A 57,073-nucleotide genomic window follows, 5' to 3' on the forward strand; every position below is an offset into this window, starting at 1 on the left:
AGCCTCAGCCCCTTCGTCTCATCCACCATACGCACGGAAATCCTACTGCCTGCTGCCTCTTGGCCAATCAGCCAATTCGGCATTTCCCTAATTTCAGAAATCGCCAATCACTTACTAAGGCCGCCCGATCACGCAGCCATGCCGATCATCTCGGAAAACGCATATCGCACGCTGTCGGCCACCGCCCGAATCGTCTCCGACGTCTCCTTGCCGGTCAACAGCCTGACTTCGAAGGAGCCGAGCTCGGGCAACCCGTGTTTGACGCCGAGCGCCGTCATGTCGTCGGTGAGATAGCTCCGCGGCAAGGGCGCGACCGCCAGGTCGGCGATCACCGCTGCCCGCTGCGCCATCGTGTGCGCCGAGAGATAGGCGATGCGATAGGGCCGCTTCTCCTTGTCGAGTCTCGCCAGCGCATCCGCCCGCCAGCAGCAGCCATCCTCCCAGATCGAAACGGGCAGCGGATCGCGCAAATGCGCCGTGCCACATTTGGCTCCGGCCCAGACCAGCTGCTCCTGGTGGATCACCTCGCCCTCATGAACCACCTGGCCGGGCGCACAATTGGAGAGCGTCAGATCCAGCCGCTGTTCGGCGAGCCGGCGCCTCAGCGCGCCCGACGAATCCACGGTCAGATCCACCATGATCAGCGGATAGAGCTCGGCAAACCGCCGCAATATCGTTGGCATGAAGCGCTCGCCGATATCGTCAGGCGCGCCGAGGCGCACAACCCCCTTCATCTCCGGCATGCGAAACCGGCCCACCGCCTCGTTCGACAGGGCGAGCATCCGTCGCGCATAGGGCAACAACACCTCGCCCCCCTCCGTCAACGTCACCGAACGCGCATCGCGCAGAAAGAGCGTCACGCCCAACTGCTCCTCGAGCTTTTTGATCTGCATGGAGACGGCCGACGGCGTGCGGTAGACCCGGTCGGCGGCCGTGGTGAAGCTGCCGGTCTCGGCGATTGCCACAAAGGTGCGGAGCACGTCGTTGTCGAGAAGCGGAAGAGGCTGGCGCAGCATGAGGGTCATGATGATCTACCTTCAACAAAATTGAATCTGAAGACGATACTATTGCGTTTGATTGAATGTCAATTGCGGAGCATCCTTCTTCTCACACACCGACAAAGGAGGATTGCAGCCATGACTTCGACAGCCTTCCAGACCCTGCGCCACTCCCTCGCCACTCTGATGGCGAAGACGCGCCAACGCACCACCCGCGAGGCCACACGCCGGACGCTCGCCTCGCTCGACACCGCACTTCGCGATGATCTCGGCCTCACCCGCCACCACCAATTCATCACGTTCCAGAATGCAAAGCATGACAAACATTCGTTTGAGTGATGCGTTGTGACACGTCATACGAGAACCCGGCCCTGAGGATCCGATGAAGAAAGGGCCGCCGAACCCGAGAGGATCAAGTCCATGACAATGGTTTGCTGCACTGCCCCGATCACACGCACCGCGCCAGCCGTCCCGACGACGGTTGACATGGTAAGGCGCGCGGCCGCCCATCTCGCGACGAAACTGAACGATCTGGCCCACGCCATCGCCGAGGACCGCCGCCGCAGGCGTGACGCCGCAGCACTTGCCGCCCTGCCCTTCGATCTGCGCAAGGATCTCGGCTGGCCTGCGGGCGACACGCATCGCTGATCGCCGGAACCAGCGCTCCACCCCGCGACGCGGGCAGCCGACCGCGTCGCAAACGGGGCATCGCGCCACCCCGGCCATCCCTTGCCCCACGGCCCGGAAGCCTCAGGTTTTTCAACCACCTGTAATCGCCTGTCCCGCCAGTGCCCGTTTCCCGACGTCGCAGCCGGAAAAATCGGCAGAAATATCGCTCTTTAGCGATTGCGAATGCTTTCACGGCGCGGGATCTTATGACAATGTCGTAAAACGACTATCGCGCCGATCAATTCAGGCGGAGCATGCCGGAAAACAAGGGAACGGCAGCAAGGACAACCGGGCACCATCATGAGCAAGATCCAGCCACAGACCAAGAAGCGAACCATCGTCTTCTTTCTAGTCCCCCATTTCACGCTTCTGCCCTTTGCCGGCGCCATCGAGACGCTGCGCATCGCCAACCGCATGCTGGGTTACGGTGCCTATGAATGGCGCCTTGCCTCGGTTGATGGCCAGAAGGTCTATTCCTCCTCCGGCATCGGCATCGAGGTGAACGGCTCGCTCGCCGACGAGCGCCGATATCTCGGCGGCGAGAACCGGCCGAACATGGCGATCGTCTGTTCCGGCATCTATGTCGAGGAGTTCAACAACAAGTCGGTCAATGCCTGGCTGCGCGAAGCCTATAACCGCAATGTCGCCGTCGGCTCGCTCTGCACCGGCGCCCATGTGCTCGCCCAGGCCGGCCTCCTCAACGGCAAGCGCTGCGCCATCCACTGGGAAAACCTGCCCGGCTTCTCCGAAAACTTCCCCCAGGCGGAAGTCTATGCCGACCTCTACGAAGTCGACGGCAATCTCTACACCTGCGCCGGCGGCACAGCCTCGCTCGACATGATGCTGAACCTGATCGGCCAGGATTTCGGTGAAGGCCTCGTCAACCGCGTCTGCGAACAGCACCTGACCGACCGCGTCCGCTCTGCCAACGACCGCCAGCGCCTGCCGCTCAGGGCTCGCCTCGGCGTGCAGAATTCCAAGGTCCTGCAGATCATCGAACTGATGGAGGCCAATCTCGCCGAGCCGCTGTCGCTGCTGCAGATCGCCGACGATGCCGGCCTGTCGCGCCGCCAGATCGAGCGCCTGTTCAGACAGGAAATGGGCCGCTCCCCAGCCCGCTACTATCTCGAAATCCGCCTCGACCGCGCCCGCCACCTGCTCGTGCAGTCCTCCATGCCCGTCGTCGAAGTTGCCGTCGCCTGCGGCTTCGTCTCGGCCTCCCACTTCTCCAAGTGCTACCGCGAACTCTACAACCGCTCCCCCCAGCAGGAGCGCGCAGAACGCAAGCTGACCATGTCGAGCAACCGGACGGGGGTGGTGGTGTAAGCCACGAACCGTAAAAGGTGAGGCCGGGGTAAGCCCTCCCCCTTGTGGGGAGGGTTTGGGAGGAGACTTCCCCCGAGCACCCACTCTGCCCGTAGTGGCCGCGCCCGATACCCATCCTCTCATCCTGAGGTGCCCGCGCAAGCGGGCCTCTAAGGATCAACGCCCAGACCGATGATGCCACCCGCCCTCGACTTTCGAGGGCCGCAGGCGACGGTACACACAGTGTACCCTGCAACGCTTGACACATAACAAGCCCAAGACCGAAGAGACTGTAATTCCTCCGTTACCATGCTAGCCTGCTCGCGCTTGTATGCGAGGAGCGCATGGAGCTTCAGAAGAACGCGGGGCCAATTTACAGATATGAAGAGCCATGTGAGAGGGGCATTTATAACCGCGGCGGGGTTAACCGTGTTCATGACCATCCTCCCACCTGCGCTCATCGGCGGAGCTGACGGCGCGGTTTGGGATTTCATCTATCGCTTCCAAGGACTCATTACGGGCATATTGGCCGTGGGCGCCGCGTTTTGGACCGTAGTGGAGTTGCGAAACTCCCAGCGTATGCAGGAACAGCAACATCAAGCGCAGATCGCCGTTGCGACACTCCCTCACAAACTGGCCATCCTACGATTCATGGCCCTTACCACACCGATCTTGGACAACTACCCCAATATTTGCCATCAGTATCTCCGACAGCTGGACCCGGCCCTGCAGTGGGGCGAGAACACTAACAAGGGTCTGGCAAATTGGTTACTGGCAACCGGATTTTTAAAGCGGCTGATGCATAGCGATTTTTTCAGTGAGTGTGAGCCGCTGTTCACACCACCTGTGGCTTTATGCTCCCAACAGATCGAAGCAAGCCTCGAATTTTTTGAAGCCATCAGCTCTTCCACCTCCCATGAAATCGCAGATCTCTGGAAGGACGAACTGAAGCCGGTATGGTATCACGACGGTTTTGGAGTTGCCGCTGAAGATCTTTGCAAACAAGTCAGCGAGCTCAGGCGTCAATTAGATCTATGGTTTGAAGTGATGCTCGGCGAGCGATATCAAATCGCTCACTGACCCCGCAGTCGCAGCCTAGCGTAAAGATTGCCATAATATCTGTAACATAAAGGCAATGGCGCCCCACCCGCTCCCATCACCCCACCAAACTCCAGAACAACCTTAGCGACACAAACAGCAGGGCGATCGGGAAGATCACCGAAGAGGCGATCCAGTTGACGAACCCGGTGAAATTGCGCGGGCCACCGTCGCGGCAGCCCACGCCCTGTTTCGTCTCAGTCCGCCAATTCCGGGATCCGCAACACCTGCCCGGGATAGATCTTGTCGGGATGGGAAAGCATCGGCCGGTTGGCCTCGAAAATCACTGTATTCTTCGCGCCCTTGCCCTTGCCATACTGCGCCTCGGCGATCTTCCAGAGATTGTCGCCCTTCTTGACGGTGTAGAAGACGGGCTCCTTTGCCGCGGAGACAGGCGCGTCCGGCGTTTCGGCAATGGTCAGTTCCGCGGCCTCGACCGAGGAAATGCCGAGCGTATTGCCGACGGCAACGACGGCCTTTTCGAAGGCGGACTGGTCCTTGACCCTGCCCTTCAGCACCACCTTGTCTTCGACCACCTCGACCTTGACGGCATCGGTGCCGAGCCCATGTGAGGCGAGTTCCTTCTGCACGGCTTCCGCATCCGGCGCGTCGTCGTCACCGCCGATACCAAGCTTCTTGCCGGCATTCTTGATGAAATTGAATAAACCCATTTTCGTCTCCTCACTGTCTCAACCGTTGATCGGTGCCGACAGGAGAGACCAGCTTTATGACAAACTCAAGAAGCCATTGCTGTTTTATATTCATGCTTATCGCGATCGCACCAATATCCCGGCCGAGGCTCGGCCGACGTTTAACAAATTGAAATCCATCCATGCGACTCTGGGAACAACTTTGCACCTGAAGCGGAAGACGGCGCCGACAGTCTGCATGTGCCGCATTGCCTCGGGCGCAATGAGTATCGAGTGGAGAGCGGTGTCTTGTTTACCCAGCAGCAATTGACGGCGATCCTGTCATCGCTTCCGGATCCAGCCTTCATCCTGACCCGGAGTGGCCGTTATACCGAGGTCTTCGGAGGCAAGGATGCACGCCATTATCACGATGGCAGCGCCCTGATCGGGCGCAGCCTCTTCGAGGTGTTGAAGGACGACAAGGCCCGCTGGTTTGCCGCCGAGATCGGCAAGGCGCTGGAATGCGGCGTTCTGCATATCGTCGAATACGAATTGTCCGGCAGCGACGTCAAAGGCGCAGGCGACGGTCCTTCGGAGCCGATCTGGTTCGAGGGGCGCGTTCGGGCCCTGCCCTTCCAGGTGGACGGCGAGGATGCCGTCGTCTGGGTGGCGAGCAACATCACCGAGAAAAACGACGTTGAGCGCAAGCTTCGGGAGCTCAGTGAAACCGATGCGCTGACAGGCCTCTACAACCGCCGCAAACTGATCGAAACACTCGATCACCGCATGCAGATCTTCGCGAGCGAACAATCCCAGACATCGGTGCTGATATTCGACCTCGACAATTTCAAGCGGCTGAACGACGAGCGCGGCCACCACGCCGGCGACTCTGCCTTGATCGAGATCGCCCGGCTTTGTCGCGAAAACCTGCGTCAGGATGACGTAATCGCGCGCATTGGCGGCGACGAGTTTGTCATCGTGATGCCGGATCTGGACTGCAAGGATGCTCTGGCGATTGCGGATCGTCTGCGCAAACAGGTGTCCGCCGAGTTGCGCGAAAGCCTGCGCTACGAATCCACGATCAGCGGCGGCGTCAGTGAATTCAGCCAGCCGGACCGCTTTTCGAGCGACATTCTGAAGCGCGCCGACGAGGGCCTCTATGTCTCCAAGCGCGCGGGCCGCAACCGCGTATCGGCCTGCTGATCCGCGCCCATGGCCTTGCGACGGATACGAGGCGACCGCCGGTTTATCGAGCAGCGATCGAGGCGGCGAAGCAAGCCCTAGCTTGCGAGCAAGCTCCAGAAGAACCGCGCCGAGACGAAGAGCAGAAACACCGCAAAGCCCAGTTCCAGCTGTCGCTTGTTCAGCCGATGCGCCAGCTGGGCGCCATAGGGCGCGACCACCATGGCGATCGGGAAAATCACTGCAAAGGCGATCCAGTTGACATAGCCGGTGGAAAAGGGCGGCAGACCCGCCTCGCCCCAGCCGGCATAGATGAAGCCGAGAAAGGCCGGGATCGAGATCAGCACACCGACGCCCGAGGAGGTTGCGACCGCCTGGTGGATCGGCCTTCCGAACAGCGTCATGAAGGTATTGTTGAACACCCCGCCGCCGACCCCCATCAGTCCGGAAAACAGGCCGATCGCCGACCCCGTCAGGAAGCGCCAGGGTTGCCCCGGCAGTTCCGTGCCGAGATGCATCCGATTGGAAAGAAGCAGCATGCGCGCCGCCAGCACCAGGCCCATGACCGCGAAGAACAGGCGAAGTCCGGCACTCGAGACATAGGCCGCAACGACGGTGGCGAGAAGCGCCCCGAGCGGCACCGCGATCATCCAGCCTTTCAGCAGGTTCATATCGACCGCCCCGCGCTTCTGATGCGCCTGGAACGAGCGGATCGAGGTCGGCACGATCAGCGCCGTCGAGGTGCCCACGGCGAGGTGCATGATTACATCCTCGGGGATCCCGGCATAACCGAACACCTGGTAGAAGACCGGCACCAGCACGGCCCCGCCTCCGATGCCAAACACACCGGCCAGGAGCCCCGCCACCGCACCGGCGGCCGCGAGCATGACGGCAAACAGGAGAATATCGGCAAGCGGCGGCATGGGGCACTCCGGAAAATACAAACCGTCTGGCCAGACGGTCCTTGGCGGCGGGATGTCGGGCGCCGCCGCTCGTCCCGATCCGGAGGCGCTGCGGCGGCAGACATGCTGAAGCCTCTAGGCCCTGCCCGCCCCGGCCGCAAGCCCGCTCCCACCCGCTGCGGTACGCCCGGACGGATCACCCGATCTTGAGCCTCATGCCGGGTTCATCATAAATTGCGCTGCAGGAGAGCCGCTCGACGCCGCCAGACCGAACCCTCTTCCTCGTGGCGAAAAGTTCGGTGAGGTCACCTGAAAATGCCCGCCTGCACCGCGCACGCATTGAGCCACGGGAAGTGTCCACCGGACACGAGGTAAATGACTTAGGCAATTAGCGAATTGCGGCATTCGCGAAGCGCCGACCTCAGCGGCAGTTCCGTTTGTCGAGATAGAGCGAGCAATCCTTGCCTGCGGGCGCGCCGTCTTGCTGAGAGGACGCCCCTGTCGACCGTCGCGTCGAGACCGGAACCGGATCGTTCATGCCGCTATTGCCGCTATCGGCCGCGAGCGGCAGGATCCCGCCCTCGCCCGGCATGTCCTGCGCCAGCTGCACCTCTTGTGCCGCCGCCCCGCCCGGTCCCGTCACGATCTGTGTCGGCTCGTCGAAACCGATCCCGTCCACCACCGGCTGGCTGGTCGTGCCCTCGGCAATCGCCATCGCCCCGCCATTCGTCACCAGATGCGGCTGAACCCCGACAGGGCTCACGACGTCAACAGACCCCAGATCGGCAACAGGAGGCGCCTCGCCGATCCCGAGCTGGCCGTCGATATTCACGCCGCCTTCGGGAATGATCATCGCACTTGCCGCAGGCTCCACCCCGCCGTCCATCGAACGCGGCTCGGCCGCCGCCATCATCGGCGCGGTTTGTGCCCCGTCGCTCTGGCTGAGATCGGGCGTGTCGAGATAGTCGATCCCCGCACTGCCGGCATTGGCCGCAGACGCCGGCGGCGCGTAGGCCGCGGCCTCCGCTTGCGGGTCACCGACGCGTCCGACGAGCACCCGCCCGTCCCGCCTCCGATCGACCTTGCCGATCAGCTGGTCCCCCGCGCGCGGCCCACCGACATCGGCAAAGGGCACGCGATCGCTGCCGGAACAGCCTGATAGCATCAGGGCCGAGATACAAGCTGCCGTAAGCCGGCAGCCAAGGGACGAAAACACAAGACTCATTTCACCCTCGATGGCCCTTTATGGGACAACTCCGAGGAGCATAGGACCGGCAGACTTAACGCGCCATGAACGGAAACCGCCAGGAATCCAGGGCAAAAAATAGGGGCCGGCGGATCACTCCACCGGCCCCCGACCGTTCGCCTGTGCTGACGCTTACGCCGCCCGGCGATGACCCGTCGCCTGCTGGACGTTGACCTTGAGGCGCGAGAGCAACTGGCGCAGCTTGTAGCTCTCCTCCGCCAGCGACTGCCCGGCCGCCGAGGTTTCCTCGACCATGGCCGCGTTCTGCTGCGTCATCTGGTCCATATGGTTGACCGAGGTGTTGATCTCGGCCAGCCCCGTCGCCTGTTCCTTGGCCGCGGTCGCGATCGTGTTGACGCTCTCGTTGACGCGGTTGACCAGCGATTCGATCTCGACCAGCGCCTCACCGGTCGAGCGAACCAGACCAACGCCCGTATCGACTTCGGCCGCCGACGCGCTGATCAGCGTCTTGATTTCCTTCGCCGCATTGGCCGAACGCTGTGCGAGCTCACGCACCTCCTGGGCCACGACGGCAAAGCCGCGACCGGCTTCGCCTGCCCGCGCCGCCTCGACACCGGCATTCAGCGCCAGCAGGTTGGTCTGGAAGGCGATCTCGTCGATCACGGAAATGATCTGGCTGATCTTCTGCGAAGACCCCTCGATCCGTCCCATGGCATCGACCGCATTGCGGACGATCTCGCCGGAGCGGTTGGCGCTCGACTTGGTTTCGGCCACCATCTGGCGGGCTTCATTGGCCCGTTCCGCCGCCGTGCGCACGGTGGCCGTGATCTCGTCGAGCGCTGCCGCCGTTTCTTCTAGGGCCGCCGCCTGCTGCTCGGTGCGCTTCGACAGGTTGTTCGTCGCCTCGCTGATATTGCCGGCCGAAGACGTCACCACGTCGCTCGTCTGGTTGATCGCCGCGATCACGCCGCCGAGCGATTCCACCGCACGGTTGAAGTCGTCGCGCAGCTTTTCATAATCCGAGCCGATGACGCCGATCTGCACGGTGAGGTCGCCCTCGGCCAGCCGCTCCAGTGCCGACCCCAGCGCATTAATTGCGTGGTTCTGCCGTTCCGAAGAGGTGCGCAGGTTCAGTTCATTGCGCTCGCGTTCGCCATTCAGGCTCGCCTGCTGCTCCGCCTCGCGGTCGCGCAGCTCGATGCGTTCGCGCACGCTGTCGCGCAGCACGACGAGCGTCTGGGCCATGCCACCGATCTCGTCGCGGCGCTCCGTGCCTCCGACCTCGATATCCACCCGTTCGTCGGCGATGTCGCTCATCGCGGCCTTGAGCCGGTTGATCGGAGCAACGACGCTGCGAACGACGAGATAGGCGCACAGGATCATGCCGACCATGGCGCCCAGGATGAGCACGCCATATTTCAGGGCCGTCTGGCGGAAGAGTGCGGCAAGGTCGTCCGAATAGACGCCGGTCCCGACGATCCAGCCCCAGGGCTCGAAGCCGATGACATGCGACAGCTTCTCGACCGGCTCCTCGAAGCCCGGCTTTGGCCAGTAGTAGTTGACGAAGCCTTCCTTGCCCGACTTGACCGTATTGACGAACTCGACGAACAGCAACTTGCCGTTCGGATCCTTGTTCTGGCTCAGGTCCTTGCCGTTCAGTTCCGGCTTGATCGGATGCATGACCATGGCCGGCTGCATGTCGTTGATCCACATGTAACCGTCCGGCTGATAGCGCATTGCGCCGATCACGTCCTTGGCCCGCTCCTGCGCTTCCTCGCGCGTCAGCGTACCCTCCTGCTCCATCTTCTGATACTTGTTCAAGATCGCAACGGCATTGTCGTTGACTTGCGCAAGTCCGACACGTCGCTCTTGCACCAGCATGTCATAGGATTGGAACAGACTGTAAGTCAGCGCGCCCGCCAGAACGGCCAGAGCCAGCGCAACAAGTGCATAAAGCCGCACAGACAGCGACACGGATTTCATATTACCCACCCCCCCAAATTGGTCAGAATGCTAAATTTTGATATTTAACCGTTCTAATTTCAGTAAATGCGCGCCTATAGATTCTGAGGGGTATCTTTTGATCCATTAGATTTAGTAGTGGCGCAGCCGCCGTGCACATCGACATCTGGTCGAAACACTCCGGAAGAGAATCGACAGGACATTATGGAAAGAACGGACAGGCCCACGGGCGAGCTCACACTGAGGACACTCGCCATGCCCGCCGATGCCAATGCCGCGGGTGATATTTTCGGTGGCTGGGTCATGGCGCAGATGGACCTCGCCTGCGGCATCCGCGCCGCAGAACGGGCCCGTGGCCGCGTCGTCACAGCCGCCGTCCAGGAAATGGCCTTCGCCATGCCGGTCAAGATCGGCGATACGCTTTGCGTCTACACGGAAATTGCCCGCGTCGGCCGCACCTCCATGACGCTGAAAGTCGAAACCTGGGCGCAGCGCTATCTGACGCATGTCATGGAAAAGGTGACGGAGGCGACCTTTGTCATGGTCGCCCTCGATGCCGAGGGTAAACCCACGCCGGTGCCACCGGTTTGATCTGACGCCGCGCTACAGGAACGCGACCCGCGCCTCCTCCTGCAGCCCTGGAAACACGGAGCTGCGCAAGGCAGATCCTGAAATCCCGAACTGGCTCGCCAGGATCGCCGCTGCGATATGCCGGACATCCCCGGTCGGCATCAGGTCGCGGCCATCCAGAAGGTCGCTGTCGTCCAGTCCCGGAAAGCGTCCATAGACCTTGCCGCCCCGGATCGCGCCGCCGGCAATGATGGCACAGCCGCCGGTACCGTGATCGGTCCCGCCACTTGCATTCTCATGCGCGCTTCGGCCGAATTCCGTCACGGCCAGCACCGCAGTCTGCGCCCAGGCGGCCTCGCCCAGGCTTTCCCGGAGCGTCGTGATCGCCCCCGAGAGGATCCTGGCCGCCGGCTGGAATTGCGCTTTCTGATTCACATGCGTGTCCCAGCCGTTGATCGAGAAGCTGGCGATCCTGTACTTGTCACGCAACATCGTGCCGGCCAGTTTGGCCGCCGCAGCACCATGCCGATCCTCCACGGCCTCGCCGCGCAGGAGGTCGGTGAACGCGTCTACTCCCACGGCGTCGCTCAGGGCCTTGGTATAGGCCGGATCGTTCCTGTAAAGCCGCGCCAGCATCTGCAACTCGTCGTCCGCCAGCGCAATGTCGGACCGGGGTGCCCAGACGTCTGCCGGGTTCGGCCCCGAAAGGATCATCTCGGGCGTCACGGAAACATCGATTGCCGGCGCCGGATTCCTGGTCAGCGTCAACACCCGATTGAGCCAGCCGCCTTCGCTGCCCCTTTGCGCAGAGCCACCGCCTTCCAGCATGTCCTGACCGTCGAAATGGCTTCGGCCGTCGCGATAGGGCGTCGAGACGGCATGCACGAAACCCAGTTCGCCGCGCCGATAGAGGGGTTCGAGAGCAGCCGCGGCCGGATGAAGCCCGAAACGACCATCGAGATCGATCAGCCCCGTGTCCGGTGTCAGAGCCAGCTTCGGTCTGAGCTGCCGGAAGGCGAGATCACCGTATGGCTGCACAAGATCCAGCCCGTCCATCGCCCCGCGCAACACGATGGTCACAAAGCGGCTGTCGCCCGGCACGGCAGCCAGGCTGACGGGGCTGAGGATCGGCGCTGCCGCCAGACTGCAGGCAGCACCGATCAGCCCGCGACGCGAAATCAAAATCCGATCAGTCATCTTCTTCATCTCCGGTTGAATTCGGGGGACACCAGCGTCGCGAGCAGCCCGGCTTCGCGGTTGGGAGCCTGGTTCACCACTGCGATCGTATCGGCGCGCGCCACCTCATCGAGTGTCGCCTGCAGGAAATCACGCGGATCGAGGGATTTGCCGCCCCGGGCGATAATGCGGCGTGCAAAGGCAATGCGTTGGGCGAGTTGGCCAGGCCCGCCCCAATAGCCCGAGCCGTCATCGAAACCGGCAGCATTGCTGGCGCGCCACAGCGGTTGCCCGAGTGCGTCCAGCGTCTCGACCGAGAGTTGACCAAGGCCGCGGGCCGCCCCGGCGCGGGCACCGGCATCGGCCATCATGTCGCTCTCGCCGTCCGGATCGTCTGCGTCGTCCGTATTGAGCAATTGCGCCCGATTGAAACCGAATGCCTTCAAGCTGGACACGACATAATCCAGCGGCATCTTGGTTTTTCCCGCAGATGCGGTCCAGGCGGCTGGATGCTCCAGCATCACGGCATAGACCGACGAAAGATCGCCATGGGTCTCCCTCCATCGAAGCGCCATTTTCTCCACCAGATCGTGGGGTGGCTGATCGCCGATGAAGTGTATGGCGAGCCTGGACGAAACGTGGCGGGCGGTACGCGGATCATCGGCCAGCACCGAAAGGATCGTTCTTGCATCATCAAGAGAGCCTTCACGGCCATACCGCTGACCGAGGATTGCGAACGAGCCAGGTTCCGCTACCCGAGGATTGAAGACAGTCTCGGTGGTCGTGGGAGCCAGAGTCACGCCCGTCAGCATCAGGGCCAGCGCTTGCACATCGGCCTGGCTGTATCCGGAGCCAGCGCCGAGCGTATGCAGTTCCATCACTTCGCGGGCGAAATTCTCGTTTGCCGCCTCACCACCCTGCCGTTTGCCGCGCCGGGAACCCGGACCGACCGATTTCGCCTGATCGAGAAATATGACCATGGCCGGATGCAATGAGGCCGAAATCAGAAGATCCCGAAAGGAGCCCGCGAGATGGGGACGGATCGCCTCGGCCTCGTAGAGCGGCACCAGCAGCCGCATGACCGGCGACTTCGATGCACTTACCGTGAAATGGTTGATCCAGAACGAGGCGAGACGCTCGTGAAAGGCATAAGGTGACAGAACGGCCTGGGTGACGCGCAGCACGGAATCCCGGCGGAAGCGCTTCTGCACCTCCCGCCGCAACACTTTGATGGCATCGTCCTCGGCCCCACCTGTCCCCACCGCCCTTCGCTCGGCGCGGGCAGCTTTTTCGCGAGATGCAAAATCAATAAGCGCATCACGGCGCCCTTGCACGCCCTCGAGCGGAAACAAGGGAGGCACCGCAGCGGCCCGATCCAGCTCCGAGATCAAGTCGTCGGGTCGGAAGTAGGGAGCGGTTTGAGGTCCGAGACCATAGCCGAAACGGATGGCCGAAATGCCCGCGCTGAAGCCCGTCATGCAACAACCTTTCAAAAATTACCACTTTGTAATTATTGAATTTTATCGCAATTATGGGGTCAAAATGAGGCTGGCCTGTTTTAGCAGAACCGGCACGCAGGCAAGCCGATCAGCCGCGAAACACGAAGGCAGCGCCTGCCGCGATCAGGGCAAAGCCGATCGCGTGATTGATCGTCAGGCTCTCCTTCAGGAAGAAGACCGAGAAACCGGTAAAGACGATCAGCGTGATCACCTCTTGCATCGTCTTCAATTGCGCGGCCGAATAAACCTCGGCACCGATGCGATTGGCCGGCACAGCGAGACAATATTCAAAGAAGGCGATCCCCCAACTGGCGACGATGGCGATCCACAGCGCCGACGTTTTGTATTTGAGATGGCCGTACCAGGCGAAGGTCATGAAGATATTGGACAGCGACAGAAGCAGGATTGGCCAGAGAGCGGCGGGAGAGAAGCTCGGCATGCAGAACTCGCGGGTGGGAGTGAGGTGGCGGAACGGTCGGCGAGTGACCGATTCTCGTCCCGCACAGCCTAGCAAAATGCAGGGAGCATGGCGCTGCCAGGTCTTGCGCACTCCGCATGCAAGCACCTCACCCGCCACCACAACCTGAGGGACACTCACGAATGACGGGCAATGGTCGGATTTTCATCCTGCACGGGCGGATCCGTTGCCCAAAGCCCCCATGAAAAGTCGCGGATGATTTCTAGTTAAATTGCGCGAAGACGACGTAACATACCATTAAGTCGCTCATGTTATTGAGTAATTATTGCGATTGGTATGGGCTTTGATCTATGTGGTTGAGTGAGAACCGAAGCGGCGAGATGATACCTGAAGTGCTGCAAGCCAAGGTGGCGGACGTCGCCGATGGATACCGCTCGACCCTGACACTCAACCTGATTACCCTCTCCGTCTGCATCTTGATCCTCTATCTGCAGAACCAGGTGAATTGGGCCAGTCTGGCCTGGTACGGCACAGCGCTCGCCATCGTGGCTGGCCGTGCCTACTCAATGAAAGCGCTCACACGCCGAGGCCTTCTCGTCACCGCCCCGAAATTCACCCTGACGATCCTGTCATTCGGCGCACTCGCGCTCGGAACCACCTGGGCAGCCCTGCCTTGGGTGGTCACCGACTTCGCCCCCCTCGGGCAGCACGCATCGCTCTTGCTGATCATGGGCGGCATGGCCACCGGATCGGTCGTCAAGCAGATCGGCAATACCCCCCTTGCACTCAATTACGCGATCCCGATCCTCGTTTCCCTCATGCTCAGCTTGATCGGGACTGGCCGCGCCAACGAAGTGCTCATGGGTTTCTGCCTGTCGCTGATGATCCTGGTCTTCATCCGCCGCAGCCTCTGGGCGGAACGCATGTTCGTCAACAGCCAGGTCGCGCGCCACGAGGCGACGGCGCTTGCCGACAGCCTGACACGCGCCAACAGTGACATCTTGCGCCAGAACACCCGTCTCGAAGCCTTGGCCAATCGCGACACGCTGACCGGACTGGCCAATCGGGTCTTCTTTCACGGCCGTCTGGCCGGGGACATCGCCCGCGCACGGGTCGTGGACGAAGACGTCGCCTTGCTCATCTTCGACGTCGAGCGTTTCCAGTCGGTCAACGACACGCTCGGACACAGCGCCGGCGATGCGCTGCTCCGGCAGATTGCCACGCGGCTGTCCTCCACTGTCGTGGACGGCAGTCTGATTGCGCGTCTCGGCGGCGACGAATTCGCCGTTATCGTCAGCGGTCCGGACGCGCTCAGCCGCGCCCGCACCCATGCGGCCTCCGTGCTGGAAGCAAGCCGCCAGCCAATCCAATGGCATCAGCGCCAGGCCGTTGTCGGCCTCAGCGTCGGCCTTGCGGCCTATCCCGAGCATGCCAGCGATGCCGAGGAACTGCTCGCCTGCGCCGACATGGCGCTTTACGATGCCAAGCGCAACGACCGCCGGCAGCTGCGCGAATTCGATCCGGACCTGCGCAGGAATGCCGAGCGCCGGCGGATCATCGAACAGGATCTCGAGCGCGCCATCCAGACAGGGGCGATCGGAGCCTGGTTCCAGCCCCAGGTCGATCTCGTCACACGCCGCATCACCGGCTTCGAGGCACTTGTCCGCTGGCAGCATCCGCAGCTGGGCTTCGTCTCCCCGCCCGAAATCGTCAATGCGGCCCGGGCCGTGCATCTCTCCGAACAGTTCACCGCCCGGATCGCCCGCGACGCCTGCCTGCTCGTCCGCCGCCTGCCGGAACTCGGCCTCCCCGATGTCACCGTCGCACTCAACGTCTCGCCGCGGGAATTCGCGCTTTATTCCGTCGCCTGCATGCTGCATCGCGTGACGACGGAACACGGCGTCAATCCCGCATCGCTGGAGATCGAGATCACGGAAGAGACGATCCTCGACCCGGCCCTCGCCGACGCCCAGCTGAAGCTGATGGAAGAAGCCGGCTACAAGCTCGCCGTCGACGACTTCGGCATGGGTCATTCCTCGCTGGCCTATCTGATCGGCCTTAAGGTCGATCGCCTCAAGATCGACCGCAGCTTCGTCAACGATGTCGCCCGCAGCGAAACGAACCAGAAGCTGATCTCGACCATGGTCAGCCTCGGCCAGTCCCTCTCGCTCGAAATCGTCGTCGAAGGCGTCGAGACCCCCGAAGATGCCGCCATCCTGGCCCGCCTCGGCTGCGGCACGGCCCAAGGCTACCTCTTCGCCCGCCCCATGCCACCAAGCGCCCTCGACACCTGGATCGCCAACCACCAGACCACTTCCAATCTGAAGCGCAAGAGCAAGTCGAAGCATCTGTCGGTGGCGTGAGAAGCGAAGACGGGTTGCACCGCGGCTCTGCCACGGCATAGTTGCATCATTTGCAATTGACTCGAGACCTCTATGGCAAAGGCGATTTTCTACCACAAGGACGGAAGCGGCTATAAGGATCTCCGCGGCCAGCTGTATCATTTCCCGAAAATGTATCTCTCGCGCGTCCAGCAAGCGCAGGATGATTGGATCATCTACTATGGACCGCTGAGCGGCCTGCGGAGCCGATACTATACGGGCTTGGCGAGGATCACCGCGATCAAAGCAGATGACGACCTGCCAGGACATTTTTATGCGGAACTAACCGACTACCTGGACTTCGATCGCCCACTCGATTATCGCGAAAATAGCGGCTATGAACGCCAGCTGATCAACCAAGATGGTAGCGTCAACTCCGGCCGCAGTGTCCAGGCTGTCCGCATCATCAGCGAGAAGGAATTCGTTGCTCTCGTCGAGGCAGGCCTCTCAGAGCCAGAAGAGTGGCCGCCCCGTAGCGACCGCGTCGACGAAACGCAGCTGACCTTGGATCGGTCCATCGATCCACTCCTGTATCTTCAGGCAGGAGAACCCGACCAGCCACACTACGTCGTTGATGACTTCCAACGGCCTATCATCGCGAGCACAGTTAACCGTCCCTTCCGTGATGCGAAATTCCGCCAGCATATCCGTGAGGTCTATGATCGCACATGCGCCTTCACCGGCCTGCGCCTCATTAATGGTCGCGGCCGCCCAGAAGTCGAAGCAGCCCATATCGTCCCGGTCGAGAAGGGCGGAAACGATTCTATCCAGAATGGCATCGCCCTCTCTGGCACCGTTCATTGGATGTTCGATCGTGGCCTTCTGTCACTGGCAGACGATTTCACCATTTTGCAATCTCGCCAGATGAACGAGGACGTCTCACACCTGCTGGTCAAGGATGGTGTGGCGCGCGTCCCGGCCGCGCCACATCTGCGTCCGCATCCGCATTATCTCAGCTGGCACCGAGACAACGTCTTTAAACACTGACATCCCGTTCCTCCTGCCACCATGCTGGCAACAACCCCTGCCTCCCGTTGCGTTTTTGTTCTGATTATCCGGGCCTCGCCTCTTCCCTTTGCCGGCGCCCTTCTCCATATTCCGGCCATGGCCAAGTCTCCCAAATCCTCCGCCCCCTCTGATCGTTTCGAGGAAGCTCCGCAAGCGCCGTTCGAAGGCGCGCCCCTGTCGGGATCCGTTTCCGACTGGGTGAAGCAATTGGAGGCGGAAGCCGAGGCGTCGACCGTCGAGAGCCAGCGCGAACTCGCCTCCAAGGCCGGCAAGCATCGCAAGAAGATCGAGATCGAGGCCCGCCGCCATGCGGAGAAGGTGGCGCTGGAAAAGGCGACGACCAAACCCACCGCAAAGAACACCACGTCGACCAAAACCTCCCGCGGCGTCTCGATCGGCGCCTCCTCCGATCCCAAGACCCGCGCCGCCGCCGGCCTCAATCCGATCGCCGGCATGGACGTGTCGCTCGAGGAAGCCGAGTCCCTGGCCCCCGGCGCCGTCACCGCCACGGTCGAGGCCCTGACCGCCCTGATCGAAAGCGGCAATCCGCTGTTCAAGAACGGCGAACTCTGGATGCCGCACCGCCCGGCCCGGCCGCAAAAGTCCGAGGGCGGCGTGACCATCCGCATGGCCTCCGATTTCGAGCCCGCCGGCGACCAGCCGACCGCCATCAAGGACCTGGTCGAGGGCCTGAAGAATGATGACCGCACCCAGGTCCTGCTCGGCGTCACCGGCTCCGGCAAGACCTTCACCATGGCCAAGGTGATCGAGGCGACGCAACGCCCGGCCGTCATCCTCGCGCCGAACAAGACGCTGGCTGCCCAGCTCTATTCCGAGTTCAAGAACTTCTTCCCCGACAATGCGGTGGAATATTTCGTCTCCTATTACGACTACTACCAGCCGGAAGCCTATGTGCCGCGCTCGGACACCTTCATCGAGAAGGAATCCTCGATCAACGAACAGATCGACCGCATGCGCCACGCCGCCACCCGCGCCATCCTCGAGCGCGACGATTGCATCATCGTCGCCTCCGTCTCCTGCATCTATGGTATCGGCTCGGTCGAAACCTACACCGCCATGACCTTCCAGATGTCGGTCGGCGACCGCATCGACCAGCGCCAGCTCTTGGCAGACCTCGTCGCCCAGCAATACAAGCGCCAGGACATCAATTTCGTCCGCGGCTCCTTCCGCGTGCGTGGCGACACGATCGAACTCTTCCCCGCCCACCTGGAGGATGCCGCCTGGCGCATCACCCTCTTCGGCGACGAGATCGAGAGCATCACCGAATTCGACCCCTTGACCGGCAAGAAGACCGGCGAGATGAAGTCGGTGAAGATCTACGCCAACAGTCACTATGTCACGCCACGCCCGGCCTTGAACGGCGCGATCAAGGCGATCAAGGACGAGCTGAAAGTGCGCCTCGCCGAGCTCGAAAAGGGCGGCCGCCTGCTCGAAGCCCAGCGCCTGGAACAGCGCACCCGCTACGACATCGAAATGCTCGAAGCCACTGGCTCCTGCGCCGGCATCGAGAACTATTCGCGCTATCTCACCGGCCGCAAGCCCGGCGAGCCGCCGCCGACGCTGTTCGAATACATTCCCGACAACGCGCTGCTCTTCATCGACGAGAGCCACGTCTCCGTCTCCCAGATCGGCGGCATGTATCGCGGCGACTTCCGCCGCAAGGCGACGCTGGCCGAATACGGCTTCCGCCTGCCCTCCTGCATGGACAACCGCCCCTTGCGCTTCGAGGAATGGGACGCCATGCGCCCCCAGACGGTCGCCGTCTCCGCCACCCCCGGCAATTGGGAAATGGAAGAAGCCGGCGGCGTCTTTGCCGAACAGGTCATCCGCCCCACAGGCCTCATCGACCCGCCGGTCGAAATCCGCCCGGCCAAGTCCCAGGTCGACGACGTGCTCGGCGAAATCCGCGAAACGGCGCTGAAAGGCTACCGCACCCTGGTCACCGTGCTCACCAAGCGCATGGCCGAGGACCTCACCGAATACCTGCATGAACAGGGTGTGCGCGTCCGCTACATGCATTCCGACATCGACACGCTGGAGCGCATCGAGATCATCCGCGACCTGCGCCTCGGCGCCTTCGACGTGCTCGTCGGCATCAACCTGCTGCGCGAAGGCCTCGACATCCCCGAATGCGGCTTCGTCGCCATCCTCGATGCCGACAAGGAAGGTTTTTTGCGCTCGGAAACCTCGCTGGTCCAGACCATCGGCCGCGCCGCGCGAAACGTCGACGGCAAGGTCATCCTCTATGCCGACCAGATCACCGGCTCCATGCAGCGCGCCATGGACGAAACGTCCCGCCGCCGCGAAAAGCAGATGGCCTACAACACCGAACACGGCATCACGCCGGAATCGGTCAAGGCCCGCATCTCCGACATCCTCGATAGCGTCTACGAGCGCGACCACGTCCGCGCCGACATATCAGGCGTCTCCGGCAAGGGTTTTGCCGATGGCGGCCACCTCGTCGGCAACAACCTCCAGGCCCATCTCAACGCGCTCGAAAAAGACATGCGCAACGCCGCCGCCGACCTCGACTTCGAAAAGGCCGCCCGCCTGCGCGACGAAATCAAACGCCTCAAGGCCGTCGAACTCGCCGCCATGGACGACCCGATTGCCAAGCAAGAGGCAAAGGCGGTGGAAGGTGCGAGAGGGAAAAACTTGGCGCCGCCCCCTCCGTCGTCATCCTCGGGCTTGACCCGAGGACCCACGACCGACGACGACACCCAACCGCGCATCTCCTCCTCCGGCCGCAACAAGTCGGGCGCCCCGGAAGGCAAGGGCAGCTATTTCTCCAAACCCCATATCGACGACATGGGCCCCGGCACCGACGGCGCCGTCCCCATGCCGAAATCCGGCCCGGAAAGCTCCCATTTCCGCAAGAACACCAGCGCGGATGCCCTGCCCGGCGAAGCCGGACAGGAGAGCGAATCCGCGCCATTGGGAAAAAGCTATTTTCGTAAAAATAGCTTGGACGAAATGACCGTCGGCCGCACCGAAAAACCGGTGACCGGCAAACTGCCCGAGAAGCCGGAGGCTCCCCCTTCTCCCCGTTCACGGGGAGAAGGTGCCCGAAGGGCGGATGAGGGGCAACCCGACGACCCCCGCCCCATCATCCGCGCCCGCGCCGGCGCCGGCTCCTACGAGGATCCGGCTGACGGCAAGCGCAAGGCAAGGACGAAGGGCAAGACGGGGCGACCGGGGCGCTGACCTCTCCTTCTCCCCGTTCACGGGGAGAAGGAGCCCGAAGGGCGGATGAGGGGCACCCCCTCCCCCTTGTAGGGAGGAGCAGGCTGAACTCTACGCCCTCCTTCACGTACAATATGCGAAACCGTGCAGCAGTAATTTCAATTTACTTGGCTTGATGTCGCTCAGGACATCAACCTAAACCATGATCGTACGGCAAGATTCAGCCTATCCTGTTCCAACTCGTCAGTTGGATTGCAATGCGCAATAGGTCCTCTCAACAGATTCAGTTGATTGGACACGCTGCTAACCGCGCTCTTAGAACTAAAGACTGGCTCAAACAAATCCCAGTTATCAGTAATAATCTGGGATAATTCGCCGAATGTTGTATAGTCAATTAGCCTATCAGAGCGCGCGGTTACACCGTTATCAACCTCCTTCTTTCGTCTCAGTTGCGTCGGCTCACGTATTCTCTTTTCGTCTATCCGAGAACTGTTCCACCAGTCTGCACCTTCAGATTCGAGAAGGATGTCTGACACCAGACTACGGATGGAGTTTTCGAGACAGTAGAATACTTCATAAAACTCAGACATCCTCGCAGCTTCGGCACGCAAAGTGGCCGGAAACTGCTCATACTCTGCAGCTTTTCGGCCCGAGGGCGCCGATGGGGACCACCCGAGGTCAACTGCGTATTTCCGCTCAATACCTTTCATGCTAGCCGCGATCTGCAACCCGCTCATTCCAAAAGCACGAATAAGGCCGTCAGGTCGCTTAGGCATCGTCAGCTCGGAGAAGATGAATCCTAATACTTTTGAAAATAGCATCAAATACTTCTGGATCAGAAGTGGCTGGCAGATTCAAATTAATCGTGTAACCAAGATTGAGACCGATGCTTTGAGAACCCGGGTTCGATTCTGTCGACGAACTTTTCCGGCTCTCCTCTGGCCTGACATCAATCAGCTGCTCTCTTTTTTCCTCAGCACGGAAATTAGCAAAAGATTTGAGATGCTTAATGGACGCAGCTATCATTTTAACTGGGTTAGAGTCATGAGGCTGCCCAGTTTCCTCCACAAGTATTCCGACAAGCTTATCATCAGACAACTCGTGCATGAACTCGTTACGGATATACAGAGGCGCATAAGCTGACTTTATTGCGCTTGCTATTGCAGCACCCGACTCTGACGGATTGCGAAACTTTTTATATAATTCTGTCGGAGACCCGTCCGGGTTCACGAAGCCAATTTTTTTCAGAAACGACGTCATCTGATCTCCAGAGCCGCCGGGGATCTTCAGTATAGTCTTGACGAAATCTTGGCTAACCCGTTCAGGGACGGCCGCTAGCTTAATCCCGTTGAGGGCACGATCGATGTTTCCCGGAGATGTAACGTAAGGCAGGCCAGCCATTCTGGAATATCTCCATTGTGATGTTTTGGTTAGCTTATCGGGAATTTTCCCATCTGCAACTTTCCATTGCATCTACGACACAATCGTGGACAGTTTGCACCTGATTTCGATCTTCCGAAAGTGAGCGGCGACCTCCAAGAAAAATTGCGAGATACTCCCCCCCACACGCGGGGAGGACGGAAAATCGAAGGCTTAGGCGCGCCTAAGCCGCCTAAACTTCAGATTTCCCTGGAGAGGGGCACAGTTCCGTAGGCATCGACATCACCGAGCCCTCTCTTACGAAATCTGAGGTATGGTCCTGATCGGGCCAATTCCTCGATTTCGCTTTCTCCCCCGCATGGGGGGATAGGGCGCACAGAGAGCTTGTGTTTGGATCCTCGGGTCAAGCCCGAGGATGACTAACTCTAGAGAGAGATGAGGGTATCCTCCTCAGGCGTCGTGCAATGAAGACAGTCGCGGAGGATACCAATCGCCCACCTCACACTCCGTCATCCTCGGGCTTGACCCGAGGATCCAGACACAAGCCTTCGGAGGCCAGACGGGCACGTCACACCACTCCATCTCCCGGAAAGAGGGGGACGCCCCGCAGCGTTTCTCTAACAAAATCAAACCCCGACACATTTTTTCATCCCCCACCATTTTCACCCCCTTACCCTAGTCCCCGTCCCGCCCTCGGATACACCTGACGATGCGATGTCAGGCGAGGCGGGGCCGGCGCCGGGGGCGAGCACTCTCGCAGGTGCAAATCCCCGGCCCGCTGCAACGGTCTCCCTCCGGACGAGGGGCTGAGGTGATGGGGTCGGATGCCCCAACACCGGATACCCTGATCGGAAGGACGTGCCTCAGAGGCACACAGACAAGGCGCCCACGCCGTCGCGAACTTGACCGGCGGCGGGGGCAGACAAAACGGCGGGGATGAGCGCCGGGCCGCAAATGGCCAGACGATCATCCCCCGGGCGAGGGTCCCGGTCGGATTGGTGCACCATCCGGCGGGAACCTCCCGGGCCACCGGCCAGGCTGATGCGTCATCTCGTATGCCGCCACAGCCGGACCCGCGCCCGGTCATTCCTCGGTCATCCTCGGGCCTGACCCGAGGACCGAAGACCGTCGCCGCCTTGCCAGAGAGACGCATGCAGCGGGACAAGACGCCGAACGGGGCGCCGGAAGGAGCCACATAAAATTACTTAGACAGGTTGCTTCTGGCGCCTCGTCCGATCCTCGGGGTTAACCCGAGGAAAGCATGCCCCACCCGGAGGGAGTTGATCCCGACCGGCGGCGAAGCTTTGGGTGCCATCTCCCCCGCAAGTGGGGAGATAGCCCCGCGAATTTCCCTCTTTCGCCAAATCCCGAAATACCTCACGACAAGGAGACCGACATGCCAGACCCGACAACCACAGATGACCCCAAAACCGAACCGCTTGAGCTGCGCCTGCTGCGCGACATCCTCACCGAACACGGCACCCCCCTCATCTGCCGGCGGCGCCAATGCCGGCGCGACCGGCACTGCAGCGGCCAGGCGCAACGCGCGCATCCGCCGCTGGCATCAGGCGAATCCCTGCCGCCCTGCGTGGCACATGCCAGGCCGAGAGAGCGCCTGGAGATTCAAACCCTGGCTGGCCAATTGCGCCTGCATATGAGCCCCAGCACCGAACCCCGCCAATGGCCCGAAGACAAGCAGGCAGTCTCCCAGCTTCGCCTGGCACTGGCGATGATCCACCGCATCCACACGCGCCCGGGCCTGCATCCCGTACACGAACGGACAGCACTCGCCGACTGGCAGGCCACCGACCCCGACCGCCAAGTCTCCGCCCTCTACCGCCGCACCTGGCGCCATGGCAAACCGGACAAGCGCCCCTCCGCCAAAACGGGCACCGCGCCATGAAGCCGCGCGCGCAAGTGAGGGGCCAGTGATGGGGAAAGTGAGGGAGGCGACCCTATTCCGCCGCCTTCGGCAGATCCTCGGCCTCGATTTCGACCGGCAGAGGCTCCAGCTCGTAGGAATAGCCCTCGAGCATGGAGTAGGCCCGCTCGATCGCGCCGATCTGCACTTCCGAGGCCTTGATCGCATCGGTGATCGATTGCGCCCGCGCCCTCAGCATCGAGCCGAGCACGTCGGTATCGGGCCGCCGGCCGAGCCGGTCGAGATGCTTGCGCACCCGCGCCCGGTGGCGCTCCAGCTCGAGAATGTGGAAGCGGCATTTGAGAATGTCGTCGGTGAGCTTGCGCCGCAGGCCGGCGACCGGATCGAAACTGCCGGGCTCCCGCTCGTCAAGGATCATGTCGTTGATCAGCGTCTCCAGCACCATCAGCCCCTTGAGGTCGGTGGGCTCGGCCAGCTGCGGATCATAACCGGTATCGTCGAAAACCCGGCGGCGCACGGGATCCTTCAGCAGGTCGTAGCAGGCAGAGATTTTGGCAAAGGCCTCGGCATCGCCGCCGGCATCCGGATGGGCGGTCTTGACCACCTTGCGATAGGCCGCCTTTACGGCCGCATCGTCGGCATCCCGGGCCACGCCCAGGAGCTCGTAAGGGTCGATCACTGCGGCACCCGTCTTCGCCATACTCATTCACTCCCGCGCCCAGCCACCTCTCCCCTAAACCCGGATGGCGGCTGCTTCAAGACGGAACACGCCGTCGTCCCCGGTCGAAACATGGGTCGGTCCGGGGGCGTCCACTCCCAGCCGGGGGCGCAAGGGCATCAGACTCACCCCCCAAATCTCAAGGATTTCAGTCTATTGCGGAATTTGTGCGGTGCAGACTGTGATTTTTCATACTTGCCAAGGTTCGGAAATGCACCTACCTCTTGTCGCGTTCGGGCACCAAAGATCCCGGAGACTGGACTGACTTTGATCGACCGCATGTGTGGTCCTGGGGGCCTTCTCCCGCCGGCAGACGTTCTTTCCCCGTTATCGCGACCACTCGACGGTTCCGTTTCGGCGGAACTTCACCTTGCCACTTCCGGTCCGCCGGCCGTGGCGCAGACGACAGAAATCGGGAACAAGGAACTCTCCCATGGCCACCAAGGGCACCGTAAAATTCTTTAACCAGGACAAGGGCTTCGGCTTCATCACCCCGGAAGACGGCGCAAAGGACGTGTTCGTCCACATCTCTGCGCTCCAGGCCTCCGGCCTGCAGAGCCTCCAGGATGGCCAGCAGGTCACCTTCGACACCGAGCCGGACCGCATGGGCAAGGGCCCCAAGGCCGTCAACATCCAGGCCGACTGATCAAGAATTTCGAATGGCGTCCCCCCGGGGCGCCATTTTCGATTTCGGACCGCAGAAATGCCGAAAAGCGGCGATAGAGATTACTCCGCAGCCGCCGACGTGCTGCTGGACGCGACCTGTGTCTTCGGCCCGCCCGCAATGTCGACCGCCGCAAAGGCCTCGGCAATGAGGTCCGGCGACACACCGGGCTTGGTCGCCTCCGACGACAGGATCTGCCGATAGCGCCGGGCGCCGGCATAGCCCTGGAACAGCCCGACCATATGCCGCGTGACATGGTTGAGCCGCCCGCCGGACGCCACCACCCGCTCCGCATAACCGATCATGGCATCGCGCACGTGATCCCAGTCGACCGGCTTCGCCGCTTCGCCGTAGATCCGCTGATCGACTTCCGTGAGCAGCGTCGCATTGTGATAACTCGCCCGCCCCAGCATGACGCCATCCATGACGGCGAGATGCCGAACCGCCTGGTCGAGATCGCTGATCCCGCCGTTTATGCCGAGGAAAACATCGGGATTTTCGCGCTTCATTCGATAGACGAGTTCGTAATCGAGCGGCGGTATCTCCCGGTTTTCCTTCGGGCTCAAGCCCTTCAGCCAGGCCTTGCGCGCATGGATCCAGATCGCGTCGGCCCCTGCCCCGATCATCCGGGCGAGGAAATCCGGCAGCACAGCTTCCGCCTCCTGCTCGTCCACCCCGATCCGGCACTTGACCGTCACCGGCACCGTCGCCACCTGTTTCATGGCGGCGACACAGGCCTCGACCACCTCGGGCGTCTGCATCAGGCAGGCCCCGAAGGTCCCCGATTGTACCCGGTCCGACGGACAGCCGACATTCAGGTTGATCTCGTCATAGCCGTAATCCGAGGCGATCCTGACCGCCTCCACGAGCTTTGCCGGATCCGATCCGCCCAGCTGCAGTGCAACCGGATGTTCTTCCCCGTTGAACGAGAGCAGTTTCTCCCGCGGCCCGTGAATGATCGCATCCGCCACCACCATCTCGGTATAGAGCAGCGCCCTCGCCGAGAGCTGCCGATGGAAAAACCGGCAATGCCAATCCGTCCAGTCGATCATCGGCGCAACGGCGAAGACGGGAGCTTTGAAATAATTGACGTTTTGTTGCTCTTCAGACACTTACGGCACTTTCTCCATCGTCTCACTTACACTCGCTCGGGGCTGTTTCCGCCGATTTTTGCACTCGATTTGGTCCCATGGAGCCGATTAGGAGCCGGCTATGGGCACGATCCGCGCGCGCAAGCGCAAGGATGGCAGCGTCGCCTACCGGGTGCGAATGCGGGTCATGCAGGATGGCGTGACTTATCACGAGACCGAGACCTTTGACAGACGTCCTGCGGCTACAGCCCGGATTTCAAAGCGCGAACGGCAATATCATTGCTGACCTGGCATTTTGGACCGAAGCAATCCGGAAGTTCGAGGTGTAGCGCGACCAAGCTTCAACTTGATGTGGGTCAACCGCGCTCCCCTGTCTCAGGGGTATGCTCAATACGAGTAACAGCACACGGCAGATTACCACTATTGGGAGGGTTCAACATGAATGGCTTTGTCGCCCCTATCGTCTGGTTAGAAAAGCTGAAGCGCACCGATGTGGCCAAGGTTGGTGGCAAGAACTCCTCGCTCGGCGAGATGATTCAGGAGCTTGGCCAGCATGGTGTCGACGTTCCCCCGGGTTTTGCCACCACCTCGGATGCCTATTGGAATTTTGTCGATGAAAACCATCTACGCGAACCGGTCGGCAAGCTGATTGCGGACTGGACAGCCGGTAAGGCGACCCTTTCGGAGACTGGCGCGGCCATCCGCCAGCTTGTTCTGCGGGCAGATTGGCCAGAAGCCACGGCTGAAGCCATCATCCAGGCGTACAGGGAACTGTCCGGCAGAGCAGCCCGGGAGCAGGTCAGCGTTGCAGTGCGCTCGAGCGCGACAGCAGAAGATCTACCCGACGCGAGCTTCGCGGGCCAGCAGGAGACCTTCTTGAACATTGTCGGCGAAGCTGAGTTGCTGCGCGCCTGCAAGCGCTGCTTTGCCTCGCTCTTCACCGATCGTGCCATTTCCTATCGTCAGGCAAAGGGGTTCGACCACATGAAGGTCGCTCTGTCCGTCGGAATACAGCAAATGGTCCGCTCCGACCTCGGCGGATCCGGGGTTATGTTCTCCATCGACACAGAAACGGGTTTCGACAAGGTCGTCATCATTGATGCCGCCTGGGGGCTTGGGGAAAACGTCGTTCAGGGTGCTGTCGACCCGGACGAGTATCAAGTTTTCAAACCTCTTCTCGACGATCCGACTTTAATGCCGGTCATCTCGAAGAAGTGCGGTGGCAAGACCATAAAGATGATCTACGGCACAGCCCAAGAACCAACCCGGAATGTACCGACATCGAAAGCCGAGCGAAGCGCTTTTGTCCTTTCAGACGAAGAAATCCTGACACTGGCCCGCTGGGCAACAACCATCGAACGTCACTACGGCTGTGCCATGGACATGGAATGGGCTCGGGACGGGCATACTCAACGCCTTTACATTGTCCAGGCGCGACCGGAAACGGTCCAGTCGAACCGCGATACCGCAGTCTTCAGCTCCTATCAGATCAAGAGCAAGGGCAAGACATTGGTCAAGGGCCTGTCGATCGGCGACGCGATCGTCTCCGGTCAAGTCTGCCTGATCGAGAATGCCCGTGATATCGGGCAATTCATCGACGGATCGATCCTGGTTACATCCACGACGGATCCTGACTGGGTTCCCATCATGAAACGGGCGGCGGCCATCGTCACTGACCATGGCGGACGTACGTCGCATGCTGCCATTGTCAGCCGCGAGCTGGGGCTGCCGGCCGTGGTCGGAACCGGAACGGCCACCCAGGTGCTGCATTCCGGCCAGGAGATTACGGTGTCCTGCGCCGAGGGCGACGAGGCAGCGATCTACGAAGGGCTGGCAGACTACGAGGTTCAGACACTCGACATGGACGACGTTCCGGCGACGAGAACCAGGGTGATGCTCAACCTTGCCAATCCGGGCGCCGCGTTCCGCTGGTGGCGGCTGCCGGCGGACGGCGTGGGGCTCGCGCGCATGGAATTCGTCATCAGCAATGCAATTCGCATCCACCCCATGGCACTGGTGAATTTCGACACACTGACCGATCAGAAGGCGAAGGCCGAGATCGCGGGATTGACGGCAGCCTATGCCGATAAATCCGTCTACTTCGTCGACAAGCTGGCCGAAGGGCTGGCGCGGATCGCTTCGACATTCCACCCAAAGCCGGTCATCGTCCGGATGAGCGACTTCAAGACCAATGAATATGCGGGCCTTCTGGGCGGCAGCGCGTTCGAGCCAACCGAGGAAAACCCGATGATCGGTTTTCGCGGCGCCTCCCGGTATTATTCACCGCTCTACCGGGATGGGTTTGCTCTCGAATGCAGAGCAATACGGAAACTGAGAAACCAACTTGGCTTCAAGAATGTCGTTGTCATGATCCCGTTCTGCCGGTCCGTGTCGGAAGCCGAAAAGGTGCTGGAAGTCATGGCTGAGAATGGACTGAGGCGAGGCGAAGACGACTTGCAGGTCTTCGTCATGTGCGAGATCCCGTCCAACGTCATCCTGGCGAAGCAGTTCGCGCAACACTTCGATGGTTTCTCCATCGGGTCGAACGACCTGACGCAATTGACGCTCGGGGTCGATCGCGATTCCGGTGAGTTGGCCGATCTCTTCGACGAACAGGACGAAGCAGTCAAATGGATGATCCGCAAAGTGATCGAAGAGGCAAAGGCTGCCGGAGCCAAGATCGGCCTTTGTGGCCAGGCGCCGAGTGACCACCCCGAATTTGCGAAGTTCCTGGTGGAATGCGGCATAGATAGCATTTCGGTCACGCCGGACAGCTTCATCGCGGTCAAGCAGAACGTTTCGGAAGCCGAAATGGCGAACGAAGCCGGCGCGCAGATATTTGCGGATGACATTCCGGGATAAGCCGGTTCTGCGGCAAATCTACCGGATCGATAGATGCGCTCGAAAATGCCAGCGTCGGATTACGCTCCGTAGCGCCATGTCGACCACTTCAGAGCCCCGGCTGAAAACATGGGAGGGACGGCTGAAACATGGCTCATTCTCAATAGGAATATCAGGCTGCGCCGGGTCGGCTCTCAGTGGACATAAGCAGACAGGCCTTAGTCTGCGTGGCCGCACGGCTCCAGTCGGCAACCGAAATGCAAGGCCTCGTTGTCTCGTTCAGAATGACCCGTCGCTTCGAGAGACGGTGGTACGTGGCAGAAGTAAAACCGCGTAACAAATTGAATATTTGTAGACTTTTTGCCCGATCCGTCGCCGTCATCATTGGGGCCACGGCAAACACCGGTCGCCCATGGGGCCCGGGACCGGGTGTGTCACGGGTGAGGGAGTCGGTTTCTATCGTCATGGCCGCGCCCTTGCCATGCTCTGGCATCAAAGGAATCAGTTGCATTCGCCGCGAGGCCAGGGGGTCCGCTCAGCTGTCCAGCCCGATCACCTTTTCGAGCCGCTCCCAGGTGTCATCCATGGCGTAAGCCGCAAGAAAAGACAGGTTGATATGGCCGTAGATCGGCGAGAGCTGCCATTCGGCCTCTTCCTCATCGACGCCGGCGACCTGCTGCAGGAAGATGACGGAGGCGAGACCGGTACGGTCGGCGCCCGACATGCAATGCACAAGGATCGGCTGCTCCGCCGTTTTGAGAAGCGCCAGCAATTCCTGCGCCCGCCCCGGCGTCAGTTCACGGCGGGCCGAAATGCCGAAATTCACATGCGCGGCGCCATGCGCGGCCGTTGCGGCGACCTCGTCGTCATACCAGCTCCGGCCGACATTCTCGCCACGCAGATTGATCACGGTCTTGATGCCGTAGCGGTCGATCTCCGCGCTCAGCCGCGCACCGGAAAGCTGCGCCGAGCGATAGAACTGGCCAGGCAGAACTTCGTGGAAGTTTCCGGACAGGATCAGGATGCCGACATAGGCACCAAATAGCGCGAGAAGCCCGGCAACCGTCAGGCCGGAATGCAAGGCAATCCTGCGCCAACCGCGGACCTGCGGCACCTTGCGCTCCAGTGCCCCTTGACCGTCTTCAACACTCGACATCGCGACTCTCCCCGCCCTCTGGTCCAATGGACCGGCTCACAACGCTGCCCCTGCCACCCGATTCGGCTGTTTCGATGGCAAACGGTCCAGACGACAGCACGGACTTACACGATACAGGTGCCTCCAGTGCTGCAACCGGATGCGCGGGGCAACCGTCAAGTCCAATACAGGAAATCGCAGTTTCACAGCCGGACTGCTTCGCCCGCACCCGAACCGCTTGCGGCCAGGATGAGCGCGCGACCCCAATTCAACGGAAACTTCAGCCAGGGCACCCATGATCCGGCCCCTCGGCGGGCATTCCGCTCACAGCAATCCCAGTTCGGCCAGCTCCCGCTTCAGGTCATCGGGCATATCCTCGATATTGGCACCAGAGGCCGAGAGGTCGCGGGGCGCGACGTCGGCGTCGAGATAACGCCAGCCCTGGAAGGGGCGACGCGGTGCCGGCGCCACCTCGATCACCTCAGGGCCAAGGATCAGCTCGCAGCGGGTGATCCCATCGCCGCCGGTGAAGGTCTTGATGTCGAGGAGCTTCTGGCGGGCCGACAGCTGGCCCTTGATGATCCAGTAGAGCGAGCCACCATCCAGCAGTTCCTCCATGCGCTTCGGCACCATGCGGGTGACATGCGAAGAATGCGGCTCGAGGCCCGCCGCGACGGCCACGAGGCAACGTTCGGCGACCCAGTCGCGCAGGTCGTCGATGGAGTCGGCTCCGACGCAGAGTTTGAGCAGATGCAGTGTCATGACACCCGAGATAGCCTGTCTGGCCGGGGGGTCAAGGGCATGGGCGTCAAAGGCAGGGGCTGCTCAACAGTTGCGATGCATTTGCCTGCTGTCGCCATCCTCGGGGCACGCCTGAGGATGACGACGGAGACGTATCAGGACAGAGGCGCTCCCCTGCCCGCATCAACATTCGACGACGTTGACGGCGAGGCCACCAAGCGAGGTTTCCTTGTATTTCTCGTTCATGTCATTGCCGGTCTGGCGCATCGTCTCGATACAGGCGTCAAGCGGCACGAAATGCACACCGTCACCCTTCAGCGCGAGCGATGCAGCGGTAACGGCCTTGACGGCACCGAGCGCGTTGCGCTCGATACAGGGCACCTGGACCAGGCCGGCGACCGGGTCGCAGGTCATGCCGAGATGATGTTCGAGCGCGATTTCCGCGGCGTTCTCGATCTGCTCCGGCGTGCCGCCCATGACGGCGGCAAGACCGGCAGCGGCCATGGCCGAGGCCGAGCCGACTTCGCCCTGACAGCCGACCTCGGCGCCCGAAATCGAGGCATTGTGTTTGATGATCCCGCCAATGGCAGCGGCCGTCAGCAGGTAGTCGCGAATGCCCTGCTGGTCGGCATCGGGATGGAAATGCAGGTAATAGCGGATGGTGGCGGGCACGACACCGGCAGCACCATTGGTCGGCGATGTCACGACGCGGCCGCCGGCGGCATTTTCCTCGTTGACAGCCATGGCGTAGACCGAAAGCCAGTCGTTCGCGAGCACCGGATTGAGCCGGTTGGAACGCCACTCCTCCTGCAGCTGATCGTGGATGGATTTCGCCCGGCGGCGCACCTTCAAACCGCCCGGCAACTGGCCTTCCTGGCGCAATCCGCGATCGATGCAGCTCAGCATCGCATCCCAGATCCGGTCGAGGCCCGCATCGAGATCCTCGCGCGATCGCACGACCTCTTCATTCGCCCGCTTCATCTGCGCGATCGTCTGGCCGGATGAGGCGGCCATGGCGAGCATTTCCTTAGCCGATGCGAAGGGATAGGGCACCTTGTGATCGGATGCTTGCTTCTTCTGCTTCTGCAGGGCGAGAAGCTCGGTATCGGTGACAACGAAGCCACCCCCGATCGAATAGTAGATCTGGGTGAGGAGAACGCGGCCGTCCTTGTCCAGGGCGGACAGTCGCATGCCGTTGGCATGACCCGAGAGCGGCGTCTTCTTGTCGTAGACGAGGTCGTCCTTCGGTTGGAAGATGTAAGCTGGATGACCGGGCGGGGTGACGCGGCCTGTGCGCTCCACGTCTGCAATGATGCCCTCCATGCGGTCAGGGTCGATGCTGTCAGGTGCCTCGCCCATCAGACCGATGATCACCGCATTTCCCGTGCCGTGACCGATGCCGGTATAGGCGAGCGACCCGTGCAGGCTCGCCTTCAGGGCTGCCACATGGGCACCGGCGGGGCGCGGCCACTGATCAGAGAGGATGAGGTCGAGAAACCGGTTGGCCGCCGTCATCGGACCCATGGTGTGGGAACTCGAGGGGCCGACACCGATCTTGAACACGTCGAAAACCGAAAGAAACATGGGGCTCCTCGCATGCGGGACTGAAAGCGCAAAGGCTAGAGCATCGCCTATCACGAATGCGCCTCGCAATCGACATCGGCTTTCATGGCCGCGACATGACCAAGATGGTGTCCGCAGCCCAAAACGCAAACAGCGCGGTCGAGATGACCGCGCTGTGCGCAAATTCCGTTTGTGTAGGCTATCAAACCGCGCCGAAGAGATAGGCCAGGCAGAGAACGCCGGCAAATCCTACCAAAGCACGGATGGTAACGCCCCAGCACGACGGCTGAACATTGCCTTCCATGGAAACTCCAAGTGTGACCACTCATTCGTGGAAAGCCGTCCCCCGACCGCTTTCTGGCGAGATGTGTATTAAAATGCTGCGCCTTTCGCAATTGCAAAAATGGCAAAAGCAAGGCGTATTTTGCGCAGCAGGCATGCGTGGAGCGCATGGATATGTTATATTTCAATGGGATGAGCCGTTAACCGGCCTGGCACCACCTGCCTCATTTCGACCCAAAGCCTTAGGGCTGGTTAATTTCCGTTGTGGGAGATCGCTGGAGAAGGATAATGCGCGACGAGACGCGCTCGCAGGAATCGCAGCCATGACCATGCCGGACTACATCGCCCTCACCCTCTTCATTCTTCTTTGGCTGGCCTATGCGCGAATCACGGGCAACCAGGTGATCTGGCAAAGGACCAGCCTGACGAAGGCCATGGCGGAACGCCGGCGTGAATGGATCCTCAATTCCATGACGCGAGACCTGAAGATGATCGACACCCAGATCATGGGCGGGCTGCAGAACGGCACGGCCTTTTTCGCCTCCACGACAATCTTTGCCATAGGCGGCTGTTTCGCCTTGCTCGGTGCAACTGAACAGGTGGATGCAATCCTCAGGGACATTCCATTCATCGTGCAGGGTGGGCGGGCAACCTTCGAACTGAAGGTCTGCGGGCTGATTGGCCTTTTCGCGTACTCCTTCTTCAAGTTCGGCTGGTCCTACCGGCTGTTCAACTATTGCACCATTCTCTTTGGTGCGATCCCCATGATGGACGACGCAAAGATGGACCCGGCACGTGCGATGGAAGCGGCGGAGCGCACGATCCGGATGAACATCATCGCCGCCAGCCATTTCAATATGGGTCTGCGCGCCATCTTCTATTCGATCGGCTATCTCGGCTGGTTCGTCAGCCCCTGGATCTTCATGATCGCGACAGTTCTGGTCTTCATCGTGCTGCTGCGCCGCCAGTTTTTCTCCGAGGCAAGGCTTGCCCTCCTGAACGGGAGCGATACGTGAAAGCAGGAAATGCGACACGGGCCATGAATTTGCCGCCTTTGGGACCGACCGCCGATCCCTGACCGGCGCTGCACGGCGGCAGCCGGTGGAGAGGTGAAGGAAGACTGCGTGGCAGAGCAAACAGAGCATACCCCCCCGAGCCGCCCAAGTCGCCCGCGCCTTCCCGCGCTCGATGCGGTACGCGGCCTCGCACTGATCGCGATGGCGACCTATCATTTCAGCTGGGATCTCGAATTCTTCGGCTATCTGGAACCCGGCAGTTCGACGCAAGGCTTCCTGCGGGTCTATGCACGGCTAATCGCATCGACATTTTTGTTCCTCGCCGGCTTCAGCCTCGTGCTCGCGCAATACCCGACACTTCGACTGCAGCCCTTCCTGCGCAGGCTCGGGGTCATCGTCGCCGCGGCGGCTACGATTTCGGTCGCGACTTATTGGTTCACACCCGACAGCTGGATCTTTTTCGGCATCCTGCATGCGATTGCGGTGTCGAGCGTCGTCGGCCTTCTCTTCCTCAAGGCCCCGTTCATCGTGACGCTGGTCGCTGCCGCTGTCGCCTTCACGCTGCCGACAGTCCTGCGCTCGTCGAGCTTCGATGCGCCCTATTTCTGGTTTCTGGGTCTTTCGGAAACGCTTCCGCGCTCCAATGACTACGTGCCCCTGCTGCCATGGATCGGTGCACTGCTGACCGGCATCGCCCTGGCGCGCTTCCTCGTCGATCGCGACAGGCTGGGCTGGATCGCCAGGCTGCCGGCGGGCCCGAACTGGCTCCGCTGGGGCGGTCGCCATTCCCTGACCGTCTACCTGCTGCACCAGCCGGTGCTGATCGCCGGTCTCTTCCTCGCAAGCTACGTCGTTCCGCCACCCGCCGCGGATCCGGTCGCGTCCTACATGGGAAGCTGCCAGGCAAGCTGCGCGGAACAGGGTAACGAAGCAGGTCTGTGCGCGCGCTTCTGCGACTGCACACTGGAGCGCCTTCAGGCGGAGAACCTCTTTGCTCCCCTCCAGTCCGGCGCAATATTGCCGGATCAGGATGCACGCATCCAGACGCTGGCCGAAGAGTGCACGTTAAGGAGTCAGTCAGCGCCGTAAGGGGGAGTTCTTCAATGAATGCCTACCGCGCGAAGCCTCTGAAATATCCCTGGCCACCCATGCTCTACCTGACGGGCATCCTGACCGCCATGCTGGCTGGCCGGATCGCAGCGCTGGCTCCGATCCCCTCGCCCTATGGCTTCGCGTTGTCCTCCGTCGGCCTTGCCATCCTGCTTGCGGCCGTCATGCTCGATGTCTGGGCCGTGCGAACGCTGATCGGGCGGCAAACACCGGTTTCGGACTGCCGATGCGCCCGTCACCTCGTGACCTGCGGCCCATTTCGCTTCAGCCGCAATCCGATCTATCTCGCCTATACCTTATTCGCAGTCGCACTTGGTCTGATCTCGGGGAACAGCTGGTTTTTCGTCGCCGCGCTCGTTTCGCTTGGAGCGACGCGCCTGATCGCGATCCCCAGAGAAGAACGCCATCTCGAAGCCCGGTTCGGCTTCGACTACGACAGCTACCGCAAACGGACGCGGCGCTGGATCTGATTTGGACTGAAAACGAGGCCGCCGCACGTCAGGTGCCGACGCCGATCTCCACCAGGCGCGTAAGGCAGGCTTCTTCGGCCTGATCCAGTTCGGACAGGGTTTCATCGATATCGCGGCGCTTCTGGCGAAGCTCATCGCGTTTCTCGTCAATCTTCTTCATCATCAACTTGAGCTGCCCGATCTCGCCGGGCGGCTCCTTGTAGACATGAACGATTTCGCGGATTTCGGCGATCGTAAACCCGATGCGGCGACCACGCAGGATTTCCTGCAGGAACCGGCGGTCGGCGGTGCGGTAGAGGCGCGTACGGCCACGGCGTTCCGGATGCAGCAGGCCCTCGTCCTCGTAGAAACGCAGGGTGCGCGTCGAGACACCAAATTCACGCGTGAGCTCTGTTATGCTATAGTATTTCTTCACGGCATTCCGATCCTGTGTCGGAACACATGATATTGACTTTTACGTACAAGTCAATTTTTTCGGCCCTTCGACGCTCGAAGCCAGCCCCCTCGGTACCTGAATACGATGCCAGGCGTCACATGAACCACCAGGTGGCGAGACCGAGAAAGGCAAAGAAACCGATGATATCGGTGACCGTCGTGACGAAGACGGAGGAGGCGACGGCCGGATCGGCGCCGAAGCGGTCGAGCGCGAGCGGGATGAGGATGCCGGCGATGGCAGCCGCCATCATGTTGATCAGCATGGCGGTCGCGATGATCCCGCCGATATTGACGTCCTGAAACCACAGACCGGCAATGACGCCGATCATAATGCCGAAGACCACGCCGTTCAGCAGACCGACGCCCGCTTCGCGGCGCACGACCCTATAGGCATTGTGAATATCGAGATTGCGGGTGGCAAGCGCCCGGACCGTGACGGTCATGGTCTGCGATCCGGCATTGCCCCCCATGCCCGCGACGATCGGCATCAGGACCGCAAGTGCCACGATCTCCTGGATTGTCGCCTCGAACAGCGAGATGACCGAAGCCGCCAGGAAAGCCGTCAACAGATTGACCGCGAGCCACGGCACGCGCGACCGCGACGTCTCCGCAATGCTGTCGGACAGCTCTTCGTCGCCGACGCCACCGAGGCGCAGCAAATCCTCCTCCGCCTCTTCCTGGATGACGTCGACCACGTCGTCGATGGTGAGCACGCCGACCAGCCGCTCGTTTTCATCGACGACGGCGGCCGACAGAAGGTCATATTGCTCGAAAAGCTGGGCCGCCTCTTCCTGGTCCATCTTGGCCGGGATCGGGTGGTTCGTCTCGTGCATGATCGTCTCGATCTTCACCTGCCGCTTGGTGCGCAGGATCCGGTCGAGATTGACGACGCCGAGAAGTTTGAAGGTCGGATCGATGACGAAGATCTGGGTAAAGGTCTCCGGCAGATCTTCCTCGTCGCGCATGTAGTCGATCGTCTGGCCGACCGTCCAGAAGGGCGGCACGGCGACGAATTCCGTCTGCATACGCCGACCGGCGGAGCTTTCCGGATAATCGAGCGCCCGGCGAAGGCGCACACGCTCGGTGAACGGCAGCTGGGCAAGAATTTCCTCGCGGTCTTCGTCCTCGAGGTCTTCGAGAATATAGACGGCGTCATCCGAATCGAGATCGCCGATGGCCGCTGCGATCTGCGCATTCGGCATCTGATCGACGATCTGCATGCGGATCGCTTCATCGACCTCGGTCAGCGCCGTCATGTCGAAATCGGCGCCGAGCAGCCGGATCATCGCCAGCCGCTGGTCGGGCTGGATCGCCTCGATCAGGTGGCCCAGTTCCGACTCGTGCAGCTTGGCAACATTCTGGCGCAGGAAGATCACGTCGCGATCGGCGATCGCGGCCCCGACCATGGTCAGGAAATCATGACGGATCGAGCCTTCCTCGTCATAAATGTCGGCCTGCGGCTCCTCGGGAGCGCCACGGCCGAGACCATCGTCGTCGATCTCACTCATGACCTGCCCTCGCCTCTGATGCCCACTGCTTCGAAGTCGGGAGAATGGCGGCAAAAACCCTCAAGTCAACACGCAGCCAGGGGAAAAATGCCAGGAGCTGTGCAAAGCCTCCGGCTTCCTGCTAGCGTGTCTCTTGCGCCACAGTGGGCATCCGGCCCGCTCGCCAAGAGCCGAGAGTTTTCGTGACCCGCCTGACCATCCGCCGCTATCCCGACACCGCCCTGAAGACACCTGCCGAACGGGTCACCGAGTTCGGAGCGGATCTGCAACACCTTGCCGATGACCTCTTTGAGACGATGAAGGCGGCCCCCGGGATCGGCATCACCGCCCCTCATTGCGGGATCTCGAAGCGCCTGACCGTGATCGAGCTTCCCGAGATCGGCGGTCAGCGCGATTACGTCAATCCGGAAATCCTCTGGGCTTCCGAAGATGTGATGACCCAAACCGAAGGCAGCGTCTCCATGCCCGGCATGACCGAGGAGGTGACACGGCCAAGGGCGGTCCGGATCCGATACCAGACGCTTGACGGCACGGTGAACGAGGAAGCGCTCGAAGGATTCGCCGCGGTCTGCATGCAGCACGAAATCGACCAGCTCGACGGCATTTTCTGGGTCCAGAAACTGTCGCGCCTGAAGCGGGAACGGCTCCTGAAGAAGTGGGAAAAGGCGGCGCGCTGAGAGACAAGGTCGAACAAAGGCCAAGGCCGGGCGTTATCGTCTCAGACAGTGACGAAGGAGCCCATCATGGCCAAGGACGACCGCAAGACCGACTTTTCCCGCGAGGACGATTATCGCGACTACGACCAGCGCAATATCGGTGACGGCTGGCCCTATGCCGACGGCGCGGGCGCCACGGCAAGCCCGGTCGGCAATCGCGGCTACGGCGAAACCGCCGCCAATTTCGACCGCGACCGCAACGAGGGATATCACGTCGATGCGGTTGACGCTGCGGGGCTGGAACCGTCTCCGGCGACACCGGTCCTGCCGACGACCGAGGGTCGCGAAAACGACGACCAGCTCGAATCGGATATTTCCCTTGCCCTGGAGAGTTTCGACGACACGGTGCTGACAGGCCTCGACATCCATGTCGATGGCCATCTCGTGACGCTGCGCGGCGCGGTAGACACCGCCGAGGAGCGGCGTGCGGTGGAACTCAAAGTGCTTGGCGTGACAGGTGTCAGCGAGGTGAAGAACTTCATCACGACACTTGGCGTGGACAGCCACATCCCGCATGACGGCGATTGAGAAGCCGTTGAAAATTCAGCAACAAAAAACCCGGCGCAAAGGCCGGGTTCATTTTTGGTGCGGTCGAGAAGACTCGAACTTCCACGGGTTGCCCCACAGCGACCTCAACGCTGCGCGTCTACCAATTCCGCCACGACCGCATCGTGGTAGGCGCCGAATTGCTCCGGCGGGGCTGCATGTAGCAAAAGCATTGGGGGTCCACAAGCCCGGCGTGACAGATTTTTGAAAATTCCTCAGACGCTGTGGGAAAGCCCTGATGAAGAGGGTGGCTGCTGCCCTTGAAGTCCGGGGCTTTTCTTGCCAAATACAGGGAAAACAAGGCTTTTCGCGAGTCCACAGCCGAAGGCAAATTTCATGCTCCGCACCGATCTCGAACATTCCATGCATGCCCGCGAAGACTGTCCGCCGGTGCGTTGGCGAGTCACCGACGGGCTTGTCGGCTATGAGGAGGCCGTTGCAGAAATGGAGCGGCAGGTGGGTCTGATCGCAGACGGCAAGGCCGATGAACTGGTCTGGCTTGTGGAGCACCCTGCCCTTTATACCGCCGGCACGAGTGCCGATCAGAAAGACCTGATCGAACCGGACCGGTTTCCGGTCTTTGCGACCGGGCGTGGAGGCGAATACACCTATCATGGCCCCGGCCAGCGGGTCGCTTATGTGATGCTGGACCTGAAGCGTCGCCGGCAGGATGTGCGCGCCTATGTGGCAGCGCTCGAAGAAGTGGTGATCCGCACGCTGGACAGCATGAACGTCAAGGGCGAACGCCGCGAGGAGCGCGTCGGCGTCTGGGTGCGCCGTCCCGAAAAGCCTGTTCTGCCGGATGGCACGATGAGCGAGGACAAGATCGCGGCTCTCGGCATTCGGCTGCGTCGCTGGGTGAGCTTTCATGGCCTGTCGATCAATGTCGACCCGGATCTCTCGCATTTCACCGGCATCGTACCCTGCGGGATTTCGGCCCATGGCGTGACGAGCCTCATCGATCTCGGCCTGCCTGTCATGATGGCGGATGTCGATATGCGCCTGCGTGAGGCCTTTGAGGACGTCTTCGGACCGACGGTCAGCGAAGACTGACCGACCTCGGCTCAGGCGCGTCCCATGACCGGCCCATCGAGATCGCCGGCCTTGCGCCGCCGCTCGTGTCCTTCCTCATAGGTTTCAATCTGGCGCGCGATCTTGTCGATGAGACGGGCGCATTCGCGATGCGCATCGGTCAGGCGCTGAAGATCAAGCTTCAGCGCTTCGAGGGGCAGATCGCCGGTTTCCTGGATCGGACCGGTTCCCAGACCTGTCATCAGCCACATGGGCGAGACGCCAAGGATGCCGGCGAGATCAACCAGGCTCGACGCGCCAGGCTCCGAACGATCGGCCTCCCAGGCGAGCAGGCTTTCGCGCTTTACGCCGATTCGGTTCGCCACATCGGCGAGTGACAGGCCCGAAGCGTCGCGTGCGGCCGAGAGACGACCTCCCAGCGTGTCATCGCTCGAATCGGTCATGCGGGAAAACTCGTTGCGCGCCGGCATCGGCACCTCCTGATCGTCCAGTTGCGCCGCCCAAGGGGCGACAGTTGCTCTACTCCGATCCGTCGCATCCATTGTAGTGGATCCGAAGGGCCCGCATCTTTCCGGTGACGCCACGGACAGGCATGAAAACGCCGTCCGGGCCCCACAGACGAATGCGGACAAAAGGTCATAAACGCACGACGCGGCGATTGGTTCCCATTTTTCTTTTGCTTGATCACACCGACACGCCATGCTTGTTCACGCAGGCGCGATCGCCATCTCCTTTCGGGTCCCACCATGCACAACTCGTCCTCCGATCCCCTTCGCGGCATGATGCTCATGGCGGGCTGCATGTTCGTGCTGCCGGTCATGGATGCAATCGCGAAATACATGGCGACCGTTGGCGGCATGTCGCCCGGCCAGATTACCTTCTATCGCTTCTTCTTCCAGCTCGCCTCGGTGCTGCCGGTCCTGATCGCCCTCAACGGCATGGCGGCCTTTTCCGCCAGGCGCCCCTGGCTCAACCTCCTGCGGGGAGCGATACACGGGGCAGCGAGCCTGATGTTCTTCATGGCGGTAAAATACATGCCGCTGGCGGATGTCTTCGCGATCTATTTCGTCGAACCCTTCATCCTGACGGCAATGTCCGCCCTGTTCCTGAAGGAAAAGGTCGGCTGGCGCCGATGGCTGGCCATAGCCGTCGGCTTTGGCGGCGCCATGATCGTCATCCAGCCAAGCTACGAGATCTTCGGCCTGACTGCCCTGCTGCCGGTCGCCTGTGCATTCCTCTTCGCGCTCTACATGTTTCTCAACCGGGCGATCGGCGAAGCCGACACACCGATGACCATGCAGACCATGGCCGGCATTGGCGGGACCCTGTTCATGGGAGCAGCGCTCCTGATCGGAACCTCGGCCGGCGAGGCGGACTTCGAAATCTCTCTGCCGAACTCGGCCACCGGTTTCGGATTGCTGCTCCTGCTCGGTGCCATCTCGGGCTACATCCACCTCCTCGTGGTGCGCGCCTTCCGCATGGCGACCTTGTCGGTGCTGGCGCCGTTTCAGTATTTCGAGATCATTGCCGCAGTGGCACTCGGTCATATCCTGTTCGATGAATTCCCGACGCCCTCGAAATGGCTGGGAATCGCAATCATTGTCGGTTCCGGGCTGTTCATCCTCTGGCGCGAACGGAGGCGGGCAGCACCGGCGCAATCGATTGCCGGGGCCGGATGAGACGAACCTCGACAAGCATGGCATTTTAACGATTCCAGCCATCAAACTCTAAGACTTCTCGCCTAGGTTCGGACCATAATCTGCATCACCGGGAGAGGCGTCTTGGCGACATATCAGGCCGCAGTCTTTCTGGCCGCCGTCAATCTCGGCCTCTTGTGGCTGTTGATGGCGGCCCCCCTGGGACGCAGGACGATCCGCATCAGCCGCATTATCCGCGAACGACCCGAAGAATTGTGGAACATCACCCGTCCTGCCGGAGACCAGACGCTCTGGCATCCGAATGTGATTTCCGTGGAACCGGTCGACGGCAAACCGGACCTGGTGGAGTTCGCCTACCGCAATCCCGATCGCCACGGGCAGCCCAGCCGCCGCACCATGATCGTCGATCGCACCGCCATGACCTCCGCCGGAAGTTTTTCCTGTCATCTCAGGGTCGTCGGAGACACCACGCTCGACCAGTCGTTCTGGGAAGGCTATCAGGAGAGCCGAAAGATCGAACGGGCACCGCTCGGCAGCCGTGTGACCTTCGAGCAGACCGACAATTTTCGCGGTCTCGCCTTTTATCTCTTTCGCCGCATGGCGCTTTCCCGCGAAATCAGCGCCCTGCGAGACCATGTCGAGGAAAGCAAGGGCTCGAGCCTGCTGCATTTCGAGCATCCGGCCTGGCAGACGGTGCTCGTGGTTCTCTCGACCCTGATCCTCTGGCCGTTTTTTGGCATGAATGCGCAAGGGCTGATGATCTCGATCTTCCTGACCCTTGTCATCCTGCTGCACGAGCTCGGCCACATGGTCGCCTACCGTGCCTTCGGCCATCCGACGACACGAATGCTCTTCTTCCCTCTGCTCGGTGGCGTCGCGATCGGTGGTCGCCCCTATAACAGCCATTTCGAAGTCGCGACCTGCGCGCTGATGGGCGCAGGCTTCTCCGCCCTGCTCGTTCCGATTCTCGTGGCGTCCCACCAGTCGGCCATGGAGATCCCCCATCCATCCGAGGCCGACGGGCCCATTCTGGTGTTTCTCGTCATCCTCGGCGCCTTCAACCTGCTGAACCTGCTGCCCACCTATCGCTTCGACGGCGGCCAGGTCCTGCGGCAGGTCTTCGAAGGACAGCGTGTTCTCGCCATCATCAGCTTTCTCGTGACCGGCGTCGTCGTGTGGACGGGATGGCGGATCGGCCTCGGCGCACCGGCACTCATCGTCGGCGTGGCTCTCTTCACCCTGCTCAGCATGATCCGCACCAAGTCGGTGAAGCCGCGCGAGGCCCTGACGCCGATGAACGGCCCGGAGCGACTGATGACCGGGTTCGGTTTCTATGCCGCGCTCGCCATGCATGTCTATGCGGTGATCTATGCCTGCGACAGGCTGTTCGGCTGACGTCCGGGGCCATCGCCCTGCCCGCTTGACAGCTCGCCCATGACGCTGTCCAAAGACTCATGGACACCGAAAACCCTCCCCTCACCCCCGGCTATTTCGACGTTCCCGCCAACATGCTGGCAACGATCGTCACCTGCCTTGAAATGCGCACGCGACCAGCCCCTCGGCCCAATCCGCCGTCAGACGGTCTGATGGTCGAGCCTTGGCCATCCCCCGCGACCGACGCCTATCGCGCGCTCTATCGCCGCGTCGGGGAGGACTGGCTCTGGGTTTCGCGCGCGGTCATGGACGATGACAAGCTCGAGGCAATCATCAGGGACCCGGCGGTCGAGATCTACGCGATGACGCGCGACGGCGAGCGACTGGGGCTCCTCGAGCTCGATTTCCGCGAACCGGGAGAGTGCGAACTCGCCTTTTTCGGGCTCGATCAGAGCCTGATCGGCTCCGGCGCCGGGCGCATCATGATGAATGCAGCGATCGACAAGGCCTGGGAAAAGCCCATCACCCGGTTCTGGGTGCATACCTGCCATCTCGACCATCCCGCAGCGCTCGCCTTTTACCAGCGCTCGGGTTTCGCACCTTACAAGCGCATGGTCGAGATATGCGAAGACCCGCGCCAGACCGGGAAACTTCGGGCGGATGCAGCCGCGCACTTTCCCGTTCTTCAAGCGGAATAGCCGATAAAAATCAGACTTTTGACAATATCCGGTTCACCTCTTGAGCCGGAGGGGCCAGCCGTGTCAAAGTCCACGCCAACGATTTGTCAGGGAGAAAAACCATGGATGTTCGCGCCGCCGTCGCCGTTCAGGCTGGAAAGCCGCTCGAGGTCATGACCGTTCAGCTGGAAGGACCACGCGCTGGCGAAGTGCTGATCGAGGTCAAGGCCACCGGCATCTGCCATACCGACGACTTCACGCTCTCGGGCGCCGATCCGGAAGGTCTGTTTCCCGCAATCCTCGGCCATGAAGGTGCCGGCGTCGTCGTCGATGTCGGTCCGGGCGTCACCTCGGTGAAGAAGGGCGACCATGTCATTCCGCTCTACACGCCGGAATGCCGCGAATGCTATTCCTGCACCTCGCGCAAGACCAATCTGTGCACCTCGATTCGATCGACGCAGGGCCAGGGGCTGATGCCCGACGGCACTTCGCGCTTTTCGATCGGCAAGGACAAGATCCACCACTATATGGGCTGCTCGACCTTCTCGAACTTCACGGTTCTGCCGGAGATTGCGGTTGCCAAAATCAACCCGGACGCCCCTTTCGACAAGGTCTGCTACATCGGCTGCGGTGTGACGACCGGCATCGGCGCCGTCATCAACACGGCCAAGGTCGAGATCGGCGCGACGGCCATCGTCTTCGGTCTCGGCGGCATCGGGCTCAACGTGCTGCAGGGGCTCAGGCTCGCCGGTGCCGACATGATCATCGGCGTCGATATCAATCCGGACCGCAAGGCCTGGGGCGAGAAGTTCGGCATGACGCATTTCGTCAATCCGAAGGAAGTCGAGGGCGACATCGTGCCCTATCTGGTCAACATGACCAAGCGCAACGGCGACCTGATCGGCGGTGCCGACTACACCTTCGACTGCACCGGCAATACCAAGGTCATGCGACAGGCGCTGGAAGCCTCGCATCGCGGCTGGGGCAAATCCGTCATCATCGGGGTCGCCGGTGCCGGCCAGGAAATCTCGACGCGTCCCTTCCAGCTGGTCACCGGTCGCAACTGGATGGGCACCGCCTTCGGTGGCGCACGCGGCCGCACGGACGTGCCGAAGATCGTCGACTGGTACATGGAGGGCAAGATCCAGATCGACCCGATGATCACCCACACCATGCCGCTGGAGGACATCAACAAGGGTTTCGACCTGATGCACAAGGGCGAATCCATCCGGGGCGTCGTGATCTATTGACCAGCGGACATGCTTACAAGGTCGATGTGCGGAGGATGGACGAATTCTCCGCCGTCGAGCTCTACGCCATGCTGAAGCTTCGGGTCGACGTCTTCGTCGTAGAGCAGCACTGCCCCTATCCCGAGCTGGATGGCAACGATATCGACTGCCTGCATTTGCGGCTGATGGATGGTGACGAACTGCTGGCCTGCGCGCGGCTCTGGCGCCCGACGCCGGAGCAATATCCCCGGATCGGCCGCGTGGCGGTTTCGCCAAACCATCGCGGAAAGCGGCTGGGCGAGGCCCTGATGCGCGAGGCGATTTCAGAGCTGGAGAAGCGTCATCCCGGCGAGCCGATCGAGATTTCGGCGCAGAGCCATCTGCAGGCGTTCTACGGGTCACTGGGCTTTGCGGTGATTTCGGACGAATATCTGGAGGATGATATTCCGCATGTGGATATGCTGCGGAAAGGATAGCCGATGCCAGAAATCTATGTCGATGCCGATGCCTGTCCGGTGAAGCCCGAGATCCTGAAAGTGGCCGAACGCCACGATCTGCCCGTGACCTTCGTCGCCAATTCCGGCTTGAGGCCTTCACGCGATCCCATGGTTAAGAACGTGATCGTCTCAGGCGCTTTCGATGCGGCCGATGACTGGATTGCCGAGCGCTGCGGCGAAGGCGACATCGTCGTCACGGCCGATGTGCCGCTGGCCGGGCGCTGCGTGGCCGCCGGCGCGCTTGTGACCGGACCGACGGGCCGGATCTTCGACACGGCCAATATCGGCATGGCAACCGCCATGCGCGATCTCGGCGCACACCTGCGCGAGACCGGCGAGAGCAAGGGGTACAACGCCGCATTTTCGCCCCGCGATCGGTCTGCCTTTCTCGAAACGCTCGACCGGCTTTGCCGTCGCGTGAAGAAATAAGCCCTCAAGGGCCACCAACAAGGAAACTTGCGATGAACATCCTCTCCCAGAACACCGCCTTTGGTGGCATGCAAGGCGTCTTCTCCCACACCTCTGAGACGACCGGTACGGAGATGACCTTTGCCGTCTTCGTGCCGCCGCAGGCGACGACCGAAAAGCGCCCCGTTCTCTGGTATCTCTCAGGGCTGACCTGCAGCCATGCCAATGTGATGGAGAAGGGTGAATACCGCAGGATGGCCGCCGAACTCGGTCTGATCGTCGTCTGCCCGGATACCAGCCCGCGCGGCAATGACGTGCCGGACGAACTGACCAACTGGAAGATGGGCAAGGGTGCTGGCATGTATCTCGATGCCACCGAAACGCCCTGGGCCGAGCACTACCAGATGTATTCCTACATCACGGAGGAACTGCCGGCGCTGATCGCCGAGCAATTCCGCGCCGACATGGACCGTCAGGGCATTTTCGGCCACTCCATGGGCGGCCATGGCGCCATGACGATTGCGCTGAAGAACCCGGATCGCTTCAAGAGCTGCTCGGCCTTCGCCCCGATCGTCAATCCGCTCACCGCCGACTGGACGCAGGATGCGTTCGAAAAATATCTCGGCGCCGACCGGGCCGCGTGGCGGAACTACGATGCCTGTGCGCTGGTCGAAGACGGCGCACGCTTTCCGGAATTCCTCATCGACCAGGGCAAGGCCGACAGCTTCCTGGAGACAGGTCTCGCCCCCTGGAAGTTCGAGGAGGTGGTCAAGGGCACGGATATCGGGCTGACGCTCAGGATGCACGAGCGCTATGACCACTCCTACTATTTCATCTCGACCTTCATGGAGGATCATCTGAAGTGGCATGCGGAGCGGCTGGGCTAAACCCCAGTCTAAGCCCCAATCTAGGCCCCGGCATGCTCGGGCCTGCACCGGGCGTTCGCGGCCGTCGAACTTCCCGGGACATCGGCAGATCCCGGGAACAAGCCCGCGGATGACGACTTAAGGCCGGGCCCCGGCAGGGACGTCACCCGTGCCCATGGCGGTGATGCAGATCCGGGTAATGCGGATGTTTGTGGCGCAGCGGGGCGTGGCGGTGCCAATGCGCATGCGGCTCGGTCACCGGGCCGTCATGGTCATGGCTGTGATGATCATCATGGCTATGGACATGATCGTGCTCGAGGGGTTCGTGCTCATGGTCATGCTCGTGCCGTTCGGACAGGTGCAACCACAGGCCGATCCCCATCAGCAGTGCAGCGACAATGAGCGACAGGCTCACCGCTTCACCGAAACCGATCACGGCGATCAGGGCGCCGATGAAGGGCGCAAGCGAAAAATAGGCACCTGTGCGCGCCGTGCCGAGATGGCGCAGACCCAGCATGAACATGACAAGACTGACGCCGATTCCCAGAAAACCGACCAGGGCGCCCGCTGCAATGACCGTCAGATCGGGGATGGCGGCGCCGAGCGCGAAGGCAAGAATGACATTGGTGCAGCCGGCAGCCAGCCCCTTGATCATCGCGATCTGAACCGGGTCGGCAAACGACAGCTTGCGGGTCAGATTGTTGTCGATGCCCCAGCAAAGGCAGGCCGCCGCGATCCACAAACCGCCCGGGTCAATCTGGAAGCTGCCACCGTCGAAAGACAGGAGCACCGCACCGAGAAGAATGGCAAGCGCGCCAATCAGGAGGCGTCGATCGACGTTTTCGCGAAACACCAGCCAGGCAATCAGCATCGTCGCCAGCCCCTCGAGATTGAGGAGCAGCGAGGCTGAGGATGCTGTTGTCAGGGAGAGGCCGAGCATCAGGAAAAGCGGCGCCATGATGCCGCCGAACAGCACGACCGCGCCGAGCCAGGGCATGTCCGGACGTGACAGCGGTGTTTCCACCCGCTCCAACCCGATCAGCGGGCGCCCCCAATGGACGAGCGCCAGGCCGAGCCCCGCACCGAGATAGAGTATCCCCGCAAGGAGCCAGGGATCGACGCTGCCGATCAGCCATTTGCACAAGGGTGCAGAGGCGCCGAACAGCACGGCGGAGCCAAGCGCGAGCGGGACGCCGGGCCAGAGATGGGAATGGTGTTTGTCCATGGCGTGAGATTACAGACAATGTGCACGACGTATAGTCCAAACGTGCCTCCGGCAGCCCGCCCCGACATGACTACTCGGGTCGACGGATCCTACAATTGCCACCGTTCGCCGTTCCGCTGAGAGCATCCGGTGCATCCCTGACCGTGGATCAGCCCCCCTGAAATCCTCGGCACAAGGCCCCCGATCAGATCGTATGGTCAAGCCGGCCGCGCGCCTCACCCCCGCCGATAGACGAACCGCTCGAAATCAGCCGGTCGACCCTGCCCTGTGATGTCGAAGCAGAACATGCCGGCAAAGGCGCCGGTGAAGGAACCGTGTTCTCCGAACCCGCCTTCGTCAGAGACGACGCCGGCGTCGAGCATGGGGCCAATGGGCTGCCATGTCGCCTGCCCCGAAAGGCGCCAGAAGAATTGCAGGTCGTTGTCGATGATCTCCATTGCGAGATCGATTGTGCCATCCGGGATCGACTGGCCCATGCCAACAGGGAAGGTGAGACTGCCGGAAGGATAGTCGCCCGGGCAGGACAGGATGATCAGCGAGCGGCCGAGCTTTTCGTCCGTCGAGACCCCGAGCGCGTGGAACTTGAAGCGGTTGTAGTAGTGGGTCAGGCCCGCGACCTGCTGATAGGTTTGCGGCGAAAATTCAAGCCGCGTTTCGGCGCGGAAGCGGTGATGCTCCTGGCGGCGGGCAATCAGCGACTGTTCGAACCATGAGCCGATGCTTTCGCGGCCGAAGAGGCGCAAGCGCCCTGCCCGCTCAGTCAGGCTGAACAGGCGATCGGGGTTCGGCGTGCGCAGCCACTGGAATTCCTTCGGCAAGTCCGGACTGTCGAAGGTCCTGACAATCTCGACCGGCTCCTCACGTTTCGTCGCGTCATGAGGCGCCGGCACCTCGACGGCCGGCACAACGCCACCCTGTTCGAGATAGAGCCAGCCGTCCTCCTTCCAGACGCATTTTTGTAGCCCAGTTTCGCGGCCGAGCGTACAGCGACGCTTGGGCGGCATGGGTCTGCCGCAGAGATGGGTGTGATAGACGTCACCGTCTGGCGTCTCGACATATTGGCCATGGCCGGCGCGCTGCAACACCGCGTCTGGCGCATCCTTCGAGGTGATGAGATGCGTGTCCGGATGCATTTCGTAGGGGCCGTCGATCGAGCGCGAGCGGGCCATGGTCACGACATGGTCGTAACCCGTGCCGCCCTCGGCGGTGGTGAGGTAATACCAGCCATTGCGCTTGAAGAGATGGGGCCCCTCGACGAGACCCTGTCTGCTGCCTTCGAAAATGTTCTTTATCGGCCCGAAGAGCTTTTGCGTCGTCGGGTCCCATTCCTGCAAGAGGATGCCGTCGAACTTGGCATGGCCAATCGTGTTGCGTGCCTCCGGGCGGTGGTTCCACTGCATGTTGAGGAACCACTTTCGCCCGTCATCATCATGAAAGAGCGAGGGGTCGAAACCGGAGGAATTGACATAGATGGGGTCGGACCACGGGCCTTCGATCGACGGCGCCGTGACAATGTAGTTGTGCGCGTCCTTGAACGACCCCTCGAAGCGCTTCACATCGGTATAGACCAACCAGAACAGGCCGTCGGCATAGGAGAGGCACGGCGCCCAGACGCCGCAGCTATCCGGATTGCCGCGCATGTCGAGCTGGCTGGCGCGATCGAGCGGTCGGCTGACGAGGTCCCAATTGGCGAGATCGCGCGAATGATGGATCTGGACGCCCGGATACCATTCGAAGGTGGAGGTCGCGATGTAATAGTCTTCGCCCACGCGGCAGATCGACGGATCCGGATTGAAGCCGGGCAGGATGGGATTGATGATCATCGCGAGTGTTTCCTCCTCCGCACTTGCCTCTCCCCCTGCGGGAGAGGAAGAAAAATCAGGATCTTAGCCGAATGCTCAAGTCCTAGATTTTTCAGGAGAGGGGCTGCCTGGCTGACGAACCCCTCTCTTGGGTTTTCTAGCACTTAGCTGACGCCAAGCTGCTGAAATCCCGTTCTCCCCCGCAAGGGGGAGATGGTTTTTCTACTTCTTCTTCCTCGGCGGGCCCTTGCGCTCGGCAGAGGCTGCCCAGAGGTTGATGTCGGCGTCCTTGGCGAAGACATCGATTTCAGCGAGTTCTTCAGCGGTGAAGTCCGGCGTCTCGATGGCCTTGACGCAGTCCTCGACCTGGCCCGGCTTGGATGCGCCGATCAGGGCCGTGGTGATGTGACCGCCACGCAGAACCCAGGCAAGCGCCATCTGCGCCAACGTCTGCCCGCGTTTCTCGGCGATGCGGTTGAGGCCGCGGATATTCTCGAGATTGCGCTCGTTGAGGAAGCCGGGGTCGAGCGACTTGTCCTGGCTGGCACGCGTCCCCACCGGAATGCCGCCCAGATACTTGGACGTCAGCATGCCCTGGGCAAGCGGCGAGAAGACAATCGAGCCGACGCCGAGCTCTTCCAGCGTGTCAATGAGCCCATCTTCCTCGACCCAGCGGTTGATCATCGAGTAGCTTGGCTGGTGAATGAGTAGCGGCGTGCCCAGGCTTTTGAGGATCGCATGGGCTTCGCGGGTGCGCCTGGAATTGTAGGAGGAGATGCCGACATACTGCGCCCGGCCGGACCGGACGATATGGTCGAGTGCGCCGCAGGTTTCCTCGAGCGGTGTGTCGGGGTCGAAGCGGTGTGAATAGAAGATGTCGACATAGTCGAGGCCCATGCGCTTCAGGCTCTGATCGCAGGAGGCGATAAGGTATTTGCGGCTGCCCCACTCGCCGTAAGGGCCCGGCCACATGTTGTAGCCGGCCTTGGACGAGATGATCATTTCGTCGCGATAACCGCGAAAATCGGTCTTCAGGATCTCCCCGAAGGCTTGCTCCGCGGAGCCTGCCGGCGGGCCGTAATTGTTGGCGAGATCAAAATGGGTGATGCCGAGATCGAAAGCCTTGCGGCAGATCGCCTGCTTCGTCGCATGCGGCGTGTCATTGCCGAAATTGTGCCAGAGGCCGAGCGAGATCGCCGGCAGCTTCAACCCGCTCTTGCCGCAGCGATTATAGGTCATCCGCTCATAGCGGTTTTCGGCGGGGGTATAGGTCATGGATGTTTCTCTCCCAGAAGGTCTTGTTGTCGAGCCTGCCCTCATCCCTGCCCGATCCTTCTCCCCATTTGCGGGGAGAAGGTGCAGCAGCCGGATCAAGGCAAAGACACAGACCTTATCTAAGCAGAGCCTGCGCTTCGTCGATACCCAGGGCAGCAGGTTGGGTGCAGGTTGTCGACAGGGTTACGAATTCTCCCGTCTCACCCGACTTCAGGATCGAGACCATTACATCGACGCCGTGCAGGGTGCGATCCAGCGAGCAGCGGGCATCGCGGCCTTCGAGGATCGCGACCGCCATGTCTGCGAGGCCGGCGGTCCGGTAGTTGGCACGCGGGCCCTGCGGGCTATCCTGGTTGTTGCGACCGAATGGATGGTCCCAGGCTTCGAGCGGCTGAATATTCTTGTCGCGACCGGAGGCCTCGACAAGGCCACCGAAGAAGTTCGGATCCGGCACGAAGAGCGAGCCGTCGGTGCCGTAGAGCTCGGTATTGGCGTGGCGATGGCTCCAGACATCCCAGCTGGCCGACAGCGTGATGGTCGCGCCGTTCTCAAATTCCAGCAGGGCATGAATGTTGGTCGGCGTCTTCACCGGGATCGTTTCGCCATGCCGCGGCTGGCTGGTGATCGTCCGCGTGTCGTTCGCCATGGACGTCAACGCTGCAACCCGCTTCACAGGGCCGATCAGGTTGATCAGGTTGGCAATATAGTAAGGGCCAAGGTCGAGGATCGGTCCGCCGCCGGGCAGGAAGAAGAAGTCCGGGTTGGGATGCCACATTTCCATGCCGGGGCTCATCACATGGCAGGTACCGGAGGTGACCCGGCCAATGCCGCCCTTGTCGATATAGGCGCGGGCAAGCTGATGGGCGCCGCCGAGGAAGGTATCCGGCGCGCAGCCGACCGACAGTCCCCTGGCCTTTGCAATGGCACGCAGGTCCTCGCCCTGTTCGAGCGAGAGAACCAGCGGTTTTTCCGAGTAGACATGCTTGCCTGCCTCAAGGATGCGCTTGGAGACGGGGTAATGTGCATCCGGGATCGTCAGGTTGACGACGATGTCGATCTCGTCATTGGCGAGCAGTTCGTCGATGGTCTGTGCCTTGACGCCGTATTCCTCCGCGCGCAGCTGGGCGGCGTTCATGTTGATGTCCGCGCAGGCGAGCACCTTCAACCCGCGAAACAGCGGCGCCAGTGTAAAGTAAGTGGTGGAAATGTTACCGCATCCGATGATGCCGACGCCGAGTTCGCGTGCCATGGGGGATATCCTGCTTCTGCGATGGGTTCAGTAGGTGTTGAAGGCGGCGATCGAGCGGGTAATCAGCCGGTCGATGTCCTTCGGATTGTCGTGTTCGACGACGAAATGCTTGACGCGGGTGGCTTTCAGCGCCGCAATCAGGCCCTTCCAGTCAACGGTGCCATGGCCGACATCGGCCCAGCCGTCTTCGTCGGTGTTTTCACCAGCCGGCGCGATATCCTTCACATGCACGGCGCTGATCCGCTTGCCGTAGCTCTCGATCCAGGCAAGGGGATCGGCCTTGCCGCGGATAACCCAGGCGATATCCGCTTCCCAATCGAGCTCAGGACCGCCGGAGAAGATCTGCTCCTGCGGCGTCGAGCCATCGGGAAGCGCCACGAATTCGAAGTCGTGATTGTGCCAGCCGAAGACGAGCCCGGCATCGCGCAGCGGCTTGCCGGCAGCCTGAAGGCGCTGGCCGAAGGCAAACCAACCGGCCGCGTCCGAGGGACGCTGGTCGGGCATCAGATAGGGGCAATAGACCGCCTCGATGCCGAGCGTCCTGGCGATCTTGATGACACGGCTCGGGTCGCTCTCGATCATGTCGAGGCCGAAATGGGCGGTCGGCATGGTGAGGCTGTTCTGGTCGAGTTCCTTGCGAAAGGCATCGAGTTCGCCATCGGCAAGCGATGCGTAGAGCGCGCCGTAGCCCTCGACCTCGCCGTAGCCAGCCGCCTGGAGTTTCGGGTAAATGCCACTGAAGGGCTGGAAATTGCGGGCGCTGTAAAGCTGGAAGCCAAGCGTCGTCATGGGGTGGTTTCCTCCTCGTTTGGTCCTGGATCGGGCGCCCAGGACCTTGTTGGCTTGGCCTGTCAGTCCACCGACTGGCAGGTGTAGAGATCGTAGATGCGGAAGTCCGGAACGGATCCGGCGGAAAGTGCAGTATCCGGCGTGAAGATGATGCGCCGGCTTTCGCCGGTCGCAAGGTCGAAGGCATTGTCCGAATAGCGGCCAGGGGTTGCGCTTTCGAGCATGACGAAGAGCGCAAGCCCCTGGGCGGTCACGGTCACCTCGAAGCCGCCGTCGGCGATGGCCGCGACCGTGGTTTCCAGACGCGACGCTTCGAGGTCGAGCGCCTTGTAGGTGCCGACCAGGAAGTGCCCCTCCCCGGTCATGCCGTTCGAGGCAACAAAGCTCCAGGCGAGCAGGCTTGCCGCCGGGATTTCACTGGCGTCGAGTGTGCCGAGCACGTGAGCGGCGTCTGGACCGCAGTCACCCCGCAAGCTCTTCAGCGGAATGCGCTCTCCGGACAGGGTCAGCACGAAGAGTTTGGCATCGATCGTAACCGCATCAAGCGTGTCATTGACCATGGAGAGCGAAATGGTCTTGCCATCCTCGGACGGAATGGCGGCAACCGCGACCGGCTGGAAGAAACGGCGCACCATGTAGTGCATCGCCTTCCAGCTGCCGCCGTAATCGAGGCTCGACCAGGAAGCGACCGGCCAAGTGTCGTTGAGCTGCCAGTAGATCGTGCCCATGCAATGGGGCTTGAGCGACCGCCAGTATTCGACGGCGGTCTTGATGGCCAGCCCCTGCTGGATCTGGCTCAGATAGACGAAGTTGGCGAAATCCTTGGGGAAGCGGAAATAGCGGAACATGGTCCCCGCGATCCGCTCATTGCCACCGGCATTCTTCTGGTGGAGCTCGATGACCGGCGAGGCGATGTTCATGTCGGCCTTGTCGGCGAAGCTCTCGATGACCGGCAGCGACGTATAGGACTGGAAGCCGAATTCCGAGCAGAAGCGCGGTTTGACGGTTCGGTAATTATCGAAACTCTTGTTCTCGTGCCAGACCGACCAGTAGTGCATGTCGCCGGAACCGTCGGCATGCCAGGCATCGCCATAGTCGAGGTAGCCGGAGGCAGGGCTCGACGGCCACCAGATCCCCTGCGGGAAGCACTTCTTGACGCCCTGCTCGATGACGCGATTGAGCCGGTCATAGGCAACGAGGTAGCGGTCGCGGTTGTCGCGCGATTCCGGGAACCAGGTGAGCGCGCCGACGAGCTCGTTGTCGCCGCACCAGATCACGATCGAGGCATGGGACGACAGACGCTTCACCTGGTACTCGACCTCATGCGCGACATTGTCGAGGAAATCCTCGGTGCAGGGATAGAGGTTGCAGGCAAACATGAAGTCCTGCCAGACCATGAGGCCGAGCCGGTCGCAGAGATCATAGAACCAGTCGGCCTCGTAGAAGCCGCCGCCCCAGATGCGGATCATGTTCATATGGGCGGCGACCGCAGAATTCAGCAAGTCGGTCGTCTTCTCTTCCGACGAGCGGGAGAACAGCGCATCGGCCGGGATCCAGTTGGCGCCGCGGCAGAAGATTTCACGGCCGTTGACCTTGAGCGCAAAGCGGCTGCCGGCTTCGTCCGCATCGGTCAGGAGTTCGACCGTGCGAAGTCCGATCTGGCGCGTAACGGCTTCACCCGGCAGGTCGACGGTGAGCGAGTATAGCGCCTGCTCGCCGGAACCGGCGGGCCACCAGAGGCGTGGGGTCTCGATCTCGAAGACATGCACCACCTTCGTTTCGCCGGCAGCGATGCCGACATCAAGCCTTACGCGTTCACCATCGAGCGCAAAATGAACGGGTACGACGGCAGGATCGATGGAGTGAATTGTAGCGGTAACCTTGAGCTCCACGCGACCATCGGCATGGTGGACCTGCTGGGTCTCCACATGCTCCAGTCGGGCTGGATCGAGCTTCTTCAGAGACAGGGTACCGTAGATCCCGAGAGGCGCGATCGCGATGTTCCAGTCCCAGCCGAAATGGCATTGCGGCTTGCGCAGCATATTGCCGTTCGGGATCGGGGAATTCGCCGTCGAATAGGGAATGTAGAAGGGCTGGCGCGCCTGCCGCTCGGCCCCGGCCGTGATGCTCGAGTGGAAGACGATACGAACCGTGTTTTCGCCCGGCTGCAGCGCATGGCTGACATCGGGGCGGTAGCGGCGGAAGCAGTTGTCGGCCGAGAGGACCGGAAGGTCATTGACGAAGACGACAGCAACCGTGTCGAGATAGTCGATGTCCAGATACCAGGTGCCTGAAATATCGGGCACGACGACCCGCCGCTCGATCACCCAGTCGCGTTCGGCGACCCACTGCACAAGCTCCTCGTTGCGGCCGAGATAGGGATCCGGGATGCGGCCGGCGGCATGGAGAGCGGAATGTACATCGCCGGGCAAGGCGATCATCGCCTCATGCTCGCCATCGACGGAGGCGAGACGCCACTCCCCGTGAAGATTGATCACGCCACCGTCAGTATTCTGGTTCATCACATCAGTCCTGCAGAAGAAAAGGCGCCCCGGTCTGGGATCGGGGCGCGAGGGAGAACGTGTCAGATACGCTCTTCAGTCTGCGCATCGAAGAGCGAGGCGACTTCCATATCGAAGCCGAGGCGCACCTTGGCACCCGGCGCATAGCGACGCGTGCCGCCAATGCGCACGGACATGGAATGCCCGGCATGCTTCAGCCACAGAAGATTGTCGGCGCCCATCGGCTCCTCGATGTCGACCACCGCCTCGTGCAATTCGTCGATGCCGCTTTCTTCATCGACCTTGATATGCTCCGGACGGACGCCGAGCACGACCTTACGGCCACCGGCCAGCGGCTCCTCCGAGCGATATCCCTTCATCGAGAACAGCACGTCATGGGTGCGGAAGAAGATCTCTCCGCCTTCGTTGATCAGCTCGCCATGCAGGAAGTTCATCGAGGGTGACCCGATGAAACCGGCGACGAAGAGGTTCCGCGGCTGGTTGTAGATCGTGTTCGGGTCCGCAAGCTGCTGGATGACGCCGCTCTTCATGATCGCGATGCGGTCGGCCAGCGTCAGTGCCTCGATCTGGTCGTGGGTGACATAGATCATCGTGTTCTTCAGGTTCTGGTGCAGGCGCTTGATTTCAACCCGCAGCTCCGACCGGAGTTTCGCGTCGAGGTTGGACAAGGGCTCGTCGAACAGGAAGACATCGACGTCACGCACCAGGGCACGACCAATCGCCACGCGCTGCCGCTGACCGCCGGAGAGTGCCGAAGGCTTGCGGTCGAGCAGCGGCCCGATCTGCAGGATGTCGGCGGCACGCTGGACGCGCTTGTCGATTTCCGCCTTCGGCATCTTGGCGACCTGCAGGCCGAAGGAGAGGTTCTTCTCGACGGTCATCTGCGGATAGAGCGCATAGGACTGGAACACCATGCCGATGCCGCGATCCTTGGGTTCTTCCCAGGTGACGTTCTTTTCCTTGATGAAGATCTGACCGTCGGTCGGCTCCAGAAGACCGGCAATGCAGTTGAGCAGCGTGGACTTGCCGCAGCCGGAGGAGCCGAGGAGAACGATGAACTCGCCGTCGACGATGTCGAGATTGAGGTTTTCCAGCACCTTGACGGCGCCGAAGCTCAAAGAGAGGTCCTTGATCGATACACTGTGCGACATGAGCTTAACCCTTGACTGCGCCGGCGGCGATACCCCGGACGAAGAGACGTCCGGAAATGAAGTAGACGATGAGCGGCACGGCGCCGGTGAGCAACGTTGCGGCCATGTTGACGTTGTATTCCTTCACGCCCTGCACCGAATTGACGATGTTGTTGAGCTGGACGGTCATCGGGTAATATTCCGGTCGGGTGAAGACCACGCCGAACAGGAAGTCGTTCCAGATGCCGGTGATCTGCAGGATCATCGCGACCACGAAGATTGGCAGCGACATGGGCAGCATGATTCTGAGGTAAATCTGCCAGAACCCTGCCCCGTCGATGCGGGCGGCCTTGAACAGTTCTTCCGGCAGCGAGGTAAAGTAGTTGCGGAAGAGCAAAGTCAGGATCGGCATGCCGAAGATGGTGTGCACGAGGACGAGACCGGTCAGCGTGCCGTAGATCCCCATTTCCCGAAGCACGATAACAATCGGATAGATCATCACCTGATAGGGAATGAAGGCCCCGATGATCAGGATCGTGAAGAACAGTTCCGCCCCCTTGAAGCGCCAGTTGGCCAGCGCATAGCCGTTGACCGAGGCGATCAGGATCGAAATCAGCGTGGACGGCACTGTGATGCGAACCGAGTTCCAGAAGCCCCGCGAAAGGCCGTCGCAATTGAGGCCGGTGCAGGCGGTCGCCCAGGCCTTGACCCAGGGCTCGAAAGTGATCTCGACAGGCGGAGAGAAGATGTTGCCGAGGCGGACTTCCGGCATGCCCTTCAACGATGTGACGATCATCACGTAGAGCGGCACCAGATAGTAGATCGCAAAGAAGATCAGCGATCCGTACAGCATGATGTTGCGGGGCGAGAGAGCCCGTTTCGGCTTGGCGCCACGAGGCCCCGATCCGAGTTGACCGGAGACGGCATCGAAACCGGCGGCAGTGTTGTTGAGGGAACCGGGATTAGCCACGCTTCTTACCTCCGAATTCGAGATAGGCCCAGGGAATGATGATGATCGCGACCGTCAGCAGCAT

Annotated in this window: 54 protein-coding genes and 1 tRNA gene (2 of these 55 only partly in view); 26 read left to right on the forward strand and 29 right to left on the reverse strand. The window is 61.4% G+C overall.

The window, feature by feature from the left end; all coding sequences use genetic code 11:
• Together QTL56_RS05110 and QTL56_RS05115 are read right to left on the reverse strand one after the other, a co-directional pair.
• A protein-coding gene (locus QTL56_RS05110; protein ID WP_245136813.1) for an acyl-CoA thioesterase crosses the window boundary here: on the reverse strand, positions 1–29 show its beginning. 406 nt of this gene lie to the left of the window's left edge; only the first 29 of its 435 coding nucleotides appear in the window; its start codon is at positions 27–29; its stop codon lies beyond the left edge, outside the window.
• A 99-nt stretch (positions 30–128) separates the two neighbouring features.
• Positions 129–1,025: a LysR family transcriptional regulator gene (locus QTL56_RS05115; RefSeq protein ID WP_229575531.1), complete on the reverse strand. Its 897-nt coding sequence runs from the start codon at positions 1,023–1,025 to the stop codon at positions 129–131.
• A 111-nt stretch (positions 1,026–1,136) separates the two neighbouring features.
• Here QTL56_RS05115 and QTL56_RS05120 point away from each other — a divergent pair, with 111 nt between their 5' ends.
• The 4 genes from QTL56_RS05120 (at position 1,137) to QTL56_RS05135 (ending at position 4,052) form a co-directional block, all read left to right on the forward strand.
• On the forward strand, positions 1,137–1,337 hold the full coding sequence (locus tag QTL56_RS05120; protein ID WP_229575532.1) for a hypothetical protein: 201 nt from the start codon (positions 1,137–1,139) through the stop codon (positions 1,335–1,337).
• Positions 1,338–1,484: 147 nt separating this feature from the next.
• Positions 1,485–1,646 carry a hypothetical protein gene (locus QTL56_RS05125; protein ID WP_289393480.1) on the forward strand — a complete coding sequence of 54 codons (162 nt, stop codon included), beginning with the start codon at positions 1,485–1,487 and terminating at the stop codon, positions 1,644–1,646.
• A gap of 321 nt (positions 1,647–1,967) precedes the next feature.
• Positions 1,968–2,993, forward strand: coding sequence for a GlxA family transcriptional regulator (locus tag QTL56_RS05130; RefSeq protein ID WP_229575534.1), 1,026 nt, complete (start codon positions 1,968–1,970; stop codon positions 2,991–2,993).
• A 408-nt stretch (positions 2,994–3,401) separates the two neighbouring features.
• The gene (locus tag QTL56_RS05135) at positions 3,402–4,052 is read left to right on the forward strand and encodes a hypothetical protein (RefSeq protein WP_245136811.1); all 651 of its coding nucleotides are present in this window, start codon (positions 3,402–3,404) and stop codon (positions 4,050–4,052) included.
• 215 nt (positions 4,053–4,267) lie between these two features.
• Here QTL56_RS05135 and lysM read toward each other — a convergent pair whose 3' ends face one another.
• The gene (lysM, locus tag QTL56_RS05140; protein WP_245136810.1) at positions 4,268–4,741 is read right to left on the reverse strand and encodes a peptidoglycan-binding protein LysM; all 474 of its coding nucleotides are present in this window, start codon (positions 4,739–4,741) and stop codon (positions 4,268–4,270) included.
• Positions 4,742–5,008: 267 nt separating this feature from the next.
• Here lysM and QTL56_RS05145 point away from each other — a divergent pair, with 267 nt between their 5' ends.
• On the forward strand, positions 5,009–5,902 hold the full coding sequence (locus tag QTL56_RS05145; RefSeq protein WP_245136809.1) for a sensor domain-containing diguanylate cyclase: 894 nt from the start codon (positions 5,009–5,011) through the stop codon (positions 5,900–5,902).
• 77 nt (positions 5,903–5,979) lie between these two features.
• On the opposite strand, the gene QTL56_RS05150 is transcribed toward QTL56_RS05145, so the two are convergent.
• From QTL56_RS05150 to QTL56_RS05160, 3 genes are all read right to left on the reverse strand, one after another.
• Complete coding sequence (locus tag QTL56_RS05150; RefSeq protein ID WP_245136808.1) at positions 5,980–6,804, reverse strand: sulfite exporter TauE/SafE family protein; 825 nt, start codon at positions 6,802–6,804, stop codon at positions 5,980–5,982.
• A gap of 400 nt (positions 6,805–7,204) precedes the next feature.
• Positions 7,205–8,008 (reverse strand): hypothetical protein, encoded by an 804-nt coding sequence (locus QTL56_RS05155; protein ID WP_245136807.1) that lies wholly within the window; start codon positions 8,006–8,008, stop codon positions 7,205–7,207.
• Between the two features lie 153 nt (positions 8,009–8,161).
• The gene (locus QTL56_RS05160) at positions 8,162–9,973 is read right to left on the reverse strand and encodes a methyl-accepting chemotaxis protein (RefSeq protein WP_245136806.1); all 1,812 of its coding nucleotides are present in this window, start codon (positions 9,971–9,973) and stop codon (positions 8,162–8,164) included.
• A gap of 183 nt (positions 9,974–10,156) precedes the next feature.
• Here QTL56_RS05160 and QTL56_RS05165 point away from each other — a divergent pair, with 183 nt between their 5' ends.
• Positions 10,157–10,543, forward strand: coding sequence for an acyl-CoA thioesterase (locus QTL56_RS05165; protein ID WP_229575748.1), 387 nt, complete (start codon positions 10,157–10,159; stop codon positions 10,541–10,543).
• A 12-nt stretch (positions 10,544–10,555) separates the two neighbouring features.
• Here QTL56_RS05165 and QTL56_RS05170 read toward each other — a convergent pair whose 3' ends face one another.
• The 3 genes from QTL56_RS05170 to QTL56_RS05180 all read right to left on the reverse strand — a co-directional run bounded on the left by QTL56_RS05170 (position 10,556) and on the right by QTL56_RS05180 (position 13,636).
• Positions 10,556–11,728, reverse strand: a complete 1,173-nt coding sequence (locus QTL56_RS05170) for a DUF1501 domain-containing protein (RefSeq protein ID WP_245136805.1) — start codon at positions 11,726–11,728, stop codon at positions 10,556–10,558.
• Positions 11,725–13,176 (reverse strand): DUF1800 domain-containing protein, encoded by a 1,452-nt coding sequence (locus QTL56_RS05175; protein WP_245136804.1) that lies wholly within the window; start codon positions 13,174–13,176, stop codon positions 11,725–11,727. Before QTL56_RS05175 ends, QTL56_RS05170 begins: the two co-directional genes overlap by 4 nt.
• A gap of 109 nt (positions 13,177–13,285) precedes the next feature.
• Positions 13,286–13,636, reverse strand: coding sequence for a DMT family protein (locus QTL56_RS05180; protein WP_245136803.1), 351 nt, complete (start codon positions 13,634–13,636; stop codon positions 13,286–13,288).
• Positions 13,637–13,995: 359 nt separating this feature from the next.
• On the opposite strand from QTL56_RS05180, the gene QTL56_RS05185 reads away from it, so the two are divergent.
• The 3 genes from QTL56_RS05185 (at position 13,996) to uvrB (ending at position 20,229) form a co-directional block, all read left to right on the forward strand.
• Positions 13,996–15,978: a putative bifunctional diguanylate cyclase/phosphodiesterase gene (locus QTL56_RS05185; RefSeq protein WP_245136802.1), complete on the forward strand. Its 1,983-nt coding sequence runs from the start codon at positions 13,996–13,998 to the stop codon at positions 15,976–15,978.
• A 72-nt stretch (positions 15,979–16,050) separates the two neighbouring features.
• Positions 16,051–16,983, forward strand: coding sequence for an HNH endonuclease (locus QTL56_RS05190; RefSeq protein ID WP_245136801.1), 933 nt, complete (start codon positions 16,051–16,053; stop codon positions 16,981–16,983).
• Positions 16,984–17,100: 117 nt separating this feature from the next.
• Positions 17,101–20,229 (forward strand): excinuclease ABC subunit UvrB, encoded by a 3,129-nt coding sequence (gene uvrB, locus QTL56_RS05195; RefSeq protein WP_245136800.1) that lies wholly within the window; start codon positions 17,101–17,103, stop codon positions 20,227–20,229.
• A 161-nt stretch (positions 20,230–20,390) separates the two neighbouring features.
• Here the strand turns inward: uvrB and QTL56_RS20875 are convergent, their stop codons facing one another.
• On the reverse strand, positions 20,391–21,029 hold the full coding sequence (locus QTL56_RS20875) for a Swt1 family HEPN domain-containing protein (RefSeq protein WP_245136799.1): 639 nt from the start codon (positions 21,027–21,029) through the stop codon (positions 20,391–20,393).
• A complete protein-coding gene (locus QTL56_RS05200) occupies positions 20,977–21,609 on the reverse strand; it encodes a DUF5343 domain-containing protein (protein ID WP_245136798.1) in 633 nt (210 codons plus the stop codon). Before QTL56_RS05200 ends, QTL56_RS20875 begins: the two co-directional genes overlap by 53 nt.
• 1,375 nt (positions 21,610–22,984) lie before the next feature.
• On the opposite strand from QTL56_RS05200, the gene QTL56_RS05205 reads away from it, so the two are divergent.
• Entirely contained in the window at positions 22,985–23,491 is a 507-nt protein-coding gene (locus tag QTL56_RS05205; protein WP_245136797.1) for a hypothetical protein, read from the forward strand.
• Between the two features lie 52 nt (positions 23,492–23,543).
• On the opposite strand, the gene QTL56_RS05210 is transcribed toward QTL56_RS05205, so the two are convergent.
• Positions 23,544–24,170, reverse strand: a complete 627-nt coding sequence (locus QTL56_RS05210; RefSeq protein ID WP_229575548.1) for a DnaJ domain-containing protein — start codon at positions 24,168–24,170, stop codon at positions 23,544–23,546.
• Positions 24,171–24,621: 451 nt separating this feature from the next.
• On the opposite strand from QTL56_RS05210, the gene QTL56_RS05215 reads away from it, so the two are divergent.
• Positions 24,622–24,834, forward strand: coding sequence for a cold-shock protein (locus QTL56_RS05215; RefSeq protein ID WP_229575549.1), 213 nt, complete (start codon positions 24,622–24,624; stop codon positions 24,832–24,834).
• An 80-nt stretch (positions 24,835–24,914) separates the two neighbouring features.
• Here the strand turns inward: QTL56_RS05215 and dusA are convergent, their stop codons facing one another.
• Positions 24,915–25,904 carry a tRNA dihydrouridine(20/20a) synthase DusA gene (gene dusA, locus QTL56_RS05220; RefSeq protein ID WP_245137185.1) on the reverse strand — a complete coding sequence of 330 codons (990 nt, stop codon included), beginning with the start codon at positions 25,902–25,904 and terminating at the stop codon, positions 24,915–24,917.
• 160 nt (positions 25,905–26,064) lie between these two features.
• Between dusA and QTL56_RS05225 the strand changes: the two genes are divergently transcribed.
• Together QTL56_RS05225 and ppsA are read left to right on the forward strand one after the other, a co-directional pair.
• Positions 26,065–26,229, forward strand: a complete 165-nt coding sequence (locus tag QTL56_RS05225; protein ID WP_245136796.1) for a hypothetical protein — start codon at positions 26,065–26,067, stop codon at positions 26,227–26,229.
• Positions 26,230–26,381: 152 nt separating this feature from the next.
• Entirely contained in the window at positions 26,382–28,805 is a 2,424-nt protein-coding gene (ppsA, locus tag QTL56_RS05230) for a phosphoenolpyruvate synthase (protein WP_245136795.1), read from the forward strand.
• Positions 28,806–29,319: 514 nt separating this feature from the next.
• Here the strand turns inward: ppsA and QTL56_RS05235 are convergent.
• The 3 genes from QTL56_RS05235 to QTL56_RS05245 form a co-directional block, all read right to left on the reverse strand.
• On the reverse strand, positions 29,320–29,940 hold the full coding sequence (locus QTL56_RS05235; RefSeq protein WP_245136794.1) for a tyrosine-protein phosphatase: 621 nt from the start codon (positions 29,938–29,940) through the stop codon (positions 29,320–29,322).
• Positions 29,941–30,243: 303 nt separating this feature from the next.
• Positions 30,244–30,681, reverse strand: coding sequence for a DUF1489 family protein (locus QTL56_RS05240; RefSeq protein ID WP_229575553.1), 438 nt, complete (start codon positions 30,679–30,681; stop codon positions 30,244–30,246).
• Between the two features lie 162 nt (positions 30,682–30,843).
• A complete protein-coding gene (locus tag QTL56_RS05245) occupies positions 30,844–32,244 on the reverse strand; it encodes an L-serine ammonia-lyase (protein ID WP_229575554.1) in 1,401 nt (466 codons plus the stop codon).
• Between the two features lie 584 nt (positions 32,245–32,828).
• On the opposite strand from QTL56_RS05245, the gene QTL56_RS05250 reads away from it, so the two are divergent.
• From QTL56_RS05250 to QTL56_RS05260, 3 genes are all read left to right on the forward strand, one after another.
• Positions 32,829–33,521, forward strand: coding sequence for a DUF599 domain-containing protein (locus QTL56_RS05250; protein ID WP_245136793.1), 693 nt, complete (start codon positions 32,829–32,831; stop codon positions 33,519–33,521).
• A 108-nt stretch (positions 33,522–33,629) separates the two neighbouring features.
• On the forward strand, positions 33,630–34,610 hold the full coding sequence (locus QTL56_RS05255; RefSeq protein WP_245136792.1) for a heparan-alpha-glucosaminide N-acetyltransferase: 981 nt from the start codon (positions 33,630–33,632) through the stop codon (positions 34,608–34,610).
• A 14-nt stretch (positions 34,611–34,624) separates the two neighbouring features.
• Complete coding sequence (locus QTL56_RS05260; protein ID WP_245136791.1) at positions 34,625–35,101, forward strand: methyltransferase family protein; 477 nt, start codon at positions 34,625–34,627, stop codon at positions 35,099–35,101.
• Between the two features lie 28 nt (positions 35,102–35,129).
• On the opposite strand, the gene QTL56_RS05265 is transcribed toward QTL56_RS05260, so the two are convergent.
• Positions 35,130–35,516 (reverse strand): MerR family transcriptional regulator, encoded by a 387-nt coding sequence (locus QTL56_RS05265; RefSeq protein ID WP_229575558.1) that lies wholly within the window; start codon positions 35,514–35,516, stop codon positions 35,130–35,132.
• A 115-nt stretch (positions 35,517–35,631) separates the two neighbouring features.
• Entirely contained in the window at positions 35,632–37,044 is a 1,413-nt protein-coding gene (gene mgtE / locus QTL56_RS05270) for a magnesium transporter (RefSeq protein WP_229575559.1), read from the reverse strand.
• A 182-nt stretch (positions 37,045–37,226) separates the two neighbouring features.
• Here mgtE and QTL56_RS05275 point away from each other — a divergent pair, with 182 nt between their 5' ends.
• Together QTL56_RS05275 and QTL56_RS05280 are read left to right on the forward strand one after the other, a co-directional pair.
• Positions 37,227–37,721 carry a peptide deformylase gene (locus QTL56_RS05275; RefSeq protein WP_245136790.1) on the forward strand — a complete coding sequence of 165 codons (495 nt, stop codon included), beginning with the start codon at positions 37,227–37,229 and terminating at the stop codon, positions 37,719–37,721.
• A gap of 66 nt (positions 37,722–37,787) precedes the next feature.
• Complete coding sequence (locus tag QTL56_RS05280) at positions 37,788–38,288, forward strand: BON domain-containing protein (protein ID WP_245136789.1); 501 nt, start codon at positions 37,788–37,790, stop codon at positions 38,286–38,288.
• A 55-nt stretch (positions 38,289–38,343) separates the two neighbouring features.
• Here the strand turns inward: QTL56_RS05280 and QTL56_RS05285 are convergent.
• A tRNA-Leu gene (locus QTL56_RS05285) sits at positions 38,344–38,428 on the reverse strand.
• Between the two features lie 214 nt (positions 38,429–38,642).
• Here QTL56_RS05285 and lipB point away from each other — a divergent pair.
• Entirely contained in the window at positions 38,643–39,359 is a 717-nt protein-coding gene (gene lipB / locus QTL56_RS05290) for a lipoyl(octanoyl) transferase LipB (protein ID WP_245136788.1), read from the forward strand.
• Positions 39,360–39,370: 11 nt separating this feature from the next.
• On the opposite strand, the gene QTL56_RS05295 is transcribed toward lipB, so the two are convergent.
• Positions 39,371–39,808 (reverse strand): helix-turn-helix domain-containing protein, encoded by a 438-nt coding sequence (locus QTL56_RS05295; RefSeq protein WP_245136787.1) that lies wholly within the window; start codon positions 39,806–39,808, stop codon positions 39,371–39,373.
• Between the two features lie 276 nt (positions 39,809–40,084).
• On the opposite strand from QTL56_RS05295, the gene QTL56_RS05300 reads away from it, so the two are divergent.
• The 7 genes from QTL56_RS05300 (at position 40,085) to fghA (ending at position 46,068) form a co-directional block, all read left to right on the forward strand.
• Positions 40,085–41,017, forward strand: a complete 933-nt coding sequence (locus QTL56_RS05300; RefSeq protein ID WP_245136786.1) for a DMT family transporter — start codon at positions 40,085–40,087, stop codon at positions 41,015–41,017.
• A gap of 102 nt (positions 41,018–41,119) precedes the next feature.
• Complete coding sequence (locus QTL56_RS05305; RefSeq protein ID WP_245136785.1) at positions 41,120–42,391, forward strand: zinc metalloprotease; 1,272 nt, start codon at positions 41,120–41,122, stop codon at positions 42,389–42,391.
• A 59-nt stretch (positions 42,392–42,450) separates the two neighbouring features.
• Positions 42,451–43,068, forward strand: a complete 618-nt coding sequence (locus tag QTL56_RS05310) for a GNAT family N-acetyltransferase (protein ID WP_245136784.1) — start codon at positions 42,451–42,453, stop codon at positions 43,066–43,068.
• Between the two features lie 101 nt (positions 43,069–43,169).
• Entirely contained in the window at positions 43,170–44,297 is a 1,128-nt protein-coding gene (locus tag QTL56_RS05315; protein ID WP_229575567.1) for an S-(hydroxymethyl)glutathione dehydrogenase/class III alcohol dehydrogenase, read from the forward strand.
• A gap of 35 nt (positions 44,298–44,332) precedes the next feature.
• Positions 44,333–44,752 (forward strand): GNAT family N-acetyltransferase, encoded by a 420-nt coding sequence (locus QTL56_RS05320; RefSeq protein ID WP_245136783.1) that lies wholly within the window; start codon positions 44,333–44,335, stop codon positions 44,750–44,752.
• A 3-nt stretch (positions 44,753–44,755) separates the two neighbouring features.
• The gene (locus QTL56_RS05325; RefSeq protein WP_076397481.1) at positions 44,756–45,202 is read left to right on the forward strand and encodes a YaiI/YqxD family protein; all 447 of its coding nucleotides are present in this window, start codon (positions 44,756–44,758) and stop codon (positions 45,200–45,202) included.
• Positions 45,203–45,234: 32 nt separating this feature from the next.
• Positions 45,235–46,068: an S-formylglutathione hydrolase gene (gene fghA / locus QTL56_RS05330; protein WP_245136782.1), complete on the forward strand. Its 834-nt coding sequence runs from the start codon at positions 45,235–45,237 to the stop codon at positions 46,066–46,068.
• A gap of 142 nt (positions 46,069–46,210) precedes the next feature.
• Here fghA and QTL56_RS05335 read toward each other — a convergent pair whose 3' ends face one another.
• From QTL56_RS05335 to QTL56_RS05375, 9 genes are all read right to left on the reverse strand, one after another.
• Positions 46,211–47,272 (reverse strand): DMT family transporter, encoded by a 1,062-nt coding sequence (locus QTL56_RS05335; RefSeq protein ID WP_245136781.1) that lies wholly within the window; start codon positions 47,270–47,272, stop codon positions 46,211–46,213.
• Between the two features lie 215 nt (positions 47,273–47,487).
• The gene (locus QTL56_RS05340) at positions 47,488–49,095 is read right to left on the reverse strand and encodes a glycoside hydrolase family 43 protein (RefSeq protein WP_245136780.1); all 1,608 of its coding nucleotides are present in this window, start codon (positions 49,093–49,095) and stop codon (positions 47,488–47,490) included.
• 201 nt (positions 49,096–49,296) lie between these two features.
• Positions 49,297–50,349 (reverse strand): L-glyceraldehyde 3-phosphate reductase, encoded by a 1,053-nt coding sequence (gene mgrA, locus QTL56_RS05345; protein ID WP_245136779.1) that lies wholly within the window; start codon positions 50,347–50,349, stop codon positions 49,297–49,299.
• A gap of 115 nt (positions 50,350–50,464) precedes the next feature.
• A complete protein-coding gene (locus QTL56_RS05350) occupies positions 50,465–51,598 on the reverse strand; it encodes a Gfo/Idh/MocA family protein (protein ID WP_245136778.1) in 1,134 nt (377 codons plus the stop codon).
• A gap of 27 nt (positions 51,599–51,625) precedes the next feature.
• Positions 51,626–52,387: a sugar phosphate isomerase/epimerase family protein gene (locus tag QTL56_RS05355; RefSeq protein ID WP_245136777.1), complete on the reverse strand. Its 762-nt coding sequence runs from the start codon at positions 52,385–52,387 to the stop codon at positions 51,626–51,628.
• 62 nt (positions 52,388–52,449) lie between these two features.
• On the reverse strand, positions 52,450–54,909 hold the full coding sequence (locus QTL56_RS05360) for a beta-mannosidase (protein ID WP_245136776.1): 2,460 nt from the start codon (positions 54,907–54,909) through the stop codon (positions 52,450–52,452).
• A gap of 62 nt (positions 54,910–54,971) precedes the next feature.
• A complete protein-coding gene (locus QTL56_RS05365) occupies positions 54,972–56,060 on the reverse strand; it encodes an ABC transporter ATP-binding protein (RefSeq protein WP_245136775.1) in 1,089 nt (362 codons plus the stop codon).
• 4 nt (positions 56,061–56,064) lie between these two features.
• The gene (locus QTL56_RS05370) at positions 56,065–57,009 is read right to left on the reverse strand and encodes a carbohydrate ABC transporter permease (RefSeq protein WP_245136774.1); all 945 of its coding nucleotides are present in this window, start codon (positions 57,007–57,009) and stop codon (positions 56,065–56,067) included.
• Positions 57,002–57,073 carry the 3' end of a carbohydrate ABC transporter permease gene (locus QTL56_RS05375; RefSeq protein ID WP_229575579.1) on the reverse strand. The gene runs 831 nt beyond the window's last position, so the window shows 72 of its 903 coding nt (coding positions 832–903); its start codon lies off the right edge, out of view; the stop codon is at positions 57,002–57,004. Before QTL56_RS05375 ends, QTL56_RS05370 begins: the two co-directional genes overlap by 8 nt.

Origin of the sequence: Peteryoungia algae, from assembly GCF_030369675.1 — a bacterium.
GTDB classification, from domain to species: Bacteria; Pseudomonadota; Alphaproteobacteria; order Rhizobiales; family Rhizobiaceae; genus Allorhizobium; species Allorhizobium algae.

Bases quoted from the DNA above. Each gene is read 5' to 3' on its own strand.
- QTL56_RS05350 (WP_245136778.1), bottom strand. From the start codon at position 51,598: ATGGCACGCGAACTCGGCGTCGGCATCATCGGATGCGGTAACATTTCC.
- QTL56_RS05280 (WP_245136789.1), top strand. From the start codon at position 37,788: ATGGCCAAGGACGACCGCAAGACCGACTTTTCCCGCGAGGACGATTAT.
- dusA (WP_245137185.1), bottom strand. From the start codon at position 25,904: ATGATCGACTGGACGGATTGGCATTGCCGGTTTTTCCATCGGCAGCTC.
- QTL56_RS05130 (WP_229575534.1), top strand. From the start codon at position 1,968: ATGAGCAAGATCCAGCCACAGACCAAGAAGCGAACCATCGTCTTCTTT.
- QTL56_RS05365 (WP_245136775.1), bottom strand. From the start codon at position 56,060: ATGTCGCACAGTGTATCGATCAAGGACCTCTCTTTGAGCTTCGGCGCC.
- uvrB (WP_245136800.1), top strand. From the start codon at position 17,101: ATGGCCAAGTCTCCCAAATCCTCCGCCCCCTCTGATCGTTTCGAGGAA.
- ppsA (WP_245136795.1), top strand. From the start codon at position 26,382: ATGAATGGCTTTGTCGCCCCTATCGTCTGGTTAGAAAAGCTGAAGCGC.
- QTL56_RS05355 (WP_245136777.1), bottom strand. From the start codon at position 52,387: ATGACGACGCTTGGCTTCCAGCTTTACAGCGCCCGCAATTTCCAGCCC.
- QTL56_RS05310 (WP_245136784.1), top strand. From the start codon at position 42,451: ATGGACACCGAAAACCCTCCCCTCACCCCCGGCTATTTCGACGTTCCC.
- lipB (WP_245136788.1), top strand. From the start codon at position 38,643: ATGCTCCGCACCGATCTCGAACATTCCATGCATGCCCGCGAAGACTGT.
- QTL56_RS20875 (WP_245136799.1), bottom strand. From the start codon at position 21,029: ATGCTATTTTCAAAAGTATTAGGATTCATCTTCTCCGAGCTGACGATG.
- QTL56_RS05325 (WP_076397481.1), top strand. From the start codon at position 44,756: ATGCCAGAAATCTATGTCGATGCCGATGCCTGTCCGGTGAAGCCCGAG.
- QTL56_RS05150 (WP_245136808.1), bottom strand. From the start codon at position 6,804: ATGCCGCCGCTTGCCGATATTCTCCTGTTTGCCGTCATGCTCGCGGCC.
- QTL56_RS05170 (WP_245136805.1), bottom strand. From the start codon at position 11,728: ATGAAGAAGATGACTGATCGGATTTTGATTTCGCGTCGCGGGCTGATC.
- QTL56_RS05295 (WP_245136787.1), bottom strand. From the start codon at position 39,808: ATGCCGGCGCGCAACGAGTTTTCCCGCATGACCGATTCGAGCGATGAC.
- mgrA (WP_245136779.1), bottom strand. From the start codon at position 50,349: ATGACCTATACCCCCGCCGAAAACCGCTATGAGCGGATGACCTATAAT.
- QTL56_RS05335 (WP_245136781.1), bottom strand. From the start codon at position 47,272: ATGGACAAACACCATTCCCATCTCTGGCCCGGCGTCCCGCTCGCGCTT.
- QTL56_RS05235 (WP_245136794.1), bottom strand. From the start codon at position 29,940: ATGTCGAGTGTTGAAGACGGTCAAGGGGCACTGGAGCGCAAGGTGCCG.
- QTL56_RS05175 (WP_245136804.1), bottom strand. From the start codon at position 13,176: ATGACGGGCTTCAGCGCGGGCATTTCGGCCATCCGTTTCGGCTATGGT.
- lysM (WP_245136810.1), bottom strand. From the start codon at position 4,741: ATGGGTTTATTCAATTTCATCAAGAATGCCGGCAAGAAGCTTGGTATC.
- QTL56_RS05300 (WP_245136786.1), top strand. From the start codon at position 40,085: ATGCACAACTCGTCCTCCGATCCCCTTCGCGGCATGATGCTCATGGCG.
- QTL56_RS05320 (WP_245136783.1), top strand. From the start codon at position 44,333: ATGGACGAATTCTCCGCCGTCGAGCTCTACGCCATGCTGAAGCTTCGG.
- QTL56_RS05155 (WP_245136807.1), bottom strand. From the start codon at position 8,008: ATGAGTCTTGTGTTTTCGTCCCTTGGCTGCCGGCTTACGGCAGCTTGT.
- QTL56_RS05120 (WP_229575532.1), top strand. From the start codon at position 1,137: ATGACTTCGACAGCCTTCCAGACCCTGCGCCACTCCCTCGCCACTCTG.
- QTL56_RS05215 (WP_229575549.1), top strand. From the start codon at position 24,622: ATGGCCACCAAGGGCACCGTAAAATTCTTTAACCAGGACAAGGGCTTC.
- QTL56_RS05205 (WP_245136797.1), top strand. From the start codon at position 22,985: ATGCCAGACCCGACAACCACAGATGACCCCAAAACCGAACCGCTTGAG.
- mgtE (WP_229575559.1), bottom strand. From the start codon at position 37,044: ATGAGTGAGATCGACGACGATGGTCTCGGCCGTGGCGCTCCCGAGGAG.
- QTL56_RS05225 (WP_245136796.1), top strand. From the start codon at position 26,065: ATGGGCACGATCCGCGCGCGCAAGCGCAAGGATGGCAGCGTCGCCTAC.
- QTL56_RS05165 (WP_229575748.1), top strand. From the start codon at position 10,157: ATGGAAAGAACGGACAGGCCCACGGGCGAGCTCACACTGAGGACACTC.
- QTL56_RS05190 (WP_245136801.1), top strand. From the start codon at position 16,051: ATGGCAAAGGCGATTTTCTACCACAAGGACGGAAGCGGCTATAAGGAT.
- QTL56_RS05180 (WP_245136803.1), bottom strand. From the start codon at position 13,636: ATGCCGAGCTTCTCTCCCGCCGCTCTCTGGCCAATCCTGCTTCTGTCG.
- QTL56_RS05160 (WP_245136806.1), bottom strand. From the start codon at position 9,973: ATGAAATCCGTGTCGCTGTCTGTGCGGCTTTATGCACTTGTTGCGCTG.
- QTL56_RS05185 (WP_245136802.1), top strand. From the start codon at position 13,996: ATGATACCTGAAGTGCTGCAAGCCAAGGTGGCGGACGTCGCCGATGGA.
- QTL56_RS05200 (WP_245136798.1), bottom strand. From the start codon at position 21,609: ATGGCTGGCCTGCCTTACGTTACATCTCCGGGAAACATCGATCGTGCC.
- fghA (WP_245136782.1), top strand. From the start codon at position 45,235: ATGAACATCCTCTCCCAGAACACCGCCTTTGGTGGCATGCAAGGCGTC.
- QTL56_RS05340 (WP_245136780.1), bottom strand. From the start codon at position 49,095: ATGATCATCAATCCCATCCTGCCCGGCTTCAATCCGGATCCGTCGATC.
- QTL56_RS05240 (WP_229575553.1), bottom strand. From the start codon at position 30,681: ATGACACTGCATCTGCTCAAACTCTGCGTCGGAGCCGACTCCATCGAC.
- QTL56_RS05260 (WP_245136791.1), top strand. From the start codon at position 34,625: ATGAATGCCTACCGCGCGAAGCCTCTGAAATATCCCTGGCCACCCATG.
- QTL56_RS05360 (WP_245136776.1), bottom strand. From the start codon at position 54,909: ATGAACCAGAATACTGACGGTGGCGTGATCAATCTTCACGGGGAGTGG.
- QTL56_RS05315 (WP_229575567.1), top strand. From the start codon at position 43,170: ATGGATGTTCGCGCCGCCGTCGCCGTTCAGGCTGGAAAGCCGCTCGAG.
- QTL56_RS05115 (WP_229575531.1), bottom strand. From the start codon at position 1,025: ATGACCCTCATGCTGCGCCAGCCTCTTCCGCTTCTCGACAACGACGTG.
- QTL56_RS05250 (WP_245136793.1), top strand. From the start codon at position 32,829: ATGACCATGCCGGACTACATCGCCCTCACCCTCTTCATTCTTCTTTGG.
- QTL56_RS05125 (WP_289393480.1), top strand. From the start codon at position 1,485: ATGGTAAGGCGCGCGGCCGCCCATCTCGCGACGAAACTGAACGATCTG.
- QTL56_RS05210 (WP_229575548.1), bottom strand. From the start codon at position 24,170: ATGGCGAAGACGGGTGCCGCAGTGATCGACCCTTACGAGCTCCTGGGC.
- QTL56_RS05245 (WP_229575554.1), bottom strand. From the start codon at position 32,244: ATGTTTCTTTCGGTTTTCGACGTGTTCAAGATCGGTGTCGGCCCCTCG.